This window comes from Rhodococcus tukisamuensis NBRC 100609 (assembly GCF_001894985.1).
GTDB classification, from domain to species: domain Bacteria; phylum Actinomycetota; class Actinomycetes; order Mycobacteriales; family Mycobacteriaceae; genus Rhodococcus_G; species Rhodococcus_G tukisamuensis.
On record NZ_BCXG01000027.1, the window covers coordinates 1 to 56,538 of the forward strand.

Consider the following 56,538-nt stretch of genomic DNA (forward strand, 5'->3'; position numbering starts at 1 on the left):
TCTCACACCGTCAGGTCCCTCCAACCCTCCGAGGACCCACCCCGTACTTCAGGTCGACGACCACTGGGCACCAGCCACGTACTCGGTACGTGGCTGGTGCCCAGTGGCTTTCGTCAAGGTGCCGGCTGGATCCAGCTACTGCTGGTCCAACGGATTGGACCTACTGCTGGAACGCGGCCAGCGGCTCGGTGCCGGACCAGTCGTGGCCCCAGTAGCTGTCCGCGGTGATCTCCTCCGCGGTGTAGTGGCTCTCGTCGACGAGCATGCCCTCGGTGCCGAACTCGAGGTCCCAGCCACCCGGTGCCCGCACGTAGAACGAGACCATCTTGTCGTTCGTGTGACGACCCAGCGTGGACGAGATCGAGAAGCCGAGCTTGCCGACCCGGTCCAGTGCCTGACCGACCGCGTCGAGCGTGTCGACCTCCATCATCAGGTGCACCATGCCGGGGGCCTCGGTCGGCGGCGCCGGGCAGATCGCCAGGCTGTGGTGCCGCTGGTTGACGCCGAGGAAGCGCACCCGCCGGGCAGGCAGGGGCGCGTCGGGACCGCCGAGGCGGACCGCGCCGCGCGGCAGGAACCCGAGCACCTCTGTGTAGAAGGCGTAGGTCTCGGTAGCCGCCGGCGTCGGCAGCACCACGTGCCCGAGCCCGCAGGCCCCGGTGACGAAGTTCCCGCCGTGCGGGGTCACCACCGGGCTGTGGTCGAGAACCGGACCGAAGAACACCTCGACCTGGGTGCCGGACGGGTCACGGAAGGTGATGACCCGCTCGGCGTCCCGGTAGAGCGACTCCTCCTCCGTCAGCTCGGTGACCTCGACGCCCGACTTCTCGACCTGCTCGCGCACGGCCTCGAGCGCGAACTGGTCGCGGACCTCCCAGCCGACGGCCAGCACACGGTCCACGTCGCCGGGCAGCACCTGCAGCCGCGAGCGACGCTCGTCGACCCGCAGGTACAGCCCGTCCGGCTCAGGACCCGACCCGACGGCCATGCCGAGGCCGTCGACGACCAGCTCGCGCCAGCGCGGGATGTCCGTCGTCTGGACGCGGAGGTATCCGAGCGACCGGATTTCAGTCATGTTCTCTACCAATCCTTCTACGTGTCGAGTGGGCCTAGATCATCGACCGGTGGATGCCCTGCGGCTCGCCACCGAGCTGGGTGAGCGCCGACGAGTGGAAGATCGAACCGGGCACATGGATGGCGTGCGCGATACCGACGTGCGCGTCCCGGAAGAAACGCTGCATCGGGAACTTGTAGTGCGCAGCGTTGCCACCGGACCGGGCGAAGATCTCGTCCACGGCACGCACGGCACGCCACGCCGCGGCGGTCTGGGTACGACGACCGATGGCCCGGGCCTCGAAGTCGATCTCCTTGCCCTTCTCGGTCATGTCCCAGAACCGGTCGACGGTCTCGAGCAGCGCCGCCCGCGAGGCCGCGATCTCGGCGGCAGCCTCACCGATGGCGTAGAGGACGTACGGGTCGTCCTTGATCTTGGTGCCGGTGATCGCGACACGGGTCTTCTGCGCCTCGATGTGGCAGGACAGTGCGCCCTCGGCGATGCCGATCACCGCCGAGGTGATGCCGAGCGGGAACATGCAGGAGAACGGCATCTTGTAAAGCGTCTCGGTGCGGCCGGACTCGCGCTGGGCGGTGCCGTCCATCACGTCGCTGGCCAGGATCGTCCGGTGCGTCGGGATGAACGCGTCCTTGACGATGACGTCCTTGGAGCCGGTGCCGCGGAGACCGATGACGTCCCAGGAGTCCTCGACGATCTCGTAGTCCTCGCGGGGCAGGTACACGTGCATCGAGACCGGCGGCATCAGCGGCTTGCCGTTCTCGTCACCGCGCATCGCGCCCAGGACGACCCACTGGCAGTGGTCGGTGCCGGAGGAGAACTGCCAGCGGCCGTTGAGGACGAAGCCCCCGTCGACCGGCTTCGCGACGCCCAGCGGCGCGTACGGCGAGGCGACCCAGGTGTCGTTGTCCTGGCCCCAGATGTCTTCCTGCAGCTGCTCGCTGGAGAAGGCCATCTCCCACGGGTGCACGCCGACGATGCCGTTGATCCACCCGGTGGCGCCGTCCATTGCGGCGATGCTCATCACGGTCTCCGCGAACTCGCGCGGGTGCACCTCGAGGCCGCCGTACTTCTTCGGCTGCAGCATCCTGATGGCGCCGGACTCACGCAGCCGCTTGGCGGACGTGTCCGACAGGCGCATGAGCTTGTCGCCCTCGGCGCCCTCCGCGCGGATCTCGTCTGCGTACTGCGCGATGCGTTCCTGAACCTGACCCATGACTTCCTCGGCTCTCTTGTGAATTATCTGGCGGCGAGCCGCCTCCTGCTGATGAACGTCCCAGCCTCAGCTGGACGTCGCAGGTGCGCTCTCGCTCAGTGGGAGAGTATTCGCGGCGGCGTACCTCGCGGCGAGATATCCGAAGACCATCGACGGACCGATGGTGGCGCCGGCGCCTGCGTACTCGTTGCCCATCACCGAGGCGGTGGTGTTGCCCGTGGCGAACAGCCCGGCGATGGCGGTGCCGTCGGCACGCAGCACCCGGCTGTTCTCGTCGCAGACGAGCCCACCCTTGGTGCCCAGGTCACCCGCCTCGCAGCGAATCGCGTAGAACGGGCCCTTGACGATCTCGTCCATGTTCGGGTTCTTCATGGTCGGGTCGCCGTAGTACCGGTCGTAGGCGCTCTCGCCCCGGCCGAAGTCCTCGTCCGTGCCGCTGCGGGCGAATCCGTTGAACCGCTCGATCGTGGCCGCCAACTTGTCCGCGGGGATCCCGACCTTCGCGGCCAGCTCGGCCAGCGTGTCGGCCTTGTGCACCACGCCGGAGTCGTAGAAGCCCTGCGGGAACGGCATGTTCGGCAGCACCTGCGCGAAGGGGTAACGGTTCTTCGCCTTGGTGTCCATGATGAACCAGGCCGGGACGTGACCGCCCTCGAGCTGGTCGTGCACGAAGTTCACGTACGGCGACGACTCGTTGGTGAAGCGCTCGCCCTGGCTGTTGACGATCACCGACGGCGGGATGCAGCGCTCGGAGACCAGCGGGATCACCGCGCCCATCGGATGGAACACGGACGGCATCCACCAGGCGTCGTCCATCAGGTCGACTGCGGCGCCGAGCTGCTGGCCGGCCACGATGCCGTCGCCGACGTTCTCCTTGGCGCCGGCGCTGATGTTCGCGCGGCCGAACTCGGGCAGGTACTGATCACGCATCTGCTGGTTGTGGTCGAAGCCGCCGGTGGCCAGCAGCACGCCGCGGCGCGCGCCGATCCGGACCGTCTTGCCGTCGCGCTCGGCGACCGCACCGATCACGACGCCGTTCGCGTCGGTCACCAGTTCCGTCATCGAGGTCTTCAGCCACAGCGGGATGCCGGCGTCCTTGAGCACCATCCGCATCCGGGCCACCAGCGCGCGACCGCCGGTGGACATGTGCCGGCGCCGCACCACGTTGGACGCCACCCGCCAGGCCGCGACCAGCGAGGCCTTGCGGCCCTTCCAGGTGCGCTTGACCATCGCGAGGTCGTGGTAGTCCTTCGAGGTGACCCACAGGCCCAGCGGGCCCTTCATGCTGTTCGGACGCTGGAACTTCTCGTCCTCCTTCAGCTTGCGGGTGTCGAACGGCATGCACTCGATGGTGCGGCCGAGCGCGCTGCCGCCGTCGTCCTCCGGGTGGTAGTCGGAGTAGCCCTTCACCCAGTACAGCTTCATGTGCGGGCTGGTGTCGAGCAGCTCCATCAGCTTCGGGCCGCCGGCGATGTACGCGTCGATCCGCGCGTCGGTGACGCCGGCGCCCGCGGTGAGATTCTTGAGGTACCGGCGGATCGCAGCCGGATCGTCCTGCGCGCCCTTGCGGATCAGCGTCGGAGCGTTCGGGATCCAGATGCCGCCACCGGAGATCGCGGTCGAACCGCCGAAGGTCTTCCCCTTGTCGATCACCAGCGTGTCGAGGCCGCTGTCCGCCGCCGCGATGGCCGCGGACATGCCGCCACCGCCACTGCCGACGACGAGGAAGTCGACGACCTGGTCGAAGTTGTCCCAGTTGGTCATTCGGTCTGTCCGTCCTTGCGTGTGAGGAATGCCAGCACCGCCGAGACCCAGGCTTCACGTGCCTCGATCATCGTCCAGTGGCCGCAGTTGGGGAACACATGCAGTTCCGCGTTCGGGATGTCGCGCATCGGCAGCATCGCCATGTCGACGGGGCTCACCCGGTCGTCGCGACCCCAGGTCAGCATGGTGGGGGCCTTGATCTTGTGGAACTGGGCCCAGTACGGCGTCATCCCGGACGCCTTCGCAGCGGCCGTGTTCGCGGCGAACGCCTTGCTGCTGTACATCCGCGCGGCGATCTCCAGCGTCAGCGGCTCGGTTGCCAGCGCCCAACGCTCCTCGATCAGCTGCTCGGTGACCACGGCCGGGTCGTAGACCATCGACTGCAACCAGCGGACCAGGCCCTCGCGGGTCGGGTTGTCGGTGAACTCCATCAGCAGCTTGATGCCCTCGCCGGGGCCCGGCGCGAAGACGTTCTTGCCGATGCCGCCGATGGTGACGAGCTTGTTGACCCGCGCGGGCTGGTGGATGGCGACGTTGGTCGCGACGATCCCGCCCATCGAGTTTCCGATCATGTCCACCGGCCCCTCGACGCCGATGGCGTCGAGGAAGGTGCCCACCGAGGCCAGTGCCATGACCATCGGGTTGCCGTCGCCGGGGTCGCTGACGCCGAAGCCGGGGAACTCGAGCACCAGGCAGCGGAAGTGCTCCGCGAAATCCCCGAGCACACCACGGTAGTTGCGCCACCCCGTGACACCCGGCCCGGAGCCGTGCAGCAGGAGCAGCGGCGGACCGTCGCCGGCCTCGTGGTATTTCAGCAGGCCACGGTCGGTCTGGACCTCCCGCAAGGTGCCCTCGTAGGTGAGTTCGCTCGTCATGAAACTCACGCTGCCAGCACCTGCCCACTCAGGGACCCGAGATCCCGATCAGCGAGATTGCGAAGGGTCTTCCGACCCTCCTCGACGGGGCTCGGGACGAGTTCCACTCATCGGGAACCCGGCCGACGGCCGGACCGGCCGTTCCTACGCTCGGGCCATGGTCGCAGACACCCAGGTAGACACCCCGACGTCCCTCACCCCCGAGCCGGCCGACATGCGGCGGGTCCTCGGCCAGTTCGCGAGCGGGGTCACCGTGGTCACCGGCCTCGACGACGGCGGTCCCGTCGGATTCGCCTGCCAGTCCTTCGCGTCGGTGTCGCTGGACCCGCCGATGGTCCTGTTCTGCGCCGATCACCGCGGCGTCGCCTGGCCCCGGATCCGCCGGTCCGGACGGTTCACGGTGAATGTCCTCGCGGAGACCCAGGAGGAGATGTGCGGGCGGTTCGGTTCGAGCCGCGGCCGCAAGTTCGACGACCTCGACTGGGACCTGTCCCGCTGGGAGACCCCCGCGCTGCCGCGGGTCCTGGCGCGGGTGCACGCCGAGGTCGACGCGGTGCACGTGGCCGGCGACCACGACGTGGTGATCGGCCGGGTGCTGGAACTCGAGGAGGTCCACGGCGCCGCGCCGATGGTGTTCTTCCGCGGCCAGTTCGGACTCGGCGGCGCCTGACGGGCCGGGCTCGTCGGCCCGGTTGGGCTGGGCCTGGCCCGTCAGGCCCGAGTGACCGGACTAGATCCAGCCGCCGCTCTGCACCGACAGCAGCCGGCTCCTCGCCTCGGGCGACCAGGTGTCCGCGGGCACCACCGGGGCCGGCGGCACGGCCCGACGCGGGGTGCCCAGCTCCGGGTAGAGGGTCCGGGCGATCTCGCGGGTGGCGTCGACAACCAGGGGGGCGACCCGTTCGAGCTGCACCGTGCGGGAATCCCCGCACAGCGAGACCGCGGCGACGGGGCCCTCGGGCCCCCGCACCGCGCTGCCCACGCATGCCACTCCCCGGGCCGACTCCTCACGCTCGAACGCCAGGCCCCGACGCTGCCGAATCCGGTTGAGTTCGAGGTGCAGGATGCCGAGGTCGTCGATGGTCCGCTCGGTGGAGCGGCCCAGGTTGCCCTCGAACAGCGCGTCGACCCGCTCCGGGTCCAACCAGGCGAGCATCGCCTTGCCACAGGCGGAGGACTGCGCGGGGATGCGACCGCCCACCCGCGACGGGATGGAGCTGGCCAGTCGCCCGCCGACCTTGTCGAGATAGACGATCTCGTGCCCGTCGAGGACGGACAGGTGCACCACCATGCCGGTCTGCAGGTGCAGTTCGTGCAGCAGCGGCGCCGCGGCCTCGCGGACCTCGGCGTGTCCGCCATCGCCGCCGATGCCGAGGGCACGCCGGCCGAGCCGGTAGCCGAACGACGCGTGCTCGACCCAGTTCAGTTTGACCAGCGAGTCGAGAATGCGGTGCACGGTCGACCGCGGCAGACGCGAACGGCACGCCACCTCTTCCAGCGTGAGCCGGGCAGCCCGGCCGTCGAACGCATCGAGGATGAGGGTCATCCGCTCAACCATGGAGGGGGGAACGTCGCGCTTGTCGCTTGTGGCGGGGGCGTCTGTGAGCACCGTCATGGCGTCTCCTCCGATACCGATCGAGATTCCCGATCTGCAAAACTGAAATGATTTCTAAAACTGTAGCAACTTCCCCCGGGGAACGGGAGCCCCCGTCGCGAAACGACACGTCCCGTTCAGCGGGAGGCTGTCGCCGAGGCCGTGGCCACTGCGATATGAAATCAGACAACTACGGCGCCCCCCACGCCCCACCACCACCGGCGCCCACCCACACGGAGCGAGAGAAACATGCGAATCGGGATCGTCAGCCCCGTGCTGATCCAGCATCCGGCCACCCGTGCGGACTGGGAGGTCGGCGCGGGGATCGACGAGGTCGCCCGGATCGCCGAGGCCGCGGACGGGCTCGGTTTTCACCACGTGACCTGCAGCGAGCATGTCGCGGTCCCGGTCGAGATCGCCACCGAGCGCGGCGGCACCTACTGGGACCCGCTGTCGACGCTCGGATTCCTCGCCGCCCGCACCAGTCGGATCCGGTTGGTCACCCAGGTGCTGGTGCTCGGCTACCACCACCCGCTCGAGATCGCCAAGCGCTACGGCACCCTCGACCGACTCAGTAGCGGCCGGGTGACCCTGGGACTCGGCGTCGGCAGCCTGCGCGAGGAGTTCGACCTGATCGGCGCGCAGTTCGAGGGCCGGGGCGCGCTTGCCGACGATGCACTGCGTGCACTGCGGGCGTCGCTGGGCAAGCCCAACCCGGAGTACCACGGCGAGTTCTACGACTTCGAGAACTTCGTGGTCGAGCCGCACGCGGTGCAACAGCACGTGCCGCTGTGGATCGGCGGACGCACGCCCCGCTCGCTGCGCCGGGCCATCGAACTCGGCGACGGCTGGGTCCCCTTCGGCCTGCGGATCGACGACCTGGCCGGGATGCTCGCGAAGGCCCCGGTGCCCGAGGACATGGAGATCGTGCTCAACGCCGGCCGGACCCTGGACCCGACCGGGGCGGCGGACGCCGCCGCCACCACGCTGTCCCGGCTCCGCGATGCCGGCGCCACGATCGCCAGCGTGAACATCGCCGCGACCAGCCCCGACCACTTCACCGACCAGCTCGCGGCGCTCGTGGCGCTGGCGGTTCCGCTCGGCATCGACTTCGACTGAACCCCGACCCGACATCAAGGAGTCCCGTCCCATGACCGACACCGCAGACCTGCTCTTCCGGCTCGAACAGCGCGTCCAGTTGCTCGAGGACAAGCTCGAGCTGATGAACATCATCAGCGCCTACGGCCCCGCCGTGGACAGCGGCGAGAGCACCGCGGTCGCCGGGCTCTGGACCGAGGACGGCGTCTACGACGTCGACACCGGCTGCCTGTCCGGACGCGCCGAGATCGAGGCGATGGTGCACTCCGCCCCGCACCAGTCCTACATTGCCGGCGGCTGCGGCCACCTGGTCGGACCGCCGCACCTCGAGATCGACGGCGACACCGCGGTGGCCACCTGCCACTCGCAGCTGGTCAAGCACGATCCCGAGACCCGCAGCTACCACGTCGCCCGGATCACCGCGAACCGCTGGGAATTCGCCCGCATCGACGGCCGGTGGATGGTCACCCTGCGCACCAACCGGATCATCGACGGCCGCGACTCGGCCCGCGAGATCCTCTCGGCGGGCGTCACCGCCAAGGCCTGAATCCGGCACCGAGACGGTCTGCCAGGCCCCTGGCCCGGGCGCATAACCCGCTGGACAGAGGCGAGCCCCCGACGGAGAAATCCGTCGGGGGCTCGCCTCGTCAACTCTTGGGTGGGCGCCGTCGCTAGCTGCGGGCCGCCGACTCCTTCTCCAATGTGCTCTGGGCCCAGCGGTAGTCGGCCTTGCCGGAGGGCGAACGCAGAATCGCCGGCACCTCGACGATCTCGCGCGGCACCTTGTACCGGGCGATCCGCTCCCGGCAGTGCTCGGTGAGCTCCTCGGCCGTGGCCGCCGCACCCTCGCGCAGCTGCACGACGGCCGCGACCCGCTGACCGAACCGCGGGTCCGGCAGGCCGGCCACCAGCGTGTCGAAGACCGCCGGGTGGCTCTTGAGGGCCTCCTCGACCTCCTCGACGTAGATCTTCTCGCCACCGGAGTTGATGCAGGCCGACCCGCGACCGAGAATGACGATCGAGCCGTCCGCCTCGATCCGCGCCATGTCGCCCAGCACCGACATCCGCACCCCGTCGACGACGGGGAACGTGGAGGCGGTCTTGGCGGGGTCGTTGTAGTAGCCGAGCGGCACGTGCCCGGAGTGGGCGACCCAGCCGATGTCGTCCGAGCCGGGGGCGATCGGGCGCAGGTCGGTGTCGACGACACAGACGCCGGGCCGCGGCGCCATCCGCAGCGAGCCGTCCTCGAGCGCCTGCATGCTGCCGTCCATGCCGGACTCCGAGGAACCGAATCCGTTGTTGAGGTAGATGTTCGGGAACAGTCCGGTGATCTGGTCGCGCACGGCCTGCGACCACAGCGCCCCGCCGGAGCCGACGACGAACAGCGAGGACAGGTCGAACTCGCCGCCGTGCTCGGCCACCGCGTCGGCAAACGGCCGGCCGATGGCGTCGCCGACGATCATGTAGATGTTGATCTTCTCCCGCTCGATCAGCGCCAGCGACTCCAGCGCGTCGAACTGCCGCATCAGCACCGTCTTGGTACCCATGAACAGGCCGGTGAACAGCGTGTACACCGCCGCGCCGTGGATCAGCGGCGCGGTGAGCAGGAAGCTCGGCGGGGTGGGGTTCTGGGCGTGTGCGGCGGCCAGCGACGGACCGTCGTCGTAGCCGTCGCCGTACTGGTTGCCGCTCACCAGGGCGGACCGGAAGAAGTCCTCCTGGCGCCACAGCACGCCCTTGGGCATGCCGGTGGTGCCGCCGGTGTAGATGACGAACAGGTCGTCGTTGCTGCGACTCGGGAAATCCCTTGCTCCGGAAGCGGAGTCGACGTCGCGCCGGTAGCTGGAGACGGACGGGACCACGGCGGCCAGCCCGGCGGCGGATGCCGCGGAGGCCTCGCCGAGCACCAGCACGTGCCGCAGGGTCGGGCAGTCCGGGGCCACGGCCGCGGTCCGGTCCACGAAGTCGGCGTCGACGACGACGGCCGTCAGGTCCGCGTTGGCGTAGAGGTAGCGCAGCTCGGCGTCGATGTACCGGTAGTTGACGTTGACCGGGACGGCCCGAATCTTCAACAGCCCCAGCAAGGTTTCGACGAACTCGACGCTGTTGCGCATGTGCATGCCGACGTGGTCACCGGGCCGCACCCCCGCGGCGATCAGGTGGTGTCCGACACGGTTGGCACGCTCGTCGAGCTCGGCGAGGGTGCGGCGCTGATCGTCACAGACCAGCACCTCCCGATCCGGCATGGCGTCGACGACAGCCTCGAAGATGTCGGCGAGATTGAGGGCGGAGGACGTACTCGACATGGTCGACCTTTCATTGGGCGCGGCCGTTCGGGAGGCTCGGCCTCCCGTGAGGTGGCGGCGGACAGCTGCTGCGTCAGCCGTCACGTTAGCCAAGCCTCCGGGCCGAAATCGTGAGTTGTCCAAAATATCTCGCCTACGTCGCCGCACGCGCTCCGGCGACGCCGGTCGAACACGGTGGGCCCGCGCAAGGGGTCCGCGGGCCCACCGTGGCTAATGACCGATCGCGACCGACTGCGCGGGCTCGTCGACGAGTGCCGACGAACCGGGCGCGGACTGGATCCGATTGGTGTGCAGTGACAGCCCGACCACCGCGGCGAGCGCCCCGGCCACGGCGAGGGCACCGAAGGCGTAGACGTAGCCGGTCTCCTGGTACATCGGCATCTTGCTGGCGGCCACCAGCACGCCGGGGACGGTGAGGATCGCGACGGCCAGCTGGCTGCCGATCGCGCTGCCCATCGACCCGAACAGGTTGAGCATGCCGCCGGCGATGCCCTGCGACGTCGCGGGCACCGTGCCCATGATCAGGTTCGGCAGCGCGGAGGACGCGGCGCCGAGGCCGAGGCCCATCACGATCTGGCCGGCGATCAGTTGGCCGGTGGTGTCGTGCATGAACGCGAGCATGGCCGAGCCGACGGCCAGGGCACCGGCGCCGGCGACCAGCACCAGCGCGGGACCGGTCCGCCGGGACAGGTAGCCGCCGACCGGCCCCGCGATCATCGAGGCGATACCGGTGGGGATGGTGAACAGTGCGACACCGAGCGCGGTCCGGCCGAATCCGTAGCCGAGGTCGAGCGAACGGTCGGTCATGACAAACATCGGGATCAGCATCGAGTGGCTGATCAGGACGAACTGCACGAGCGCACTGGCGGTCAAGGTCTTGGCGACCGGGCGGTGCAGCAGCAGCTCGAGGTCGACCAGCGGCTCGGCCGGCCGGCGCTCGTAGAGCAGCCAGGCCGCGAGGATCGCGGCGCCGCCGAGCACCGTGCCCAGCGTCCGGACGTCGGCGAAGCCCCACGTCGAGGCCTTACCGATGCCGAAGAGCAGCACGAACGCGCCGACGGCGAGGATCAGCGCGCCGACCACGTCGAGGCGGGACTTGGTGCGCAGCGTGGACTCGGGGACCAACAGCGCGACCAGGACACCGGCGACCGTCACGTGCGCCAGCTGCGCCCAGAAGACGCTGGCGTATCCGAAGTGGTCGATCAGGTAGCCGCCGATGACGGGTCCGAGGATCGTGCTCGCCCCCATGCCGGTGGCGATGAAGCCCACCGCGACGGGGACCAGCTCACGCGGGAGCACGTCGCGGATCAGCCCGTACGCCAGCACCAGGATGCCCATGCCCGCGCCCTGCAGGCCGCGCCCGACGAGGAAGAGCTCGAAGTTCGGCGCCACCGCCGCGATCAGGCAGCCCACCGCGAACACCGCGGAGGCCGACAGCATCACGAGCTTCTTGCCGTAGATGTCGCCGAGCTTGCCCATGATCGGCGTGGTCGCCGCGAGCACCAGGGTGACCAGCGTGATCACCCAGCCGACCGCGGTGGTCTGGAAGTGCCCGGCGATCTCGGGCAGCGCCGGGGTGACGAAGTTGTACGCCAGCGGGATGACCTCGACCAGCAGGATCACCGTTGCGAGGAGGAGGAACGACCGCCCCTTCGTCAGGGGCGCGCGCTCTGCCTCGCCGTTGGCGAGAGGCATCTTGTTCATTGGGACTCCGGACCGCTCGTACTACCACTGCCGGGCATTTCACCCAGCTCTTTCGGAGAAAAGATCCCACGGATCCGTCACGTGTCCTGGGTCACTCCCAGTGACCGGGACCACTGGACACCCTGCCCATGACCCAATCTAGAACCTCGAAATCAAATTAGAACGAATTGCGCCTTTCATGGTGCCCACTCACGGATTCCTCCATCCTCCCACCGCAGGGCGGGATGATCCCTTGCGAACAAACTAGAATTAATACTAATTTCACGAGCAGAGACACGAACGCACCAACTACGAAGGAGGCCCCCATGGGCGAAACAGTGAGCCTGGAAGGCCGGACGGCCGTCATCACCGGGGCGGGCGCCGGACTCGGCAAGGCCGAGGCACTGGCCCTCGCCGCGGCGGGCGCACGCGTCGTCGTCAACGACATGGGCCCGGCCGCGCACGAGGTGGTCGACGAGATCAAGGCCGCCGGCGGCGAGGCCGTCGCCGTGCTCGGCGACGTCTCCGACTGGTCCCTCGGCGAGCGCCTGGTAGCCGAGGCCGTGTCGAACTTCGGCACCTTCGACATCCTGGTCAACAACGCCGGCGTGATCCGCGACAAGATGATCTTCAACCTCAGCGAGTCCGACTGGGACGACGTCATCCGCGTGCACCTAAAGGGTCACGCCGCCACCAGTCGCGCGGCCGCCGTGTACTGGCGCGAGGCCAGCAAGGCTGCCGGCGGACCGGTCTTCGGGCGAGTCGTCAACACCTCCTCCGAGGCGTTCCTGTTCGGCTCGGCCGGACAGCCGAACTACTCGGCCGCCAAGGCCGGCATCACCGCGCTGACCCTCTCCACCGCGCAGGGCCTGTCCCGCTACGGCGTCACCGCCAACGCCATCTGCCCGCGTGCCCGGACCGCGATGACCGCCGAGGCGTTCGGCGAGGCCGGCGACCTCGCCGGCGCGCTCGACCCGCTCGCCCCCGAGCGTGTCGGCACCCTGGTCAGCTACCTGGCCTCCCCCGCCTCGCACGAGATCAACGGCCAGGTCTTCGTCGTGTACGGCAAGATGGTCGCGTTGATGTCGGCACCGCAGGTCGAGAACCGTTTCGACGCAGCGGGTTCCGCGTTCACCGTCGACGAGCTCGACCAGCAGCTCTCGTCCTACTTCGTCGGCCGCGGCCCGTACGAGACGTATGCGGCCTACGGCGTGGCGGAGCTCGAGAAGCCGGCGCTCGCGATCAACTGACACCCCACCGACACCACAGGGAAGGCCACGCATGAGGCTGGACGGAAAAGTAGCGATCGTCACCGGCGGCGCGGGCGGTATCGGACGCGGCATCGTCCGCGCGTTCACCAAGGAGGGCGCCCAGGTCCTGGTCGTCGACATCAACGACGACGCGGGCAAGGCGCTGGAGGACGAACTCGGCAGTGCCGTGAAGTTCCTGAACGCGGACATCTCCAAGGAGGAGAGCGCGGCGGCCATCGTCGCCGCCTCGGTCGAGGCGTTCGGCAAGCTTGACGTGCTGGTCAACAACGCGCACGCGTCCCGGCAGGCGCCGCTGCTCGAGACCACGCAGGAGATGCTCGACCTGTCGTTCGGGACCGGGTTCTACCCGACGTTCTGGCTGATGAAGGCCGCGCACGCGCAGCTCGCCGCGAACGAGGGGTCGGTGATCAACTTCGCCTCCGGCGCGGGCATCGACGGCAGCGTGACGCAGGGCTCGTACGGCGCCGCGAAGGAAGCGATCCGGGCGATCAGCCGGGTCGCGGCCAACGAGTGGGCGTCGGACAACGTCAACGTCAACATCATCTCGCCGCTCGCGCTGACCGAGGGCGTCCAGGCCTACATCGAGGCCAACCCCGGCATCGAGGACGTGCTGCTCGCCAAGACGCCGCTGCACCGGTTCGGCGATCCGGAGTCGGACATCGGACGGGTCACGGTGTTCCTCGCCAGCGCCGACGCGAGCTACATGACCGGCCAGACACTGATGGTCGACGGCGGCAGCATCAAGCTCCGCTGACCGAGCCGCACACAACGGCGCCCCTTGGCTACTGCGATCCAGTAGCCAAGGGGCGCTTGGTGTTCAGTGGGTCAGCAGGTGGTCGGCGTCTTCTCGCCGGCCAGCAGCGTCTTGGTGAACTCGGTTGCGTCCGCCAGCGAGGCGGCGACGCTGGCGCGGTGGTCTGCGCCCTCGTAGCTGCGGTAGTCGAGCTCGGTTCCCTTCTCGCACAACTGCTTCACCAGGACCTGCGAGGCGGCCGGCGTGACCAGGGCGTCCGCGGTGCCCTGCGCGAACAGCACCGGAACCTTGGGGTTGGCGTTCGACGGTTCCTGCTTGGCCAGGTAGTCCGTCCACGGACCGAGGTCCGCACCCGGGCGGATCACCGAGTTCACCTGAATGCCTCCGATGGCCGCGCGGATGTCGGCGATGCACCCGGTCCGCGCCGCCTTCATCAGCGGCTCCGCTGCCGGCGTGACGATCTCCTCCGGCACCACCGCCGGATCCGCGGCCGCCGCACCGAGCAGGGTGATCGGCAGGAAGGACAGGACCGGCGCCACTGCCTGGCTGCCGCTCGCGATGTACTGCGGGGTCTGGCTCAGGCCGCTGCCGGGCGCGACCGCGATCGCACCGAGCAGGGTGAGCTCGGGTGCCCGGTCGACGGCCTGGTCGGACGCGCTGATCGCGGCCGCACCGCCCTGGCTGTGGCCGCCGACGAACCACTTGCTGCCCACCGCGGGGTCGAGGTGCCGTGCGGCCCTGACGATGTCGGTGACCGCGTGCGACTCGGAGGTCGCGTTGAGGTAGGTGTGGTCGCCGGGCGTCCCCATGCCCTCGTAGTCGGTCTGGACCACCACGTAGCCGTTCTTGACCCACTCGTCGAGGGTGGTGCTGACGGTGCCGACGTAGTCGTGCACGGCGCCGTCGACGGTGTCCCCGGACGGTGCGCAGGTGTCCGCGATCCCGGTGGTCCCGTGCGCCCAGCTGATCACCGGCCAGCCGCCCTCCGGTGCGGTCCCGGACGGGATCGCCACGGTGCCGGAGACGACGATCGGCTTGCCCTCGCCGTTCTCCGACGCGTAGGTGATCAGCTCACTGCGGCCGGCGCTCGGCAGCACGGCCGCGTTGGTCAGCGGCGCGGAGGAGAGCACGTCGCCGCCGTTCGGGACCGGGGAGGCCGCCGTGGCGGAGTTGTCGTCGCTGCTCGAGCAGCCGGTCACAGCAATGGCAGTGACTGCCAACGCGCCTATGATTCGGACGGAAACGTGGGACGGACGCATGGCAGCCTCTCGGGTGGTGAGCCGGGGCGGCGGCCTCGGCAGAAAGTTAAGAAGGGCCTCTTACTACCGTGACGCAGAGCACACTGTCAACCGCTCGTCTCAGTCTCGTACAGGCCGCCGAGCGCCTCGTCGCCGAACGCGGCGTGCACGGCGTGCCCGCCAGTGCGGTCGTGCGGGCCGCCGGCCACAAGAACAACTCCGCGATCAGCTACCACTTCGGGTCCTGGGACGGCCTGCTCGAGGCGGTGTGGCGGCTGCACACCGATCGGGTGACCGTCGACCGTGCGGTGTTCCTCGCCGCCGCACACGACCGCGGTGGGTACGACCTGCCCGTCATGGTCGAGGCCTACATCGGCCCGCTGGTCGCGGAGCTGCGTCGGCAGCAGCCGAGCTACTGGGCCCGCTTCAACGAGCAGTGGATGGCGACGATCCGGCTCGACGTCTTCGCACTCGACGACGCCGCGCTGGCACGCCAACCCCAGGGGGAGGCGGTCGCGATGGTGCACAACCTGTTCACCGACATGGCCGATGCCCTGACCCACCTGCCCGAGGACGGCCGGACCAGACGGGTGGCGCTGATGGCCCGTTTCGTCATCGGATCGCTGGCCGCGTGGGAGCGCGAGCCCGACGCCACGGCGCTCGACGAACTCGAACCCGAACTGGTGCGGCTGGCGTTGGCGCTGCTCGAGGCGCCCTGACGGCGACCGGCGCCCGCGCCGAGACCTCCACGCCGACCCGTCAGTGCCGGCGGTGGTCCGTGACGGCCGTGCGCGGCCCGAACTTCGGCTTGACCGCGTAGCCGCCGACCGACAGCAACCGCACGGCCCGATAGCGGTGCGGCCGGACGGATTCCAGGTACTCGACCATCCCGGGGTCGTCCAGTGGCCGGCCCAGCAGCGACCACCCGACCATCGCGGCGAGGTGGAAGTCGCCCACCGACAACGCGTCGGCGTCGCCCAGCGCGCGCTGCGCCACCTCGGCCGCGGTCCACTCCCCCACCCCGTTCACCGCGCGCAGCCGGCGCAACGCGGCCGCCGGGTCCATCCCCGCGGCCTCCTCGAGCCGGTCGGAGACCGCGGCGGCGGTGACGACGGTGCGCGCCCGCCGCGGATCGACACCCGCCCGGTGGAACTCCCAGGACGGGACGCCGCGCCACACCCGCGCGGACGGCGGGACCCGCATCCCCTCGGGGGCGGGACCCGGCGCGGGTTCGCCGTACACGGTGACCAGCCGACGCCACGACGCCCTCGCCGCGATGCCGTGCACCTTCTGTTCGAGGATCGCGGGCACCAGGGCCTCGAACACCCGCCCGGTCCGCGGGATCCGCAGGCCCGGGAAGCGACGGTGGGCGTCGGCCAGCCTGGGGTGCTCCGGCGCGAACCCGGTGGCGTCGTCGCGTTCGCCGAGCAGGTCCGGCAGTGTCGTCACGAACTCCGCCGCACCCGCGCCCCACCCGCGGCACGCGACGGTGTGCCGGTCGGTCTGCACCAGCCGGTAGGTGACGGGTCCGGTCGGCATGAGCGACGTGCGCCAGATCGCGCCGTCGGGAGTGACCCGGTGGCACGGGTCGCCGCGGCCGCGGCCGAGCTGGTCGAGCGTCTCGGCCAGCAGCAGCGGGCGAGGGCTGCGGTGCGTGGTCTCCACGGGGGCTGCGGAGACGGTCATGGCCCCACCCTAGGCCGCGCGACGACCACGGCCGTCGCGCGGCTGGGCCCGCCTACGCCCTCAGCCGGCGAAGATGCTGAGATCCGGGTATCCCGACAGCTCCCATCCGCCGTCCACCATCAGCGACGTACCCGTGACGTACTCGGCGTCGTCGCTGGCCAGGTACAGGCACGGCCCCGCGACCTGTTCCGGCGTCGCCGCCTTGCCCAGCGGGATCATCGCCAGGAACTGCTCACGCAGGGGCTCGTAGCCCATCACACCGGCCACCAGCGGCGTGTCCACCAGACCCGGCAGCACCGTGTTGACGCGGATGCCGTGCCGCGCGAGCTCCAGCGCCGCGTTCTTGGAGAACGCCTCCACACCCGCCTTGCCCGTCACGTACGGGCTGCCACCGAACATCGGGACGTGCGCGTTCAGGGATGACACGTTGACGATGGCGCCGCCGCGCTCCCGCATGTGCCGGGCCTCGTGCTTGGTGCACAGGAACACGCCCTTCTGCACCAGGTCGACGGTGAAGTCCCAGTCCTCCTCGGCCAGGTCGACGATCGGGCCGCCGCGCGCGGCGCCGGCCACGTTGAACGCGAGGTCGAGACCACCGAAGCGCTCGACCGCCGTCCCGACCGCCTCGGCCACCGCCGCCTCGTCCGTCACGTCGGCGACCGCGGCGACGAACGCGGACCCGAGCGAGTTCGCCAGCTCCCCCAGCCTGTCCGCCGCGAGATCGATGCCGACGACGTTGGCACCCTCCGCCACGAGCCGGGCCGCGATGGCGGCGCCGATTCCGGATGCCGCCCCGGTGACCACCGCCGTCTTGCCGGCAAATCGATTCTCACTCATCTCCGCACACCTCCACGAGTACCTTCATCCGTCGCCCGGCCGCGGCATCCGCCACGCCCTCGAGCACCATCTCCAGCGGCACCCGCTCGACCCACCCGTCGAGCGGGTACGAGCCCGCCGCCATCCGTTCGATCACCGTCGCGACCTCGTCCCGGTTGTAGGCCAGCGACGACATCACCCGCGCCTCGGAAAACATCAGCGCGTAGGTGTTGAGCGGGACCTGCTCCTTGTAGGTGGCCAGCAGCACCACCGTCCCCCGCGCCCGGACGGACGCCAGGGCGGTCTCGACGGCGACGGCGACGCCCGCACACTCGAACACCATGTCGGCACCGAGTCCGTCCGTACGCTCGTGCACCGCGGTCCGCACGTCCGCCGAAAGCGGGTCCACCACAGTCAGTCCCAGACCCTCGACGATCGCCCGGCGCGGCGCGGAGGCCTCCGAGACCAGGATGCGCTCCACCCCGCTCGCGCGCAGGTTGAGCGCCGTGCCGATCCCGATCGGTCCGCCGCCGATCACCAGCGCGAACTGACCCGGCCGCGCCTGCGCCAGAGCGACCGCGTGGTGGGTGACGGCCAACGGCTCCACCAGCGCCGCCTGTTCGAGGCTCACCCCGTCGGGCAGCACGTGCACGTTGGCGGCGGGCACCGCGGTGAACTCGGAGAGTCCGCCGCCGGGCGCACTCAGCCCGTGGAAGGCGACGACCTCGCACAGGTGCTCGAGCCCGTCCCGGCACCGCGCGCAGCCACCGCAGTGGTAATTCGGCTGCACCACAACCCGATTGCCCACCACGATGCCGTCGACGTCGGCACCGACCTCGGCGACCACGCCGGAGAACTCGTGCCCGAGCACCTGCGGCCCGTGCGCTCCGGTGAGCGGGTGCGCCACCTCGGAGACACCGAAGGTGTGGATGACGCCGAGGTCTGATCCGCAGATCCCGTTGTATGCCACCCGGATCAGCACGTACCCGTCCGGCACGGCGGGCTCCGGGATGTCCTCGACCCGCAGGTCCCCGATCCCGTGCAGCACCGCGGCCCTCACGACGTGGCCGCCACTTCGGCCTCGTACTTCTTCGCCATGTGCTCGATGGCGTCGAGCTGCGCCTTGCTGTGCCGCTCGTGGCTCTGCCCGGCGCGCGCGGCGGCGTCGTACAGCGGCTGGGACTGCCCCTGGAAGTGCGGGGCGACCTCGTTCGCGATCAGTTCGAACGACCGTCGGGTGGCCGCGGGGTTCGCCCAGTCGGTCGCCATCATCAGCATCGAGCCGAAGCCGCCGGTCTGCTCCTGCAGTCGGCCGATCAGTTCCCGAGCCTGGTCCACGGTGCCGATGATGCCCATGCCGGAGTCGTTCATGTACTCGATCATCATGTCCATGCTCGCACCGCCGGACCCGAAGTGCGGGAAAGCCGCTGTCTTGCCGAAGTATTCGACCCACGCGCCGAGCCCGTAGCGGACGTCCTCCCGCGCCTGCTCGAGGGTCTCCGCGATGTGCATCGGGCAGACCAGACGCCACTGATCGCGATTGACCTCGGTGCCGAACGCCTCCGCCCGTTCCTCCATGATGCCGAAGTGCTTGCCGAGCGCGTCGTACCCGTCGGGGCTCATCGTGGCACCGATCGACAGCAGCCCGAGTCCGTGCTTGCCGGCCAGCCGCGGCCCGGTGGGCGAGGCCACCCCGGCCACCACGATGTCGAACATCGGGTGCGAGTACGGCCGCAGTTGGAGCTGGGCGTCGACGAGCGTGTGGGTCCTGGTCGTCGCGGTGACGCTCTCGCCGTTCAGCAGGCGGACCACGATGTCCAGGTGCTCCTCGAGCAGTTCCCGGCACTCGGTGGGGTCGAGGCCGATCATCGACGAATCGGTCGGCAGGGAGCCGGGCCCGACGCCGAGCATCACCCGGCCGCGGGTCAGGTGGTCCAGCAGCACCATCCGGTCCGCGACCCACAACGGGTTGTGATAGCTCAGGGAGGTGACGCCGGTACCCAGCTTGATCCGCTTGGTCCGCTCGGCCGCCGCCGCGATGAAGATCTCCGGCGACGCGATGATCTCGCTGCCCGCCGAGTGGTGCTCGCCGATCCACACCTCGTCGAAGTCGAGGCGGTCGAGATGCTCCACCAGTTCCAGGTCCCGCTGCAGGGCGGCGGTCGGGTTCTGACCTATCACGTGGTGCGGGGCAATGAACGCACCGAAACGAAGTCTGCTCATATTCAAGGCAACCTTTGCTGTTCGACCTAGGGAAGGTGCGTCAGAGGCTAGATTCAATTCCACATCTGCGACGCACTTTCGGAGTTCCGCCGGCCGCCGGAGGAGTCCGGCCGATGCGTCCGCGATTGCCTCTACCGGCACAACACCCACCCGGCCTGCGCGATGCACGTGCAGATGCCCGGCGGCGGCCACGGCCTGCAGGATTCTCGCGGGCACCCGTCCAGAACCACGCTCTCGTTGGCCGTCTCGCGCGCACAGGTGCCCGCCGACTGCCGGACGCAGTTCCGTCCGGCAGTCGTGCCACCACGACGTGCCCCGTGAATTCGGCGGTGCGACCCGCTAGCTCGTGCCGAACACCTTCGCCTGCTTGGCCGTGTCGGACGCGCTCTGGATCTTGACGACCTTCCCGTCCCGGAACGTGAGGACGTCGGCGGCGTCCCAGCTCTCCCCGCCCGCGGTCACCTGGGTCAGGACCACGACCAGATCGTCGTCGCCGAGGATGTGCTGGGGTGTGGTCGTCAGAGACTTCTCGGCCACCTTCATCCACATCCCCGCGACCTCGTCCTTGCCCCGGTAGCTGCCGCTGACGGCGCTCTCACCGGGCACAATCCACTCGATGTCGTCCGCGAGCTTGGACATGGCCCCCTCTGCATCCCCGGCGGCGAATGCCGCGTACCCCGCCTTCGTGTTCTCGATGTTCTCCTCAGTAGACATGAGACACCTCCCCGTTCCGCCGTTCTCGGGCGAGAGCGACAAGATCAAGTCAATCAGCGGGGACGCGACATGTACATGTCGCTCACCGATTCCTCGACTCGATCACGCGTCGCCCCGGTACGACGCGGCCGACCGACCGTGCCCCGCCTCGCGGGTGAGATGGTCGACCAGCGGCTGGGTGCGGTACTTGACCGGTGTCGTCAGGGCCAGCGTGGTGGTCGTGTGCGCGACCCCGCGGAGCCCGAGAATCCGCTCGAGCACGTGCAGCAGGTCCTCGTGCGAGGGCGCCGCGATCCGGATCAGCAGGTCCTCCCGTCCGGTGGTGGTGTGCACCTCGAGCACCTCAGGCACGCCACGGAGCGCCTCGACGACGGCTTGGATCCGGCCCTGCTCGGTCTCGGCGCCCACGAAGGCCTGCACCGAGAGCCCCAGCGCGGACAGGTCCACCTCGGGCCGGTACCCGGTGACCACGCCGCTCTCCTCCAGCCGGCGCATCCGCGACTGGACGGTGTTGCGCGCGACGCCGAGCCGGGACGCCAGGTCCATGATCTGGGCCCGCGGGTCCTCGGTGAGCAGTTCCAGCAGCGAGGCGTCGAGCCGGTCGATGCTGATCACCATGGTGACCTCCCTCATGTGTCGTGCATCACAACTGATCGTAGCGCCTAGCTCGACGTCCAGTTGTTGACGGCTGCGCCACCCGGGCGAACTATTGCTGCACCCCTTGCTCTAAAGATTGCGCACAGCTTCACAAAGGCGCCGCGCAGGAACGGTGGCAGACCATGACCGAACTGGTGGAACGCGAAGACCAGGCGCAGCCCTACGACCTCGGCGACCGTTACCGCTCGGGCGCCGGCCCGGTGCTGTTGACCGGCGTGCAGGCCATCGCCCGTCAGCTCGTCGAGCAGCACGTCCGCGACATCCGCGCCGGCCGCCGCATCGCCACCTTCGTCTCCGGCTACCAGGGCAGCCCCCTCGGCGGCGTCGACAAGATGCTGCACGGCATGCCGCAGGTGCTGGCCGAGCACGACATCACCTTCGTCCCCGGCTTCAACGAGGAGCTCGCCGCGACCGCGGTCTGGGGCAGCCAGGCGGACCTGCCTGCCGGCCAGGCGACGCACGACGGCGTGATCGGCGTCTGGTACGGCAAGGGCCCCGGCGTCGACCGGGCAACCGACGCCCTCCGGCACGCCAACATGTACGGCGTCAACCCCAACGGTGGTGTGCTGCTACTGGTCGGCGACGACCCGGCCTCCAAGTCCTCGACCGTGCCCGCCGTCAGCGAACGGTCGCTGGCCGCCCTCGGCATCCCGGTCCTGTTCCCGCGCAACGCCGAAGAGATGATCACCATGGGCATGCACGGCGTGGCGCTCTCCCGCGCCTCCGGCTGCCTGGTCGCGCTGAAGGTCGTCGCGGACGTCGCCGACGGAGCCTGGACGGTCGACGGCAACGTATCGCAGCTGGACATCACCGTCCCCCAGATCGAGTGGGAGGGAAAGCCGTTCGTGTACCAGCAGCGACCGATGGCGGTTCCTACGGACAGCGTGATCGCTGAGGCCGACCTGTACGGCCCACGCCTGGCCGTCGTGCACGCCTACGGCGCCGCGAACGACCTCGACGTGATCGAGGTCGACCCGTCCGGCGCCCGGATCGGCCTCGCCGCCACCGGAACCACATACGACTCGCTGCGCCAGGCCCTGCTCGACCTCGGCGTGGACGAGGCCGCCCTGCACCGCGCCGGCATCCGCCTGCTTCGCATCGGCATGCCGACCCCCCTCGGCGCCCGGAGGGTCACGGAATTCGCGGCCGGCCTCGACCAGCTGATCGTGGTCGAGGACAAGACCGCCTTCATCGAGACCCAGATCCGCGAGATCCTCTACGGCACCGAGCACACCCCGCAGATCCTCGGCAAGCGCGACGCCGCGGGCCGGCCGCTGATGCCCGTCGACGGCGAGCTCACCGCCGGCCGGCTGCTCGGCCCGCTCCGCCGGGTGTTGCGCGACCGCGTCGAGCTGAAGAGGTCTCTGCCGCCGCAACTCTCGCTCGAGGTGCTCACCACCAAGCGAACCCCCTACTTCTGCAGCGGCTGCCCGCACAACCGGTCCACCGCCATCCCCGAGGGCTCGATCGGCGGCGGCGGCATCGGCTGCCACACGCTGGTCACCATGTCCGGCCGCGCGGACAGCGCGGTGACCGGCCTGACCCAGATGGGCGGCGAGGGCAGCCAGTGGATCGGCCAGGCACCGTTCACCGACGTGCCGCACATGTTCCAGAACGTCGGCGACGGCACCTTCTTCCACTCCGGCCAGCTCGCGGTGCAGGCCTGCGTCGCCGCCGGGGTGAACATCACCTACAAGCTCCTCTACAACGACGTCGTCGCGATGACCGGCGCGCAGGACGCCGAGGGCGCGCTCACGGTCGCCCAGCTCACGCACAAGCTCACCACCGAGGGCGTCAAGAAGATCATCATCTGCGCGGACGAACCCAAGCGGCACAACAAGCGCGCGCTCGCCAAGGGCACCACGCTCTGGCACCGCGACCGGCTCGACGAGGCGCAGAAACTGCTGCGTGAGGTCGAGGGCGTCACCGTGCTGATCTACGACCAGCACTGCGCGGCCGACGCCCGGCGCCAGCGCAAGCGCGGCACCCTGCCGACCCGCAACACACGCGTGGTGATCAACGAGGCGGTCTGCGAGGGCTGCGGCGACTGCGGCGTCAAGTCGAACTGCCTGTCGGTGCAGCCGGTGGACACCGAGTTCGGGCGCAAGACCCGTATCGAGCAGACCTCCTGCAACACCGACTACAGCTGCCTGGACGGGGACTGCCCCTCCTTCGTCACGGTCGAGCTGGTGCCCGGCAAGAAGAAGGCCGCCCGCGTCGCGACGCCGGTCCCCCCCTCCTGCCTCGACCCCGAGCACGGCCCGCTGACCCACACCCAGAACGTCTTCCTGGCGGGGATCGGCGGCACCGGCATCGTCACCGTCAACCAGGTGCTGGCGACGGCCGCGCTGCGCGCCGGCCTGCAGGTCGAGAGCCTCGACCAGATCGGCATGAGCCAGAAGGCCGGCCCCGTGGTCTCCCACCTGCGTTTCTGCGCCGGCGAGCTCGAGCCGGCCAACCGGCTCACCCCCGGCAGCGCCGACTGCATCGTCGCGTTCGACCTGCTCACCGCCACGGACAACAAGAACCTCGACTACGGCGACCGCGCCGCCACCGTCTCGATCGCCTCGACCAGCCAGTCGCCGACCGGCGACATGGTCTACGACAAGTCGGTCCGCTACCCGGACGAGCCGCTGCTGCTCTCCCGGCTCGACTCGGTGTCGAAGACGCTGCGGTCCTTCGACGGCCTCGCCGCCGCCCAGGAACTGTTCGGCAACACCGCGGCGGCGAACTTCCTGCTGATCGGCGCCGCCTTTCAGGCGGGTGGGCTGCGGCTGCCCGCGGCCGCGATCGAGGAGGCCATCGGCATCAACGGCGTGGCGGTCGATGCCAACGTCGCGGCGTTCCGGTGGGGCCGGGTCGCCATCGCCGACCCCGACGCCTTCGCCGCGGCCGCCCGGCCGACCCGCGGCACGCGCGCCGCGACTGCGGCCCCGGCGGAACTGTTCGCCGACACGACCTTCGACGGCGAGGTCCGCCGGCTCGTCGAGCTGCGGGCCGCTCAGCTGGTCGAGTTCCAGAACGTCGCGGTGGCCCGGCGTTACGTCGATACGGTGCAGTCGGTGTGGGCCGCCGAGCGCGCGGTGACCGAGCAGACCGACTTCTCCGAGTCGGTGGCCCGGGGGCTGTTCAAGTTCACCGCGTACAAGGACGAGTACGAGGTGGCCCGGATGCTGGTGGACCCGGACTTCCTCGCCGATGTCGCCTCCCAGGTGCCGGGGGGCGAGAACCTGACGTACAAGCTGCACCCGCCGGTGCTGCGGGCGCTGGGCCGGAAGAAGAAGATCGGCCTGGGACCGAAGTCGCATGTCGCGCTGAAGCTCCTGGCCAAGGGCAAGGTACTGCGCGGGACCCGGCTGGACCCGTTCGGCTACGCCCATGTGCGACGGGTGGAGCGGGAGCTGTTGGCGCACTACAGCGCGACCGTGCTGGGCCTGGCAGCCGGGTTGGACAGGGACGGCTATGCCCGCGCCACCACGATCGCGGCCCTGCCCGACGTGGTCCGCGGCTACGAGGACGTCAAGCTCGGCAATGTCGAGGTGTACCGGGAGAAGTTGGCCGAGTTCGGCATCGACCTGCCCTGATTGCCGGGCGGCCCCCGTCGGACGACGAACGGGCGGTTACCGAGGAGGCCTCTCGGCCGTTGTCCCGGTAACCGCCCGTTCGGGGTCTGAGCGTGAGCCCTCGTGCGGTCAGCTGCCGAAGGGCAGGGTTCCCGGCGGGACGGTGTAGCCGCTACTCCCTGCGGAGCTGCCGCCGACAGTGCCGAGGACGAGGTTGACGAGGTTGGTGATCATCGGGGCCTTTCGTAAAGGGGCGTGCAGTGTGTGCAACCTGAGCCACGGTAATCACGACCACCTCGTCTGTCGACCGCGCTGCCGACGGCCAGGGGGGACATGAAATGGTGGGTGTATGAGTGGAGATGTGGACGGCCGCCAGGCCGATGTGGACGCGGTGACCTCGTTCCTGCGGGACCACGGACTGCCCGGGATCATCGACGTGCACACGCATTTCATGCCGAAGTCCGTGATGGACAAGGTGTGGGCGTACTTCGACTCGGCCGGCCCGCTGACCGGTATGGAGTGGCCCATCCAGTACCGGCTCGAGGAGGACGCCCGGCTGGACCGGCTCCGCTCCTACGGGGTCCGGGCCTTCACCTCGATGATCTACCCGCACAAGCCGGACATGGCGGCCTGGCTGAACCAGTGGGCCGTGGAGTTCGCGGCCCGCAACCCGGACTGCCTGCACACCTCCACCTTCTACCCGGAGCCCGGCGCGGCGGAGTACGTCGCCGCCGCGCTCGACGCCGGAACCAGGGTCTTCAAGTCGCACATCCAGGTGGGCGACTACCAGCCGAACGACCCTCTGCTGGACGGGGTGTGGGGGCTGCTCGAGGACGCCGGCACCCCGATCGTCATCCATTGTGGCTCCGGCCCCGCGCCCGGACGCTTCACCGGGCCGGAGCCGATCGACGCCCTGCTCGCCCGGTACCCGCGGCTGCGCCTGGTCATCGCGCACATGGGCATGCCCGAGTACTCGGCGTTCCTCGACCTCACCGAACGCTACGAGCGGGTGCAGCTGGACACCACGATGGCGTTCACCGACTTCATCAACGACGCCGCTCCGCTGTCCGCTCCGGACCTGGCCCGGCTGCGCGAGCACGGCGACCGGATCCTGTTCGGCAGCGACTTCCCGAACATCCCGTACCCGTATGTGCACGCGCTCGAGGCGGTGGACCGACTCGGGCTGGGTGACGACTGGGTGCGCGCGGTCTGTCACGACAACGCCGCCGCGCTGTTCGGGCTCTGACCCGCGGCCGCTACCCGGCCGCGGGTAGGTACCGCGCCCGCAACCGGTGCTTGACCAGCTTGCCGGTCGGGGTGCGGGGGAGGTCGTCGCTGAAGTCGATGCGTCGCGGGGCCTTGAAGTGGGAGATGCGGGCGCGGACGTAGTCCAGCAGTTCGCGTTCGAGTTCCGCGCTGGGTTCGATGCCCGGCTCGAGCGAGACCACCGCCCTGACCTCCTCCCCCATCTCGTCGTTCGGCACCCCGATCACCGCGACGTCGTACACCTTGGGGTGCAGGGTCAGGACGTTCTCCGACTCCTGCGGGTAGATGTTGACGCCACCGGAGATGATCGTGAAGGCGGCGCGGTCGGTGAGGTAGAGGAACCGGTCGCTGTCGAGGTAGCCGATGTCGCCGCTCGTGGTCCACGTCGGATGGTCGGGGTGGGTCGCGTCGTCGGTCTTGGCGGGGTCGTTGTGGTATTCGAAGGGCCGCTCCTCGCGCTCCCACCACACCGTGCCGATCTCGCCCGCGGGGAGCTCGGCACCGTCGCCGTCGCAGATGTGGACGATGCCCACGACGCCGTCACGCCCAACCGATCCCGGGTGCGCCAGTGCCTCCTCGCTGCCGATGAAGGTGACGCCGGAGCCCTCGGTGGAGGCGTAGTACTCGTTGACGACCGGTCCCCACCACTCGATCATGGCGCGCTTGACCTCGGGCTGGCACGGTGCCGCGGCATGGACCGCGACCCGCAGGCTCGACACGTCGTAGGACTGGCGGATCTCCTTGGGCAGCTTGAGCATCCGGACGAACATCGTCGGCACCCACTGGCTGTGGGTGACGCGGTACCGCTGGATCAGCTCGAGCGCCTGCTCGGCGTCAAACCGGTCCATCAGCACGACGGTGCCGCCGACAGAGTTGATTGTCCCGCAGAAGCGCAGTGGCGCAGCGTGATAGAGAGGTGCGGGGCACAGGTACACGGCGTCGGTGTCGAATCCGTACATCGGCGCGAAGACTGCGGTGTACGGGTCCATGGTCTCGCCCACCTGTCCCTCGGGCAGCCTCGGCTTGATCCCCTTGGGCCGGCCGGTGGTGCCCGACGAGTACAGCATGTCCTGGCCGCGGGGCTGGTCGTCGAGCGGTCCGGCGTCGACGCCCGCCAAGGCCTGCTCGTAGTCCTCGAAACCGGCCACCGGGCCGCCGTAGGCGAGGCGGTGGCCGACGAGCGGAAATGCCTCCGGGACAGCGGCCGTGGCCGCCGCGGCGTCCGCCGACACAATCAGCGCTCGGGCTCCGCAGTCGTTCACCACGTAGGCGGCCTCCGCCGCGGTCAGGTGCCAGTTGACCACCGTGATGTACAGCCCGGAACGCAGCGCCGCCCAGTACACCTCCAGCGCCCGCACGTCGTTGCTCGACACGAGGGCGAGGTGGTCGCCGGGCCGCAGCCCCGCCGAGCGCAGGTACCGGGCCAGCCTCGTCGAGCGTTCGTCGAGCTCGCGGTAGGTGAGCTGCTCGCCGGTGGCGGGGCGGATGATCGCGGGCTTGTCAGGTGCGGCGGCTACGAAGTTCCCAGGAAACACGTGCGACTCCTCCTCGGGTGACCGGCGTTTCGCCATGTCTACCCCAGGAGCCGCCCGCAGTCCGCCGATCGACGGGCGAGTCGGCTCAGAACAGGGTGAGCGCGTCGCCCGCTGCCGGGATGTCGAACAGCATCGGCTCCGTGGGGACCGGCGCGGAGCCCGCCTTCGCACGCGCCGGCACTGCCCGGGTGCGCGTGACGGTCTTTGCGGGAGTCGACGCCCCGGTTGCGGTGACGGAGTCGGGCGCGGCCGGCACCGGGTCCGACGCCGGGACCTTCGCGGGCGGCGCGGCCTTGACCGCGCGGGCGGCCTCACCCGCCAGCCGGTCTGCCTCCTCGTTGTAGTGGTTGCCGACGTGCCCGCGGACCCAGCGGAACCGGACGGGACCGGTCCGGTCGGTGATCGCGTCGTCGATGTCGCGAACCAGGTCGATGTTCTTGACCGGCTCGCCGGACGAGGTCCGCCAGCCCTTCCGCTTCCAACCGGTCACCCACTCCGAGGCGCACTTGATGGCGTACTGGGAGTCGGACTCGATCAGCATCGGCTCGTCGCCGGGATGCGCCCGGATGGCCTCGAGCACGGCCCGCAACTCGGCGATCTGGTTGGTCCCCGAGGGCTCTCCACCTGCGCGGCTGGGGCCCATGTGATTGACCCACGCCCAGCCGATTGCACCACCGGGATTGCGCAGGCAGGAGCCGTCCGTACTGACGATGATCACGGTGAGACACCATACGACGATCCACCGACAAACACCTCACCTGAGGTGGCGATCACGCTCACTCCCCGGTGAACTCCGGCGTCCGACGCTCGAGCATCGCCGCGACCGCCTCCTGGTGGTCCCGGGTGTGGTGCGCGAGGGCCTGCATCGACGCCGACAACTCCAGCAGGCTTTCCAGGCTCTGATGCTGTCCCTCGCGGAGCAGCTTTTTGGTCATCCGCAGCGCCTGCGGCGGGTTCGCCGCCACCCGCCGGGCCAGTTCGTGAGCGGCCGGCAGCAACTGCTCCGGCTCCACGACCCGGGACACCAGCCCCCACTCGAGCGCCGTCGCGGCGTCTACGGCGTCGCCGGTGAAGGCCATCTCCGCGGCCCGCGCCGCCCCCACCGCCCGCGGCAGGAACCAGGCGCCGCCGTCGCCGGGCACGATGCCGAGCTTGACGAAGCTCTCGGCGAACGACGCGGCCGTCGACGCGATGCGCATGTCGCACATCAGCGCCAGGTCGCAGCCGGCGCCGACCGCGGGACCGTTGACCGCGGCGATCACCGGAACCTCGCAGTGGAACAACGCCTTCGGGATCCGCTGGATCCCGTACCGGTAGCCGGTGCGCAGCTCGGCGGGGCTGCCCGCGAACATGCCCTCGCGATCGCGCATGTGCTTGACGTTGCCGCCGGACGAGAAGGCCGGTCCGGCCGCGGTGAGCACCACCACCCGGGCGGTGCGGTCGGCGTTCACCTCGTCGACGGCGGCCTCGATCGCCGCCACCATGTCGGGTTCGGAGATCACGTTGCGGGTCTCCGGACGATTCAACGTCCATGTGAGGACGTCGCCGTCCCGCTGCACTGCCAGGGCCTCGGTCATCGCCCCTCCTTCCGGTCGCTGGCCAGGGTATGCCGGTACCTGTCGACGCGCGCCCCAGCATGGTGGCAATCAGGACATTTCGCCCATCCGTCCGGGTGGTCGCGTTTGTACGCTGTCCGCCCTGGTGGGGCGCATTTCGGCAACTCCCCCACCGCCGAACAATGGCGAGGACACACAATCACCGAATTGGCCCAATCGCCGCGGTTCATGCTAGGCAGGAAGAACGGATCAACGAAACAGGGAGATGGAATTGACGCCAAGGATCGCAATTTTGGGAGCCGGTCCGAGTGGCCTCGCACAGCTGAGGGCATTCGAGTCTGCACGAAATTCTGATCCGGGGCGCATACCCGACATCGTGTGTTACGAGAAGCAGCGAGACTGGGGCGGCATGTGGAACTACACATGGCGCACCGGACTCGACGAAAACGGCGAGCCCGTGCACGCGAGCATGTACCGCTACCTCTGGTCGAACGGCCCGAAGGAATGCCTCGAGTTTGCCGACTACTCCTTCGAGGAGCATTTCGGGCGCCCGATCCCCTCGTACCCGCCGCGGGCGGTCCTGCAGGACTACATCATGGGCCGAGTCGAGCAGAGCGACGTCCGCAAGTACATCCGGTTCAACACGGCCGTGCGCTGGGTGAGCTACTCCGAGCAGACCCGGAAGTTCACCGTCACCGTCATGGACCACGACCGTGACGTCCTCGAGTCGAGCGAGTTCGACCACGTCATCGTCGCGACGGGCCACTTCTCGACGCCGAACGTCCCGCAGTTCGACGGGCTCGAGCAGTTCCCCGGCCGGGTCCTGCACGCCCACGACTTCCGGGACGCGCGCGAGTTCGCCGGCAAGCGACTCCTCCTCGTCGGCAGCAGCTACTCGGCCGAGGACATCGGAACCCAGTGCTACAAGTACGGCGCCGCCGAGATCACCTTCAGCTACCGCTCGAACCCCCTCGGCCATGCCTGGCCGGCGGGCATGTCGGAGGTCCCGCTGCTCACCGGCGTGGACGGCAACGTCGCCCACTTCCAGGACGGCAGCACCCGCGAGGTGGACGCCATCGTGCTGTGCACCGGGTACCAGCACCACTTTCCGTTCCTTCCGGACGAACTGACGCTGCGGACCAACAACCGCCTGTACCCGCGGGACATCTACAAGGGCATCTTCTTCCAGGAGAACCCCCGGCTCATGTACCTGGGCATGCAGGACCAGTACTTCACCTTCAACATGTTCGACGCCCAGGCCTGGTACGCGCGAGACGTCATCCTCGGCCGAATCCAGCTACCCGACAGCGAAACTCGGCAGCAGGACATCGAGCACTGGCGCGGCCGCGAGGAATCACTGGGCACCGCGACGGAGGAAATCGATTTCCAGGCCGCGTACATTCGCGACCTGGTGACGCCGACGGATTACCCGGAATTCCAGGTGGAAAAACAGGGCGAGCTTTTCAAGCAGTGGAAGCTCGACAAGAAAAAAGACATCATGGGATATCGAAACAGGAGCTACACCTCGACGCTCACCGGAACAATTTCTCCGCCGCTGCACGACGACTGGATGAATATCCTCGACGATTCCTCCGAGTCGTTCCTGCAGAACGAATTCTCGTCGCCCGCAGCGGCGCCGCACCCGGCCCGCACCGCAACCACGCGTCCGCATACGACCGCGCCGAGGGCGGCCGAGCAGATCACGGTGTCGCGGCCCGCCGCCCGGGCGGTCACGGGCAAACCGGTTCGGCAGCTGCCGAACCCGCGACCGGCTGCCGCCATCCGCACGGCCCGCACCGGGCACCGCGCCTCCCCCGCCAGCGCCTGACCCGGCGGGCGCGTCAGGCGGCCGGCTGCGCCAGGTACCCGTGCGCCTGCGCCACCGCGTCCGAGACCAGGATGCCGTCGTGGGTGCTCAGCCCCGCCGCCAGCGACGGGTCGGCGGCGGTGGCGCGGCGCCACCCCTGGTCGGCCAGCGCGACGACGTACGGCATCGTCGCGTTGGTCAACGCCAGGGTGGAGGTACGCGGCACCGCGCCCGGCATGTTCGCCACGCAGTAGAACACCGACTCGTGGACCCGGTAGGTCGGCGCGTCGTGGGTGGTGGGCCGGGTGTCCTCGAAGCAGCCGCCCTGGTCGACCGCGACGTCGACCAGGACCGAGCCGGGCCGCATCCGGGAGACCATCTCGTTGCTCACCAGACGCGGCGCCCGCGCCCCCGGCACGAGGACGGCGCCGATCACCAGGTCCGAGTCGAGCACCGCGCGCTCGACCTCGAACTGGTTCGAGACGATCGTCCGCACCTGACCGCGGTAGCGATCGTCGATCTCGTGCAGCCGGGCGGGGTTGAGGTCGAGCACGGTGACCGAGGCGTGCATCCCAACCGCGATGGCCGCCGCGTTCTGACCGGCCACGCCGCCCCCGAGGACCGTCACCTGCGCCGGGCTCACCCCGGGGACCCCGCCCATCAGTACCCCGCGACCGCCTGCGCTGCTCATCAGGTGGTACGCCCCCACCTGCGCGGAGAGCCGGCCGGCAACCTCGCTCATCGGGGCGAGCAGCGGCAACGCGCCGTCCGGGGTCTGGACTGTCTCGTAGGCGATCGCCGTGGTGCCCGCGGCGAGCAGCGCATCGGTGCACTCCCTCGATGCCGCCAGGTGCAGGTAGGTGAACAGCACCTGGTCGCCGCGCAGCCGCGAATACTCCTGTGCCACCGGCTCCTTCACCTTCAGCAGCAGGTCACCCGCCGCCCACACCTCGTCGACGTCGTCGAGCACCTGCGCGCCGGCGTCGGAATAGTCGTCGTCCGCGAAGGTCGAGCCGGCACCGGCTCCGGCCTCGACGAACACCTGGTGCCCGCGGGTGACGAGTTCGTGAACTCCCCCGGGTGTGAGGGCCACCCGGTACTCGTGGCTCTTGACCTCGCGGGGGACTGCGATCCTCATGACGGCTCCTTCAGGGGTGGGAGGGGCTGGTTGATCTCGACGAGCGCGATCGGCGCTGATCAAAGTATGAATTTCCATTGGTTCCATGCCTAGAAATCCGCTGGAAATTCTCTAGAGTCGGTGTATGAACCGAGAATCTTCGGCCAAGGGAGCCTCTGGTGGCCCGCGGCCGAATGATGTTCGGCAGGTCCGGCTGGACGAAGTCGACCACGTGCTGCTCGCGCAGCTCACCCGTGACGCCCGCACCCCCAACAACGCGCTCGCCGAGCTGGCCGGGATCGCGCCGTCCACCTGCCTGGCCCGCGTCCGCTCACTCGTCGAGCGGGGTGTGATCCGGGGGTTCCACGCGGACGTCGACCCCGCGGCACTCGGCCGCGACCTCGAGGCGATGATCGCGGTCCGGCTGCGCGCCGACGCCCGCCCGCACATGGCCCGGTTCGCCGAGCGGATGTCCGCCACGCCGGAGGTGCTCGACGTCTATTTCATCGCCGGCGCCGACGACTACCTGCTGCACGTGGCGATGCGGGACACCGCCGCGTTGCGCGACTTCGTGCTCGATCACCTCTCGGCCCGGCCGGACGTCGCCGCGACCGAGACCACGCTGGTCTTCGAACACATCCGACCCCGCGCGCGCAAGTAGCGGCCCGGCGCGGACGCCGGGCCACTGAGCCTCACGGAAGAAGCTTGTCCAGCAACGGGTTCGAGAAGACCCGGTGGGGATCGTGTGCGTTGTACGCGGCGCGCGCGGAGTCCCAGTTGTCGCCGGCCGGGACGCCGGCCCGGAAGGTCGCCGGGATCACCGACTCGATCGTCGGTTCGTCCACGAACCCGGCCTCGTCGGTGAACGCCCACCCCTTGGCCCACTCCGGCCGGAAGGTGGCGTAGTCGCCGCGGTAGTTCGTTCGCATGAACTGCTCCATCTCGCGGAAGTACGCGGCCTGACCGGGCGTGCCCGGGACCCCGACCACGTTCATCCAGATCGCGGTGTCCCACTCCGGATGGTCCGGCCTCGGACGGAGGGCCGAGATGGTCGGCGGACCAGCACTTTCCACCATGACCTCGGCCTGGTCGTCGAGACCGCAGAGGCGCACCTCGAACGGACCGTTGACCGGGTACCTGCCCTCGGACTGGAGCTGGCGCTGCCGCTCGTGGTGCCAGCTGGTGAACTCGTTGATCACCCGGGCGATGTTCGCCCGGCGGGTGATCACCACGCCGCCGCCGGCGTTCATCCGCACGGTGGTGGCACGCAGGTAGAACATCACGTCCTTGGACCAACCCCACAGGTCCGCGCCGTTGGTGGCGGCCAGTCCTGTCTGGAAGACGCCCAGTTGGGCCTGACCGAACAGCGGGGTGGCCGCACCGGTACCGCCGAGGATCTGAGCGAGCAGGTCAGTGACCGGCTTCGGGATCGAGTCGGCGTACGGGTAGTTGTAGGGACCGGTGACCTCGCGTGACTGCGGCGGCTTGGTCGGGGTGGGCGTCCACACCTTGAGGTACGGAGTCTCGGTGAAGGGGAACCAGATCGCCTCGACCCGACCCGACTTCGCGATGTAGCTCTCGAAGGTGCGGCCGAGTGCGCCTGCGGGGGCGAACAACTCCCGCCACGGAATGTCCGTGATCGACTCGCAGCGCATCCGGTAGTTCGGCCCGGCCTGCAGCGTCACCGAGGTGAGGAACGACCTGCCGATGTGGGTGAGCAGTGGCCGGATCCCGGCGTCCGCGCGGGTGAAGTCCCGGAGCCGGTACTGCCCCGAACCTTCGTCCCACACCACCGCGGTGAGTACGGTGATCAGGTTGCTCAGTGAACCGAAGGACGCTCCGGGGAGTACGGTTTCGCCGTCTGCCGGCAGAGTGGCGCCGTGTGCGTTGATCGCGAGAACGCCCGCGATCGAGAGCTCGCCGATGGCCGGAGAATTGGCCCAGCCAAGGCCGTGGTCCTGCAGCTGGCCGAGGATGTCCCCGAGGCTGGCGCCCGCGCCCGCCGTGACCGTCGCCGGACTGCCACCGGGATTCACCTCGATCGAGTTCAACCGGCTCATGGTGTCCACCAGCACGATGCGTTCGACGTTCTGTCCGGCCACCAGGGTCAGCGGACTCCAACCGTGCATGGTGCCGCGGGGCCGCAGGCGATATCCGTTTGCGTGGGCCCAGTTCGCGAGCCGGACCACGTCCTGCGCGTCGCGCGGCGTGGCGGTCCACACCTCGTCGAAGACGATCTCGCGAGCCCAGTTCTCGTAGCCCTGCTGGGCGAGCGGGATACCGTCGGGAAACGCCGGCGGCACCGGCAGTGTGGACTCGGGGTCGTCCGAGGACAGTGCGCGGGCGGGCGTCCAGGCCAGCGCGGCGAAGGCAGTGGCGCCCGCCGCCGTCAGGAAGCCGCGCCGGGACAGGCCTCCCGCCCGGCCACCGGCCCGCCCGGCGTCGGTGCCGTGAGTTCCCATCGAAAACCTGCCCTTCTGAGGAGTGGACGGCATCCGCCGTGCCCGACGGCAACAAGGTAGAACATGTTCCCGTCACGATGTCGGCAAACAGTCCACTCCCGCCGAATTCCCTTCTCACGCCCGACCGGATTCCGGTTTCGCGGCACCTCCACCCGTGTTCTACTGGAGCGCGTTGACCTCCGCCGTATGAGCGCATGCGAGGACACACATGACCGAACTGGACCTCGACACCGAGAACGCCCCCGCCGAACCGCCGCGCCCTCGGCGAGGTTGGCCGGTGGTCGCGGTCATCGCCCTCGCCGCGCTCGCCTTCCTGCTCGGCGGTGCGGGCGGAGCATTCCAGGGCAAACTCAGCGAGGTCCAGAAGAACGACAACGCGTCGTACCTGCCCGCGTCGGCCGAGTCCACGAAGGTCGCCAACGAGGCCGCGAAGTTCGTCACCGTCACGACCGTCCCGGGGTTCGTCGTCTTCAAACGCGACGCCGGTCCACTGACCGCGGCCGACAAGGAGGCCATCGCACGGGCCACCACCGAGGTCGCCGACGTGGAGGGCGTCGACAGGTCGAGCATGACGCCCGTCCAGTACTCGGCCGACGGCACCACCGCCGCGCTGTTCGTCCCACTGGCCGCCACCGACGCCGACGGCACCGCCGTCAACGGTGAGGCTCTCGCCCAGACCGAGCAGACCGTCATGGACACCGCGACCGCCGCGACCAGCGACACCGGACTGGTGGTGCTGCCCGCGGGTTCCGGCGGGCTGCTCGTCGCGCTGATCGACGCATTCGCCGGCATCGACGGCGCCCTGCTCGGCGCCGCACTGCTGGTGGTGGTGCTGATCCTGCTGGTCGTCTACCGCTCGCCGGTGCTGTGGTTCTTCCCGATCCTGTCGGCGGTGCTCGCGCTCGGACTGTCCTCGATGGCCGTCTACTTCCTCGCCGAGCACGAGGTGATCACGCTGACCGGCCAGAGCCAGGGCATCCTCTCGGTGCTGGTGCTCGGCGCGGGCACCGACTACGCCCTGCTGCTCATTTCCCGCTACCGGGAAGAACTGCACCGGTACCCCGACCGGTTCGACGCGATGATCCGGGCCTGGCGCGAGTCTGCCCCCGCCATCAGCGCGTCCGCCCTGACCGTGATCCTCGGCCTGCTCTGCCTGACCTTCTCCGAACTGAACTCCAACAAGGGCCTCGGCCCGGTCGCGGCGATCGGAATCAGCTGCACCTACCTGGTGATGATGACGTTCCTTCCGGTGTTCCTGGCCGTCGCGGGACGGTGGGTGTTCTGGCCCCGCATTCCCCGGGTCGACCACGCGGCGGACCTCGCGACGCACGGCATGTGGGGGCGGATCGCCGAGGTGGTCGGTCGCCGCGACCGGCCCGCGTGGATCGGTGCGACCGCGCTGCTCGTCGTGCTGTTCGCGGTCGGGATCGGCAGCCTGAGCACCGACGGGCTCACCACCACCGAGAACTTCACCAACACGCCCGATGCCGTGGCGGGACAAAGGATCTACGACGCCAAGTTCGATCCCGGCACCGGGGCGCCCGCGGTGATCACCACCAACGTGGCCCAGTTGGACCAGGTGATGGATGCGGCCGGCCGGGTCGAGGGCGTCTCGACCGCGCCCGGGTCGGTGTGCGTGCAGGTGGACTACTCGAAGCTCGCCGCCCTGACGCAGCTCTCCGGCGGCCAGCTGCCGCAGCAGGCCCAACCGGGCTGCCCCCCTTCGACACTCACGGTCGCGCCGATCGACGGCCGCACCGTCGTCAACGTCACCCTCGCGGACGCCTACGACTCGCCGCAGGCGCTGGAGACCGTCACCCGACTGCGGGCGGCGGTGTACGCCGTCCCCGGGGCCGACGCCCAGGTGGGCGGCACGTCCGCCGCCACCCTGGACGTGCAGGCGGCCTCGGTCCACGACCGCAACCTGATCATCCCCATCGTGCTCGCCGTGATCTTCGTGGTGCTGGCCGTCCTGTTGCGGGCGCTGCTGGCGCCGCTGATCCTCATCGCCACAGTGGTGCTGTCCTTCGCGGCCACCCTCGGCGTGTGCGGCTTCATGTTCACCCACGTGTTCCATTTCGCGGGCGCCGATCAGTCGTTCCCGTTGTTCGCCTTCGTGTTTCTGGTCGCGCTCGGCATCGACTACAACATCTTCCTGATGACCAGGGTGCGCGAGGAGTCGATCGGCCACGGCACCCGGTCGGGCGTGCTGCGGGGCCTCGCCGTGACCGGTGGGGTGATCACGTCGGCCGGCATCGTCCTGGCCGCGACCTTCGCGGTGCTCGGCGTGCTGCCCCTGGTGTTCCTGGCAGAGGTCGGGTTCGCCGTCGCGTTCGGCGTCCTGCTCGACACCATCGTGGTGCGCAGCATCCTGGTACCCGCGCTCTCGCACGACATCGGCAGGGCCGTCTGGTGGCCGTCCGCCCTGTCACGGTCCGGTGACTGATCCTTCGGAAGACTCGCAAAACGGTGGGCGCTACGGCACACTCGGGTTCGATTGCCGCCTCCTGCAGGAAAAGTCGCCAGCACGAAGAGGAGTCTCATGTCGCCACGGTCACGCTCGCGCCAGTTTCGTCAGGTCCTAGTCGGCACGCTGCTCGCCGCGGCCGCCGCCGCAGCGGTCCCCGGGGCCGCCCAGGCGGCATCGTCGGTCGACCCGCTGCTGTCGCCGACCACACTGGTCAACGGCGCGCTCTCCACGGTCGGCGGCTGCCAGACCCCCATCCGCGAGGTGATTCTCGCCTGCACCCGGTTGGAAACACTGACCACGCAGTCTCCGGTGGCCCTGGTGCTCAACCCGATCGGCACGAACATCGTGGTGCTCGGGGCCGGACTGTTCCCCAACGGCGCGATCCGGCCGGTGCTCGAATCCCGACTCCAGGCCACCCTCGTACTGGCGCAGCAGTTCCCGTTCACGCCGATCATCGTCAGCGGCGGAGTACCGCAGTCCGGCATCACCGAGGCCCGGGCGATGCGCGAGTGGCTGATCGCCCGCGGCATCCCGGCGGTCCGGATCACCGAGGAGAACACCTCACGATCCACCGTCGAGAACGCGCAGAACACCAACGCGATCCTGGCCCAGCGCGGTGCCACCGGGGCGGTCGTGGTGACCAGCCCGGATCACCTGCAGCGCGCCATGGTCGACTTCCGGGTCGCGGTCGGCGGACGGATCCCCATCGCCGGTGTCGTCGCGCCCTGACGCCGGCTCCAAGTTCGCAGAAACCCGCACCGCGGGCCCCGCCGCGGTGGGACCCTGAGTCGATGACGACGAGTGTCGATGGCACGCACGGTGAGTCCTGATGTCGCGGCCGGTGCAGGTGGTCGTGCTGGGGGCCGGGTCATGGGGCACCACGGTGGCCGGCCTGGCCGCCCACAACACCCCGACCCTGCTGTGGTCCAGGAGTTCGGCGGCGGCGGAGGAGATCAACACCGAGCGCCGCAACTCGCGCTATCTCGGTGACCGTGAGCTGCCCGCGGGCCTGCGGGCCACCGACGACATCATCGAGGCCGCCAGGGCGGCCGACGTCCTCGTCGTCGGGGTGCCCTCGCACGCCATCCGCAGCACCCTGAGCGAGATCAGCAACGAGGTCCGGGCGTGGGTGCCGGTGCTGTCGCTGGCGAAGGGGCTCGAACCGGGCACCCGCCAGCGCCCCACCGAGGTGATCGCCGAGTGCCTGCCCGGCCATCCCGTCGGCCTGCTGGCCGGACCGAACATCGCGCGGGAGATCGCGGACGGCATGGCCGCGGCGGCCGTGGTCGCGACCCAGGACGACCGGGTGGCCAGCGCCCTGCAGCCGTTGTTCGCGTCGTCCGTCTTCCGCGTCTACCGCAACACCGACGTCCTCGGCTGCGAGCTCGGCGGGGTGCTCAAGAACATCGTCGCGATCGCGTCGGGCATGGCGGACGGACTGGGCGTCGGCGACAACACCCGGGCCATGGTGCTCGCGCGCGGGCTCGCCGAGATGACCCGGCTGGGCGAGGCCATGGGCGCGGACCCCCGCACGTTCGCCGGCCTCACCGGCGTCGGCGATCTCATCGCCACCTGCATGAGCCCGGCGTCCCGCAACCGTCGGGTCGGCGAGGCGCTCGCCAGGGGATTGACCGTGGAACAGGCGGTCGCCGAGCTGGGCCAGGTCGCGGAGGGGGTCAAGACCGCGCCGACCGTCATGGAACTGGCCCGCGACTTCGACGTCGAGATGCCCATCGCGGCGGAGGTCGAGGCCGTCGTCGCGGGCCGTCGCACCCCCGCGGATGCCTACCGAGGCCTGCGGAAGGTCGCCCCCGGGGACGAGCACGACATGGCGTGAGCGGCAAGGGCCGCCCGGGAAGTCCCGGACGGCCCTGTCCACGCTCGAGTCGCGTCAAGCGAGCGAGCCGAGCCCAACGGGCTCAGACGCGATCACCCGACATGGTCGTCCGCCCACTACTGGCCGCTACTACCGAAGCCATCCGACGAGCCCGATCCGGCGGCGATGGCAACGGACAAGCCAATCGGATTCCACCCCAAGCCGCCCTCGTGACCAGCCACGTCGAAGGTCACGCCAGTGTCGAACACGGCACCAATCTGCGCAGACTGCGGGACACGGTAGGTGACCCTGAACTCGATCCATCCGTGCCCAGCGCCAGGGGCGACCGACCACCCGGCCCCGGGAGCCACGACCGAGACCGTTCCCGAACCAACCTCGGGAGTGGTCGGGATCACCTCGTAGGAGAGGTAGGGGACGTTGGGGTCACCCCCCACGATCGCGAGTTTGGCGCTGCCCGGAACGTACTCGAGGCCGGCCGGCGCGTGATCTGTGATGCGAGTAAGGATCCGCTCGTCGCCGTCTTGGACACGGAACGAGTTGTGGATGGTGAATTCTTCGCCGGGAGCGACGTACAGGGTCGTGCCGGGCTGGCCTGCCGCGCCCTTCAGGACGTCGATGTTCTCAAAGGACTTGGATACCGCTGGGCCCGAGGTGGTGTCCTGATTGGCTGCCGCGGTACCGGACCCGACGGCGAGACCACCGGCCAACATGGCCGAGGCGAAGACTGCGGATGCGACCCGGCGCATCGTGGAACGAAACATGTACGAACTCCATTCAGTAGGGATGCTCACGCGGCACCGGTACCGATGAATCCCCCCGGCCCCGAACACGTGTCGCGCCATCCTATGGCCGGGCGCCCAAATCAGTCCCGGAATCCGAATACTGTTGCCGCGCTTACCAAGTCGTTCAACACAACGGAAGGTCCGGGAGACCCCGGGCGTCATTCGCTCCGTTCGTTCGCCGTCCGCCGCACCAGCCGCACCAGATCACCGGCAGGTCCCTCGAGCTGACGCGGCGGCTTCCACACCGCCCGCAGGACCCGGTCGAGGTCCAGGCCGGCCACCTCGATGACCCGCAGTTCGCCCGACCTCACCTGCTCGCTGACCGCGAGGGTGCTGAGAACCGCGGGACCGACACCGGCCAGCACGCTGGTCCGGATGGCCGCTGCGCTGCCCAGTTCGAGCAGCGGCGCGGCCCGGGTGTAGTCCTGCAGGGCCAGGTCGAGGGTCGTCCTCGTGCCGGACCCGGGCTCACGAACCACCAGGGGCGTCGTGGCCAACTCGGCGATGGTGAGGGGCTTGCGGCGGCGTGCCCACAGGTGGTTGGGGTGCACGACGACCACCAGTCTGTCGCGCGCCACAGTGAGGCTGTGCAGCGTACGGGGGACGGTTGGCGACTCGACGAACCCGACATCGCATGTCCCGTCCAGGACGCCCTCGATCACCTGGGTCGAGTTGCGGACCTGCAGGTGGATGGTGACATCGGGGTTCAGGCTCCGAAACTGCCCCAGCCAGCCCGGTATCAGGTGTTCGGCCACCGTGTTGCTCGCACTGACCGTCAACTCTGCGGCGCGCTCGGTACGCAACCCTTCGGCCACGTCGAGCAGCTGGAGCGCGTCCGCAAGCACTTTTCGCGCCCAGTGCGCGATGACCGTCCCCTGCGGCGTCAGGGTGGAACCGGTCGGCTTGCGCTGCACCAGCGACATCTCGAACTGTCGCTCGAGCTGCTTGATCGCCCGGCTGGCGTTCGGCTGCGCCATGCCGGCGACCCTGCTTGCGGCACTGAGACTTCCATGATCGTCGATACCGACGAGCAGCTCGAGGACGGTGATCTCGGGCCATCTTCGGGTCATGCATTCAGGCTATACCCGAACGCCAATGCATATCAATACGATATTGAGCGTTAGTAAACTTCCATCTACCGCAACGTGCCGACGTAGCGGACCCTTGAACTATGCCCAGCAATTTGAGCGACTCCGCGACCGAGCAACGGTCCGCTGTCCCCGCCACCTCGACCCCGCCGGCCCCGGCAGGAAAGGCCGACCTGCTCCCGGGACTGGCGCTCTGCGCCGTCGGCGCTCTGCTGGCAATGGGAATCGGACGGCTCCTGCCCACCGTGAGCCCCCTGCTCATCGCCATTGTCGGCGGTGCGGTGATGGCCAACCTCGTCAAGCTGCCCGCGCGCCTCCGTCCGGGACTGACCTTCTCCTCCAAGCGACTGCTGCGCGTCGGCATCGCGCTGCTCGGGTTGCAGCTGATGTTCAGTGACATCCTCGGGCTCGGCTGGGGCGTGATCGCGGTGGTCGTGGCGATCGTCGTTCTCGGCATCGCCGGCACCATGTACGCCGGCAAGCTCCTCGGGCTGTCCTGGACGCAGCGGGTGCTCATCGCCTGTGGGTTCTCGATCTGCGGTGCGGCCGCCGTCGCCGCCGCCGACGGCGTGGTGAACGCGAAGGAAGAGGAGCTGCTCACCGCGGTCGCGCTCGTCGTCATCTTCGGCACCCTGATGATTCCGACCGTTCCGCTCCTGGCGAGCCTGTTCGGGTTGAGCAACCTCGACGCCGGCATGTGGGCCGGCGGCTCGATCCACGAGGTCGCCCAGGTGGTTGCCGCCGGCACCGCAATCGGCGGCGGCGCGCTGGCCGTGGCCACGGTCGTCAAGCTCGCCCGCGTGCTGATGCTGGCCCCCGTCATGGCATACCTGAGCCTGCACACCCGGCGCACCTCCGGAGCCTCGTCCGCGGACGTGAAGCGCCCGCCGCTGGTTCCGCTCTTCACGGTGGCGTTCCTCGGCTGCGTGGCACTGCGCTCGACCGGCCTGCTCCCCGACGCCTTCCTCGACGTGGCCAAGCTCGTGCAGACCGCGCTCCTGACGGCCGCGATGTTCGCGCTGGGCTCGAGCGTGCACGTGAGCGTCATCCGCGGCGTCGGTCCACGGCCCTTCGTCCTCGCCGCACTCTCCACCGTGTGGGTGGCGACGATCGCGCTGGTCGGGGTGTTGATCGTCGGCTGATCCATGAGTCACCGGCGCGGTAGCGAACTGCGCCGAACACATCGAGGGCCGCCCGGAGAGTTTCGGGCGGCCCTCGATGTCTGACGCGTTGCTAGCTGGCGCTCTTGAGGGCGCTGCCGATGATGCTGCCGATGAAGCCGGCCGGATCGGTGATGACGGCCGAGCCCGCAGAGCCGGAGCCGCCCTCCGTGTCGGCGGAGCCGAAGCCGAGATCGGCGGAGCCGGAGGTCGCGCCCTCGACGATGTTCTTGCCGCGAACCTTCACGGTTGCCAGGTCGCCGCACACCTGGGTCGTCTCGAAGAGCGAGACGTCGAACTTCGACCCGAAGGCGTGCTCGGCGCCCACCTTGGCATCCTTGGGGGCCAGGTAGGTGGCCTCGAAGGTCACGGTCTTGTTGCCGGTCGGGGAGAGCAGGTAGCCGGCGTCGGACACGGTGATGGTGTTCGCGGAGGCCTGCACGGACGGCTCCACATCCTTGGTCTTCTGCCCCGACAACAGGGTCCAGGCATCGACCGTCGCGGTACCCCGGACGTAGGAGAACCCCTCGGGATGAACATCCACGAGCTTGTTCAGGTAGCGCTCCGGATGCCCGGTCACCGAGAACACCGTACGCACCCGCACCTCGCCACCCGGTGCCACCTCGCCGTTGTTGAGCACCTTCTTCGACACCGTCAGGTTGTTCGTGTCGCAGGAGCCCTCCGGAACCGCAGCCGCGCTACCGGCACCCAGGGACATGCCGCCAACAACAAGGGCGGTGGCGGCGACGACGGACGCGGTGCGACGCATCGAGTAACGGGACATGCAGATCTCCATTCGGGTGACACAGGGTAAGAACCCATGCTAAACCGAGCGTCCGCTTGGTTTGCTGCCGGGTCGCTGTCGCGCCCTCCGACCCACAGGCACCAGAAAGGGCCGCCCGGAAGTTCCCGGGCGGCCCTCACCGAGGCACTGACGAACTAGCTGGCGCTCTTCAACGCGCTGCCGATCACCTCTCCGAGGAACCCGGCCGGGTCCTCGATGATCGCGGAGCCCGCCGAGCCGGTGCCGTCGGACGAGCCCAGGCCGAGCGCGGCCGAACCACTGCCCACACCCTCGACCAGGTTGGCGTTGCGCACGGTCGCGAAGACGCCCATCGGGTTGAAGCTCTGGGTCGACGCGAAGAACAGCACGTCGAAGGCCAGCCCGCTGTCGAACGCCTCGCCGACCTTGGCATCGGACGGCACCAGGTACGTCGCCTCGAAGGTCAGGGTCTTCGCGTCGATGGACGAGACCAGCCAGCCGGTCGGGCTGGACACTCGGATGTAGTTGTCCGCGACGTTCACCTCCGGCGTGACGGACTCCTTCGTCTGGCCACCGATCAGGTGCCAGGCGTTGATCGAGGCACTGCCCTCGACGTACTCGAATCCCGCGGGGTGGATGTCCTTGATCTTGGTGATGCCGCGATCCAGGCCGCTCGGAACCGTGAAGGTGGTCCGGTAGGTCACCTTCTGGCCCGGGGCGACCTTGCCGTCGCCGACGACCTGCTTCGTGACTGAGATGTTGTCGGCGGTCTTGGTGGCCGAGCGCGGCTTCTGCGCGGCCGGGGACTCGGGGGCATCGGACGAGCCGGCGCTGCCGAAGTCGGACGAGCCGGCTGCCGAGGCAGTGCCCACGGCGAGTCCGCCCGCGAGCAGGGCGGTGGCGGCGACGACGGATGCGACGCGGCGCATCGAGTTACGGGACATACAGATCCTCCAGTGTGTGGAACCGGTGCACGACGGCATTCTGGGCAAATCCGCAGGTCCTGACCCCGACTTCGACCCCCGTCACGCCTCGTGTCCTTTATAGGACAAGCGTCCAGTTGAATGTCCGGTTCCAGAAAACAGTCACTGTGGCGCTGGTCACCACTCGCCGCGAGGTAACCGGAAGGTTGCGCCGACATCCGAACGCGCTTACGATGGCGCCCATGAAGCGCATTCTCGTAGTTCGTCGCCGTAGCGGGGTCTGATTCGGACCGACCCCTCGCTGCGGGTCGTTGAGCTACGCGTTGGTCCTCCCCTCTCCACCAGGAAGACCACGAGAATGAACACTCACCGCGCTTTCACCACTCATTCCAGCACCGCCGCCGACCCATTCGCGCAGCAATTCGGCTCCCCGATGCCCCGCGAACTGCGCACCGAAGCCGCGGACATGAGCTGGCAGACCTTCCTGAAGACCTACTCGCCCTCCAGCGGCCCCATCCGCTTCGGCCGCTGGTCGACGCTCAGTCTCGGCGCCGGCCGCAGCGAGTTCAAGGCCACGCTCGGCCTGGGCGACGCCATCCACCAGGCCACCGCGATCGCCTGCGGACCCGTCTCCGCGCTCACCTCGATGCTGCACGACGCGGGCTTCCAGCTCGAGATCCTGGACTTCCACCAGCAGGGCCTGGCCGACGGCCGCGCCGCGACCTTCCTGCTGTGCGAGCACGCCGGACGCCGGCACTGGGCATTCGGGATCGGCGACGACGCCACCGACTCCTCGGTCCGGGCGATGATCGCGGGCGCCAACCTGCTGCACGGCTGAGACCGGGTGGGCTCAGGGCATCTCGACGGTCTGCGCCCGCTCGATCTCCGCGACCGCGCGCCGCAGGTAGCCGGACGCCGGAGCCTGCGCCGCGCCGAGCAGGTCCGCCAGCACCAGCAGCGCGTGCCGCACCAACCCGAACCGGTCCGAGGCACCGAACTCCTCGTCCGGGTCCGACAGCCCGAGCGAACCGGTCAGGACGGCCACCAGCAGCGGGACCTGCAGGTCGGGCACCCAGACGGCTGCCGTACGCGCGCAGCGTTCGAGGACGGCCTGGACGGCCTCCCCGGTGAGGCCGTCCGGGTGCAGGTCCTCGAGAAGTTCACGGACCATCGCGGAGTGCACCGCCCGCACCTGCTCGAGGTCGACGGCGCGCAGGCGCTCGCTCGCCTCGACGAATACCCCGAGGTCGGCGGCACGCGCCGCGGTCGCCGCGTCGTCGGTGGCGGACGCGATGTCGCGGACCGCGCGCGGCCAGTCGGCGGGCCACATCGGTCGATCTCCTCCTTGCCTGGGCGCGCCGAAACTCGTTTCAGTTCAAGATAATTCGGCCCGCATCAGAAATACGTTGTAGTCGGACCAGGTCGACAACATGAAGTACAGTTCGCCGTCCGTGGACCAGGGGTGGATGAATCCACCGTACAACTCCGGGTACCTGTCCACTCCGACCAGCGGCGTCGACTCCGACCAAGACCCCTGCGGCGCCGCGGACTCCCGCAACGTGATCGAGGTCTTCGCGGTGTCGAGGTACGTCATCTGCCACCGGTCCCGGCCCGCGTCGTACCGGACCGACAGTTCGCCCGCCGGGCCGCTCAGGATCGGGGTGGCCGAGGCCGCACCACCGACCGCGGTCCACGTCCCGGAACTCCAGTACTGGTACGCCGACTTGTTCAGCACCTGGTCCTCCGGCACCCGCGCGAGTCCGATCTCGCCGAGCCGGGTGTTGGGGGTGCCGAACATGTACACGTAGCCACCCTGCGGCACCATCGCGGTCACCTGGAACCGGGCCAGGCCGAAAATGTTGTCCCACTGGGCATACGGATCCTTGGTCCAGGTCTGACCGCCGTCGTCGGAATAGGCTATGCCGCCGTGGTTGGTGAACATCGTGCCCGGGATGCTGTTCCAGGTACGGATCGACATGTAGCTCAGGTACTGCCGGGAGCCGAGCGCGAATCCCGATGTGGGGATCGTGGTGATCTCCACGTTGTCGAGCTTGCGACTGCCCAGGATCTCCGCGGCGTGGCACCGGCTGTCCTGCACCATCTCGTCGAAACTCATTCCGTTCGAGAGGTTTCGGTCGGTGCTGAAGGCAAGGACATTGCTGCGCCAGTCCTGGCCCTGCCCGCCCGGCGGGTGGAAGTCGCGGCCGACGGTGTCCCCGAAGGCCACCGCGATCTTGCCCGGCTCGCTCTCCCACATGATGCCGAGGTCGGTGCCGTCGACCTGCCAGCGCTTGTCGGTGCGGTTGACTGAACTCGCGCCGGTCTCCTTGGCGACCATCGTGACCGCACCCACCCGGGGTGCGGCGAGCGGTGGTGCGAGCGGAGCGTTCTCGGTGACCGGGTGGGCAGGCACCGGCGGGTCCGGCAACAACGGGCCGTTGCCCGAACCCTGAACGGGAATGCCGAAGTTGAACGGGGTGAAGTTGGCACTGATCTGCGGCAGGCCGAGCGTGCTGGACAACCCCGTCGCGGGCGGCAGTGGCACGTTCGTCAGGTCGGGGCAGGGGTCGGCACACGGGTCCGCCGGCAGCGGCGGGGCGTCGATCCGTATGGTCGGCGTCTCCGGCGCCGGGAACGGCACCTCGATGATCCGTGGATAGGGGATCGGCACCTCGAGCCGCTCCGGTATCAACGACGCGTGGGTGGCGGGCGGATCGGTCGAGCACGGACCGCTGCCCGGTAGCCCGTCAATGCTGCGATCCGGACCCCCTGATTCTGCTGAGGCGGCCTGGCCCCCGACGACACCGACGCCCGAGGCCAGGACTAGGACTGCGACCACTGCGAAAATCCTGCGCATAGAACCTCCTTGGGTGTCAGGATGCACCATCGGGGCCCGCAACCGCGGAAGGCGATCGACGTTTCTCGGTCGCGCCCCTAAGCTGGCTGGCCGAACGCGAAACGAGGTGTGAGGCAGTGCCCGGACAGTTCCTGCGTCCCGTCGGCCCCTTCGAGTCGGGTCCGCCCAGCCACGCATTGACAGTGGACATGCCCGAACTGGAGCGATTCGGCCTCGCGCAGCTGTGGCGGGCGCTCGTGGTCGCCGCGGTCATCACTGCCTGCGTGCTGTTCGCACTCGGGACGAAGCCCTTCACCCGCCGCGGGATGAGCTGGGCCGACGCCGCATCCGAGGGCATCGTCGACGCCTTCGAGGCGCTGGGTCCCACCTTCGTCAAGCTCGGCCAGCTGATGGCGTCGTCGCCGGGTGTCTTTCCGGCACCGCTCGCGAACGCCTGCCTGCGCTGCCTCGACGACGTGCCGCCGGTCTCCGCCCGGTCCGCGAGGTCTGTGATCGAGTCGGACCTCGGCCGTCCCGTCGAGGCCCTGTTCACCGAGTTCGACGACACCCCGCTCGCGGCGGCGTCGGTGGCCCAGGTGCACGCCTGCGTGCTGCCCGACGGACGGCAGGCGGTGATCAAGGTGCAACGACCGGGCATCTACCACCGGATGCTGGTGGACCTGCGGACCGCGTACTGGGGCGCCCGGCTGCTGGAGCGGCTCAGCGAGTTCTTCCGCATCGCAAACGCCACCGCCATCGTCCGGGACCTGCACCGCGCCACCATGACCGAGCTGAACAGCGCGGTCGAGGCGGACCGGCAGACCCGCTTCCGGACGGCCCTGTGGTCGTTCGGTGACAACCATGGGGTGACCGCGCCGGAGGTGTACTGGGAGTACTGCGGCCCGCACGTGATCTGCATGGAACGCATGCACGGCACGCCGCTCGACCGGATCGACCCCGGCGAACGCCCCGACAGCCAGATGCTGATCCGGCGGGGCGTCAAGGCCTGGATCGAGGCGATCACCGTGCACGGCCCGTTCCACGGCGACGTGCATGCGGGCAACCTGTGGGTCCTCGACGACGGTCGCATCGCGATGCTGGACTTCGGCATCGTGGGCGAGCTGCCCGAGTCGTGGCGGGGCGTCCTGAAGGACATGTTCTACGCGACGCTGCTCGACGGCGACTTCTCCCGGGTCGCCCGCGGACTGCGCGGCCTCGGCTTCACCACCGACCTCGAGGCCAGTGACGAGGAGATCGGCCAGCAGGTCGGGGCGGTGCTGGCGCCGGTGTTCGCGAACGACCTCGGCGAACTCAAGCTCAGCTCGCTGATCATGGCGCTGGTGCAGATCGGCAAGCTGTGGGGCGTCGCGAGCCCGGAGGAGCTGGTGCTGTTCGGCAAGCAGCTCGGCTACTTCGAGCGGTACGCGACCCGGCTGGCGCCGGGCTGGGTGATGGGACGCGACCTGTACCTGTTCCGGAACGTCTTCCCGGAGGCCGTGCAGGCCCGGACCGCCGCTCTCGGGATCACGCTGCCGGAGGACTGAGAAGTCGTCCGGCGGGGCGCACACTGGTCTGGTGACGGTCTCCCTCCGGCGACGCCTGGCGCCGCTCCCCCGCGCGGCGTGGCGGTACGTGCGGCGCGCGCCCGGCACCTTCGTCTGGCTGGGCATCCTGCTGGCCACCTCGATCGTCGTCCACCGACTCTCGCCCGGCGCCGAACGGCACGTGCTCGGCAGCCGCTCGACCAACCTGCACCACCTGCAGGAGGATCCGCTGCGGGTGCTGGTCACCAGCGCATTCTGGCTCGCAGGCGGAGGCTGGCCGCTCTACTTCGTCGTCTACAACCTCTTCCACGTGCCAGCCGAGCGCTGGCTGGGCACGCTGCGCTGGCTGGCCGTGGTGGTGATCGCACACGTCGGCGCCACCTACCTCAGCGAAGGCGTCCTCTACTGGGCGATCCAACACGGTCACGCCCCGGAATCCGCCGCCTTCACCCTCGACGTCGGCGTCAGCTACGGGCTGGCCGGCGTCGTCGCGGTGTTGACCTACCGGATCGCGAAGCCCTGGCGGTTCGTCTACCTGGCGGGGGTGTTGGTCTTCTTCGGGGTGCCGCTGCTGAGTTCGCCCAACTTCACCGACGTCGGGCACTTCACCGCGGTGCTGATCGGGCTCGCCTGCTACCCGATCGTGCGGGGACGGCCGGGGGTGTGGGACCCGGTCGCCGCGGTCAGGTCCCTGCGGCGCCGGGCGCACCGGCCGACCGCGGCTGCCGTACGTCAGTCGACGGACAGTCCGGTCACCGAATAGGGCGCAGCTCGGTCGCACCCGTCACCGCGGCGTGGCGGGTGCATCGCCACCGCGTAGTCGACACCGGTCAGGCACGGCTGCTTGTCATACGCGGCAGGGTCCCACGGCTCGTTGCCTTTCCCTCACCTACGCACCAACGCTTCCGCCGCGTCGACGATCTCGTCCTCCGAGAGCAGGACCAGCCGGGCCGCGTCGCCGAGCGGGACGAAGCTGTCGGCGCTGGCAACCCGGTCCATCGCCCCGGCGAAGCCGTGGTCGACCAGGGCAGCGAGTACGCCCTCCGAGACACCCCCAGAACGCCGTGTCTCGTCCGCCACCAGCACCCGGCCGGTCGCGGACGCCTCGCGGAGCAGGTCCTCGACGGGCAGCGGGATCAGCCAGCGCAGGTCCAGTACGCGGGCCTCGACTCCCCGGCGTTGCAGCCGCCGCGCCGCACGCAGACTCAGGAACAGCCCGTTGCCGAAAGTCGCGATGGTCAGGTCCCGACCCGAACCGTAGGTGCGGCCGCGGCCGATCGGTACGTGCGACGACGCCGGCGGGTACGGCGCCGACCACTGCCCGTCGCCGGGCTCGTACAGGTCCCGGGTGTGGTACCGCGCAATGGGTTCGAGGACGACGCACACCGCGCCGCTCGCCCTGGCCGCGGCCGTACAGGTGTGCAGCATCGCGGCCGCGTCGTCGGGCCTGGCGGGCGAGGCCACCACGATGCCGGGGATGTCGCGGAGAACCGCGACCGCGTCGTCGTTGTGGAAGTGTCCGCCGAAGCCTTTCTGGTAGCCGTACGCGGCAACCCGCACCACCATCGGGTTCCGATACCTGCCGTCCGAGAAGAATGCCAATGTCGCTGCCTCGCCCCGGATCTGGTCCTCGGCATTGTGCAGGTAGGCCAGGTACTGGATCTCCGCGATCGGGAGCAGGCCGCTGAGCCCCGCCCCCGCAGCCAAGCCCAGGATCGCCTGTTCGTCCAGGACTGTGTCGAAGACGCGAGCGGCGCCGAACCGGGCCGCGAGGCCACGGGTCACCCCGTAGACGCCGCCCTTGCGGCCGACGTCCTCCCCGAACACCAACGCCTCCCGGCAGTGCGCCAGGATGTCCCCGAGCGCGCGGTTGATCGCCTGCGCCACCGTGAGCGATGCCGCAGGCTCGACCAGTTCCTCTGCACCGCTGGATGATCGACGGACAGAGTCGACCGCGGCGGCCACCGCGCCGGGATCCGGCGGCGCGAGCGGGGCCGTCACCGCGGCGGCGGTGAGGAGCCTCGGCTCCCCCGCCACCTCGTCCGCGAGCGCCCTGACCCTGCTCCGCATCAGCCGGTACCGGTCGAGCACCTCCGCCGGGGTCAGCAGCCCCGACTCCACCAGCAGCCTCGCGGCCGCCGACAGGGGGTCGCGGCGCTCGTCGGCACCGATTTCGGCGGGTGTCCGGTACGCCGACTCCACGTCGGACCCCGCGTGCCCCATCAGCCGCACCGTCCGCAGGTGCAGGAACACCGGGCGACGCCGCCCCCGGACCCGGCCGGCCGCGTAGCGGGCCGCGTCGAACGTCCCGGCGAGGTCGGCCCCGTCCACCGCGAGGTACTCGAGGCCGGCCCGACCCGAGTAGGCGGCCTCGACCCACCCCGGCGGCGTCGGCACGCTGATCCCGAGGCCGTTGTCCTCGCACACCAGCAGCAGCGGCATAGGCAGGCCCCGGAACGCCGTGTTCGCCGCGGTGTTGATCGCACCGACGGCGGTGGAGTGGTTGGCGGAGGCATCCCCGAAACTGCACACGACCACCGAGTCCACGGGCCACCTCGGCACCACCCCGAGCCGGGGCACCCGCCCCAGGGCAAACGCCACTCCCACCGCGCGCGGCAGATGCGAGGCGACCGTGGAGGTCTGGGGGATCACCGCCAGGTCCTCGCGACCGAAGACCTTGTGCCTGCCGCCCGAGATCGGGTCGGCCGCGGCCGCCACCACCCCGAGCAGCACGTCCCGAAGCGCGTCGTGCAGCCCGGCCTCGCCACCGACCTGCCGCGCCCGTTCCAGGAAGAACGCCCCCGAACGGTAGTGCAGCAGTGCGGGATCCGTGGGTCGCAGCGCCCCGGCCACCGCTGCGTTCGACTCGTGGCCGGCCGAGCCGATGGTGTAGTAGCCCTGGCCCCGCGCCCGCAGCTCACGCGCGGCCAGGTCCAGGTGCCGGCTGCCCAACTGGGCGTCGAACAGCTCGAGGCACCGGGCCGCGGTGAGAGCCGAACCCTCACGCACGGGTGCCGTCGGGGCGGGCGAGCGACCAGGGGTCGGGCTCACCATCGCCCCGACGGTCTCGACGAACTGCTCGTCGATCGATTCGGCCATGCGAACCGTCCTGCCCTCGTGGGGTTTACGCGCAGTTCGAGCCTAGGCCGCCGATGGCCGGTGCGTGCGCCGTAGCCCTGTCGGCGTCAGTCGCATGCACCGGCGGCGCCGCAGCGGTCAGCCGACGGCGGCGGGGTCCATCCACATGACCTCCCAGACGTGCCCGTCCAGGTCCCGGAACGCGCGGCCGTACATGAAGCCCTGGTCCTGCGCCTCCATCCAGGCCGAACCACCGGCACCGATGGCGGTGTCGACGATGGAGTCGACTTCCTCACGGCTGTCCGCGGAGATGCACAGCAGGGTCTCGCGGGCCTTCGAGGTGTCGCAGATGTCGTCGGCGATGAAGTCTCGGAACCGCGCCTCCTGCAGCAGCATGACGGTGGTCAGGTCGTTGATCACCATCGACGCACAGTTCTCGTCGCTGAAGGTCTCGTTGAACCCGAAACCGAGTCCGTCGAAGAACTTCCGGGTCGCGTCGATGTTCTTCACCGGCATGTTCACGAAAAGCATTCGGGACATTGTGGGGCTCCTTCGTATGGGGTCCGACGGTTCACGTCCTCATCCGTGAGGACGTTCGCAGGTACAGACCCACGCCGCAACGCGAACTCATCGGTCCGCTGGTCAGCGGACTCCCGGCCATCGAGAGCACCGCCCCGGACCCCGTGGCCGACTGGTTCACTTCGCGTCGACAGAGCCGACGCCACACCGGGGTCGGATCACGGCAGGCGAACACGTGGAGAGGCTTCAGATGGGCAAGCTGGACGGAAAGATCGCGCTGATCACCGGGGCAGGACAGGGCGTCGGCCAGGGCATCGCGTTCGCGCTGGCCAAGGAGGGCGCGGCAATTGCAGTGGTCGGGCGCACCGAGTCGAAGCTGATCGAGACGTGCGAGAGCATCCGCGGGTTCGGCGCGCGAGCCGAACCGATCGTCGCCGACATCGCCGATGCCGGCCAGATCACCGCCGCCGTCGACGCGACCGTCGCACGGTTCGGCGGCATCGACATCCTGATCAACAACGCCAGCCTCAACCCGCTCGGCCCCGTCCTCGACCTCGACCCCGACGCGCTCGCGGCCGGGCTGAACTCGGGCCCGGTCGCGACGCTGCGGACCATGCAGGCCTGCTACCCGCACATGAAGGCTCGCGGGGGTGGCGCGGTGGTCAACATGGTCAGCGCGGTCGCGGTGCGCTGGGACGCGAGCACCTACGGCGGCTATGCGGCGGTCAAGGAGGGGGTGCGCGCCCTGACCCGCGCCGCGGCCTGCGAGTGGGGGGTGGACGGTATCCGGGTCAACGCGGTCGCCCCGCACGCGCAGACACCGGGGCTGCAGCGGTGGGCCGACGCCCGCCCCGACGAGGCGGCGGCGTTCGTCGCCAGCATCCCGATGCGCCGGATCGGCGACGCCGAGACCGACATCGGTCAGGCGGTCGCGTTCCTGGTCGGCCCGGACGCCGGCTACCTCACCGGCGCGACCATCCCGCTGGACGGCGGGCAGTCCCGCTGGGGCTGATGCCCCGCGGTCCGGCTCAGCCTCGCTGAAGCCGGGCCTGCAGGTGGTGGGTCATCGGCGTCTCGGCATGCGACATCCACATGTCATAGGTGAGGACGTCGCCGACCACCTCCAGCCGACGGCGGAGCCCGTGCACGGGCTTGGCGTCCGGCGACGCACTCAGGGTCAGTTGCGTGAGCTCCAGCACCCCGTCGCGCACCTCGCCGCGGTGCAGCTCGACGAACCCGGTGGGCTGGCTGACCAGCAACTCGACGGCCTCGCCCGCCGCGCGGCGCAGGTAGCCGTTCTCGGTGTGCATCGGACGCTCGCGGCCCGGCGACCAGGTCCGCGAGCGGTACCCGAGGAACGGCTTGCCGGGTGTCGTGGTGAACTCGATCTCCTCCTCGTAGGAGAAGTCGTCGATGGTCGGGTAGTGCCCGTACCCGCCGCCGACCCAGCGCCCGGCAAACGGCGCCAGCGAACCGAGCGGGTCCGGGGGCGTCGAGCGGTCCTCGGCGTCGGTCATTGAAGTACCTCCGGTGCCCGGTCTTTCGCGATTGTGCGGTCCGCGACCACGGTAGTGGACGGCCGCGCATGCAGTCGCCGGGATCACACCCGCTAGCCTGTCCCGGTGACTCCTTTACACGACGAAATCGAATCCGGGGCGAAAATGGCAAGAATTCGTAGCTCGGTATTTCGCGAGAAGGTCACCACCGCCGACGAGGCCGTCCGGCACATTCACGCCGGCGACACCGTCGCCATCAGCGGTTTCGCCAGCGCAGGCACCCCCAAGGTGATCATCCCGGCGCTCGCCGAGCGGATTCACCACGCCCGCGGGGCCGGCGTGAACTTCACCATCAACCTGCTCACCGGGGCGTCGGTCTCCACGGAGACCGAACGCACGCTCGCGGAGATCGACGGCATCGCGCTCCGCATGCCCTACCAGTCCGAGGCCACCGCCCGCCGCAAGATCAACGAGGGCCGGATGGACTACGTCGACATCCATCTCTCGCACGTGGCGCAGCAGGTGTGGGAGGGCTACTACGGCACCGTGGACGTCGCAGTCGTCGAGGTGGCCGGCGTGACCGAGGCCGGCGAGCTGATCCCGTCCGCCTCCGTCGGAAACAACAAGACCTGGCTCGACGTCGCCAAGAAGGTGATCCTCGAGGTCAACTCCTGGGTGCCGGACGCCATGACCGGCATCCACGACATCTACTACGGCACCGCGCTGCCGCCGAACCGGACCCCGCTGGAGATCACCAGCGCCGCGGACCGGATCGGCCAGACCACATTCCGGGTGGACCCGGACAAGGTGGTCGCGGTGGTGGAGACCAACTGCCCCGACAGCGCCAGCCCGCTGACCGAACCGGACGCGGTGAGCATCGCGATCGCCGGGCACGTACTCGACTTCTTCGACCACGAGGTGAAGGCCGGGCGTCTGCCGGCCGACTCGCTGCTGCCGCTGCAGGCGGGCATCGGCAACGTCGCCAACGCGGTGCTCGGTGGACTCGACCGGGGTGGCTACCGCGATCTGACCTGCTACTCCGAGGTCATCCAGGACTCCATGCTGCGGCTGATCAAGGACGGCGCCGTCGCGCACGCATCGGCCACGTCCCTGGCTCTGTCGGAGAAGGGCCTCGAGGAGTTCACCTCGAATGTCGACTTCTACCGCAACCACATCACGCTGCGGCCGCAGGAGATCAGCAACCACCCCGAGGTGGTCCGGCGACTCGGCATCATCGCGATGAACGGGATGCTCGAGGCCGACATCTACGGCAACGTGAACTCGACGCACGTGATGGGCACCAAGATCATGAACGGCATCGGCGGGTCCGGGGACTTCACCCGCAACGGCTACGTGTCGATGTTCCTGAGCCCGTCGACCGCACGCGGCGGCGCGATCTCCTCGATCGTCCCGATGGTCCCGCACGTCGACCACACCGAGCACGACACCCAGGTCATCGTCACCGAGCAGGGTCTGGCCGACCTGCGCGGGCTGTCCCCGCGGCGCCGGGCGCGCGCCGTCATCGACAACTGCGCGCACCCGGAGTTCCGGCCGCTGCTGCACGACTACCTGGCCCGCGCCGACGCGCAGCCCGGCGCGGGACACACCCCGCACCTGCTCGGCGAGGCGTTCTCGTTCCACCAGCGGCACCTGGCGACGGGGTCCATGCAGCGCTGACGCGGTCAGGCGTGCAGCTTCGCCAACGGTGACGGGAAGCGCGGCAGCACCCGGACGCCCGCGAGCCAGGCGGACAGCCGCTCGGCCTCCTCGTCCAGGGCCCGGCGCGCCTCGGAGCCGACGTCGTCGAGGAGGTGGACCACCACCTGTCCGTCCTCGTCCTGCCACCAGCCGCCGACGATCCGGCCGTCCCACCACGCGGTCGGGCCGGCGTTGCCGGCGGTGTCGAACAGCAGATCCCGGTGCGGTCCGAGGTACCAGTCCCGGTCCCGCCAGCCCATCGTGGTGGGATCCAGCGCGGGCAGCAGGGCCGCCCACGGCGCGACTGGCTCCACTTGATCCTGGTCGTCAGCGAGCAGGTAGCCGGTCTGACCGTCCAGGTCGACGGTGACGACGTCCAGCACGGAGAGCGCCTTCCGCACGATGGTCGCCGTCGACCCGAGCCACCACTTGATGTCGGCCTCGGTACCGGGACCGAAGGCACGCAGCCAGGCCGTGACCAGCCAGGCAGCACCGTCGGCGGCCGACCGACGTTCGATCGGTGCGCCGAGCCAGGATTCGGCTGTCGCCCACCGGTTCCGCGACAACCGCCAGTGCCCGTCGTTGGTGGCACGCACGATCCGACCCTCGGCCGACAGGACGGTCAGCACCCGCGGGCCTACCGACACCTGCCCGCCCCAGCTGCGGCCCTCGCCGTAGGTCATCGACCCGCGCAGCAGCGGGATCTCCTCGCGCAGTTCGGCGTACGCCGTCGGGTCGACGTCGGCGAGGGCGCCGAGCACCGCGTCGCCGGCCGCGTCCAGCCAGGCCGCGCCGTCCGTGAACAGGCCCGCCTTCTCCACCTCGCGGACCAGTCGGCGCCGTTCCGCGTCGGCGACCCGGTCGCTGGCGCCGGCCTGAACGTACGGGAGCGACTCGCGCGGGAACACGAACAGGGTGCGGCGCATCGCGAGGTGCTTGACCAGTGTGCGGTCCGCATACAGCGCCCGGTCGAGGTCCTCGACCGCCATGCCGCCGACCCGCGCCCGGGCCGACAGGTAGATGGTCGCCGGGTCCGTACCGTGGAGGCAGACAAGGCTTCTCGCCGCCTCCGTGACGTTCTCGGCGCGGGCCTCCGGGGCCAGGCGGTGACGTTGGGCCAGGCGCGCGCGGCGCTCGGAGTCGGCGATTCGGATCGGCACCCGCCCATTCTGCACCGCGCCGTTCGGCCACGGGGCGCCACGCGGGCGCAGTCGGTCGCGCGGCTGAGCGCCTCGCCAGTTCAGACGACCTCCGGCAGCACCGGAGGGAATCGCCACAGCATTCGCCCCTTCTCGGTGAGGGTGGTGTGCTCGTTCACCCGGATCATCAAGTTTCCGTCGCGGTCCTCCCGCGGGCGCAGGGCAAATCCACCGTGGACCGCAAATCCTGGGATCCCGGGAATTGCGGGGTCGAATTCCAGAACCGCGCTCCCCTCCAGCAGTCGCTGGTACTCGCCGGGTCATGCCACGGGAAATGGTCGAGGACCTCCTGCCGCGGGGTACGGGCGCCTCCGTAGGTCTTGAGGATTCACGACTGGCGTCAGTGACATGAGGCTGTCGTTGATGCTCGATCGGCCCGCCGGTGGGTGCCTGGACCAGACCGGGGCCCCAGCCGAGGCGCCGCCCTGCGGTGAATCGCACCACCCTGCTGCCCCACGACACCCCCGGGCTAGATACCCCCATGGGTATAATTGAGTGCACACGACCGAAAGGACCCTCATGTGCCAACCGACCCCCTGTCCAAACTGCGGAAAGACCACCTGGAAGGGCTGCGGTAACCACGTCGACGACGTCATGCGGCACGTCCCCGCAGCCCGCCGCTGCACCTGCGAGCGCCCGACCTCGTCCGGCGGCTTCCTGCGCAACCTGTTCCGCCGTTGAACCGCACCTGCGGATAATCTCCGGTCATGCCCGAGACGCACTCCGCACCGGCGACGGCTCGGCGGCTCGACCCCGCGGCCCGCCGGGCGCAGATCATCGAGTGCGCGGCAAAGATTTTCGAGGAGAGGCCGTACTCGGACGTGTCGACCACCGAGATCGCGGCGGCGGCCGAGGTGGGACGCCCACTGGTC

At 69.6% G+C, this 56,538-nt stretch carries 50 protein-coding genes (1 of these 50 only partly in view); 21 read left to right on the forward strand and 29 right to left on the reverse strand.

Annotated elements, in window-relative coordinates; translation table 11 throughout:
* Positions 1-160 precede the first annotated feature (160 nt).
* The 4 genes from RT2_RS20995 to RT2_RS21010 all read right to left on the reverse strand — a co-directional run bounded on the left by RT2_RS20995 (position 161) and on the right by RT2_RS21010 (position 4,927).
* Positions 161-1,075, reverse strand: coding sequence for a VOC family protein (locus RT2_RS20995; RefSeq protein ID WP_072846749.1), 915 nt, complete (start codon positions 1,073-1,075; stop codon positions 161-163).
* 34 nt (positions 1,076-1,109) lie between these two features.
* Positions 1,110-2,288 (reverse strand): acyl-CoA dehydrogenase family protein, encoded by a 1,179-nt coding sequence (locus RT2_RS21000; RefSeq protein ID WP_072846750.1) that lies wholly within the window; start codon positions 2,286-2,288, stop codon positions 1,110-1,112.
* 66 nt (positions 2,289-2,354) lie between these two features.
* Positions 2,355-4,052 carry an FAD-binding protein gene (locus RT2_RS21005; RefSeq protein ID WP_072846751.1) on the reverse strand — a complete coding sequence of 566 codons (1,698 nt, stop codon included), beginning with the start codon at positions 4,050-4,052 and terminating at the stop codon, positions 2,355-2,357.
* A complete protein-coding gene (locus RT2_RS21010; protein WP_072846800.1) occupies positions 4,049-4,927 on the reverse strand; it encodes an alpha/beta fold hydrolase in 879 nt (292 codons plus the stop codon). Before RT2_RS21010 ends, RT2_RS21005 begins: the two co-directional genes overlap by 4 nt.
* A gap of 157 nt (positions 4,928-5,084) precedes the next feature.
* On the opposite strand from RT2_RS21010, the gene RT2_RS21015 reads away from it, so the two are divergent.
* Entirely contained in the window at positions 5,085-5,597 is a 513-nt protein-coding gene (locus tag RT2_RS21015) for a flavin reductase family protein (protein ID WP_072846752.1), read from the forward strand.
* A gap of 60 nt (positions 5,598-5,657) precedes the next feature.
* On the opposite strand, the gene RT2_RS21020 is transcribed toward RT2_RS21015, so the two are convergent.
* Positions 5,658-6,542, reverse strand: coding sequence for an IclR family transcriptional regulator (locus RT2_RS21020; RefSeq protein WP_072846753.1), 885 nt, complete (start codon positions 6,540-6,542; stop codon positions 5,658-5,660).
* 228 nt (positions 6,543-6,770) lie between these two features.
* Here RT2_RS21020 and RT2_RS21025 point away from each other — a divergent pair, with 228 nt between their 5' ends.
* Together RT2_RS21025 and RT2_RS21030 are read left to right on the forward strand one after the other, a co-directional pair.
* Positions 6,771-7,640: an LLM class F420-dependent oxidoreductase gene (locus RT2_RS21025; protein ID WP_072846754.1), complete on the forward strand. Its 870-nt coding sequence runs from the start codon at positions 6,771-6,773 to the stop codon at positions 7,638-7,640.
* A 31-nt stretch (positions 7,641-7,671) separates the two neighbouring features.
* Positions 7,672-8,166 carry a nuclear transport factor 2 family protein gene (locus RT2_RS21030; protein WP_072846755.1) on the forward strand — a complete coding sequence of 165 codons (495 nt, stop codon included), beginning with the start codon at positions 7,672-7,674 and terminating at the stop codon, positions 8,164-8,166.
* Positions 8,167-8,290: 124 nt separating this feature from the next.
* Here RT2_RS21030 and RT2_RS21035 read toward each other — a convergent pair whose 3' ends face one another.
* Entirely contained in the window at positions 8,291-9,925 is a 1,635-nt protein-coding gene (locus tag RT2_RS21035) for an acyl-CoA synthetase (protein ID WP_072846756.1), read from the reverse strand.
* Between the two features lie 210 nt (positions 9,926-10,135).
* A complete protein-coding gene (locus RT2_RS21040) occupies positions 10,136-11,629 on the reverse strand; it encodes an MFS transporter (protein ID WP_245709545.1) in 1,494 nt (497 codons plus the stop codon).
* Between the two features lie 305 nt (positions 11,630-11,934).
* Between RT2_RS21040 and RT2_RS21045 the strand changes: the two genes are divergently transcribed.
* Positions 11,935-12,858, forward strand: a complete 924-nt coding sequence (locus RT2_RS21045) for a 3-oxoacyl-ACP reductase (protein ID WP_072846757.1) — start codon at positions 11,935-11,937, stop codon at positions 12,856-12,858.
* A 31-nt stretch (positions 12,859-12,889) separates the two neighbouring features.
* The gene (locus RT2_RS21050; protein ID WP_072846758.1) at positions 12,890-13,633 is read left to right on the forward strand and encodes an SDR family NAD(P)-dependent oxidoreductase; all 744 of its coding nucleotides are present in this window, start codon (positions 12,890-12,892) and stop codon (positions 13,631-13,633) included.
* A 71-nt stretch (positions 13,634-13,704) separates the two neighbouring features.
* Here RT2_RS21050 and RT2_RS21055 read toward each other — a convergent pair whose 3' ends face one another.
* On the reverse strand, positions 13,705-14,892 hold the full coding sequence (locus tag RT2_RS21055; protein WP_072846759.1) for an alpha/beta hydrolase family protein: 1,188 nt from the start codon (positions 14,890-14,892) through the stop codon (positions 13,705-13,707).
* Between the two features lie 68 nt (positions 14,893-14,960).
* On the opposite strand from RT2_RS21055, the gene RT2_RS21060 reads away from it, so the two are divergent.
* Entirely contained in the window at positions 14,961-15,590 is a 630-nt protein-coding gene (locus RT2_RS21060) for a TetR family transcriptional regulator (RefSeq protein ID WP_245709543.1), read from the forward strand.
* A 40-nt stretch (positions 15,591-15,630) separates the two neighbouring features.
* Here the strand turns inward: RT2_RS21060 and RT2_RS21065 are convergent, their stop codons facing one another.
* The 6 genes from RT2_RS21065 to RT2_RS21090 all read right to left on the reverse strand — a co-directional run bounded on the left by RT2_RS21065 (position 15,631) and on the right by RT2_RS21090 (position 20,925).
* Positions 15,631-16,557, reverse strand: a complete 927-nt coding sequence (locus tag RT2_RS21065) for a DNA-3-methyladenine glycosylase family protein (RefSeq protein WP_072846760.1) — start codon at positions 16,555-16,557, stop codon at positions 15,631-15,633.
* A gap of 60 nt (positions 16,558-16,617) precedes the next feature.
* A complete protein-coding gene (locus RT2_RS21070; RefSeq protein ID WP_072846761.1) occupies positions 16,618-17,394 on the reverse strand; it encodes an SDR family NAD(P)-dependent oxidoreductase in 777 nt (258 codons plus the stop codon).
* Entirely contained in the window at positions 17,387-18,433 is a 1,047-nt protein-coding gene (locus tag RT2_RS21075) for an alcohol dehydrogenase catalytic domain-containing protein (protein ID WP_072846762.1), read from the reverse strand. Before RT2_RS21075 ends, RT2_RS21070 begins: the two co-directional genes overlap by 8 nt.
* A complete protein-coding gene (locus RT2_RS21080; RefSeq protein ID WP_072846763.1) occupies positions 18,430-19,596 on the reverse strand; it encodes an LLM class flavin-dependent oxidoreductase in 1,167 nt (388 codons plus the stop codon). The genes RT2_RS21075 and RT2_RS21080 overlap by 4 nt, the downstream gene beginning before the upstream one ends.
* 339 nt (positions 19,597-19,935) lie before the next feature.
* Complete coding sequence (locus tag RT2_RS21085; protein ID WP_072846803.1) at positions 19,936-20,310, reverse strand: nuclear transport factor 2 family protein; 375 nt, start codon at positions 20,308-20,310, stop codon at positions 19,936-19,938.
* Between the two features lie 102 nt (positions 20,311-20,412).
* Entirely contained in the window at positions 20,413-20,925 is a 513-nt protein-coding gene (locus RT2_RS21090; RefSeq protein WP_072846804.1) for an Lrp/AsnC family transcriptional regulator, read from the reverse strand.
* 164 nt (positions 20,926-21,089) lie between these two features.
* Between RT2_RS21090 and RT2_RS21095 the strand changes: the two genes are divergently transcribed.
* A complete protein-coding gene (locus RT2_RS21095) occupies positions 21,090-24,551 on the forward strand; it encodes an indolepyruvate ferredoxin oxidoreductase family protein (RefSeq protein ID WP_072846764.1) in 3,462 nt (1,153 codons plus the stop codon).
* A 328-nt stretch (positions 24,552-24,879) separates the two neighbouring features.
* Entirely contained in the window at positions 24,880-25,776 is an 897-nt protein-coding gene (locus RT2_RS21100; RefSeq protein ID WP_072846765.1) for an amidohydrolase family protein, read from the forward strand.
* A gap of 10 nt (positions 25,777-25,786) precedes the next feature.
* On the opposite strand, the gene RT2_RS21105 is transcribed toward RT2_RS21100, so the two are convergent.
* From RT2_RS21105 to RT2_RS21115, 3 genes are all read right to left on the reverse strand, one after another.
* Positions 25,787-27,331: an AMP-binding protein gene (locus tag RT2_RS21105; protein ID WP_072846805.1), complete on the reverse strand. Its 1,545-nt coding sequence runs from the start codon at positions 27,329-27,331 to the stop codon at positions 25,787-25,789.
* An 85-nt stretch (positions 27,332-27,416) separates the two neighbouring features.
* Positions 27,417-28,049, reverse strand: a complete 633-nt coding sequence (locus tag RT2_RS21110) for a ribonuclease H family protein (RefSeq protein ID WP_072846766.1) — start codon at positions 28,047-28,049, stop codon at positions 27,417-27,419.
* 58 nt (positions 28,050-28,107) lie between these two features.
* Positions 28,108-28,908 (reverse strand): crotonase/enoyl-CoA hydratase family protein, encoded by an 801-nt coding sequence (locus RT2_RS21115; RefSeq protein WP_072846767.1) that lies wholly within the window; start codon positions 28,906-28,908, stop codon positions 28,108-28,110.
* A 244-nt stretch (positions 28,909-29,152) separates the two neighbouring features.
* Here RT2_RS21115 and RT2_RS21120 point away from each other — a divergent pair, with 244 nt between their 5' ends.
* Positions 29,153-30,715: a trimethylamine monooxygenase gene (locus tag RT2_RS21120; protein ID WP_245709542.1), complete on the forward strand. Its 1,563-nt coding sequence runs from the start codon at positions 29,153-29,155 to the stop codon at positions 30,713-30,715.
* Between the two features lie 13 nt (positions 30,716-30,728).
* Here RT2_RS21120 and ald read toward each other — a convergent pair whose 3' ends face one another.
* Positions 30,729-31,832 (reverse strand): alanine dehydrogenase, encoded by a 1,104-nt coding sequence (ald, locus tag RT2_RS21125; RefSeq protein WP_072846768.1) that lies wholly within the window; start codon positions 31,830-31,832, stop codon positions 30,729-30,731.
* Between the two features lie 124 nt (positions 31,833-31,956).
* On the opposite strand from ald, the gene RT2_RS21130 reads away from it, so the two are divergent.
* The gene (locus tag RT2_RS21130) at positions 31,957-32,472 is read left to right on the forward strand and encodes an Lrp/AsnC family transcriptional regulator (RefSeq protein WP_072846769.1); all 516 of its coding nucleotides are present in this window, start codon (positions 31,957-31,959) and stop codon (positions 32,470-32,472) included.
* A 31-nt stretch (positions 32,473-32,503) separates the two neighbouring features.
* On the opposite strand, the gene RT2_RS21135 is transcribed toward RT2_RS21130, so the two are convergent.
* Positions 32,504-34,273 (reverse strand): cholesterol oxidase substrate-binding domain-containing protein, encoded by a 1,770-nt coding sequence (locus RT2_RS21135; protein WP_072846770.1) that lies wholly within the window; start codon positions 34,271-34,273, stop codon positions 32,504-32,506.
* Positions 34,274-34,481: 208 nt separating this feature from the next.
* On the opposite strand from RT2_RS21135, the gene RT2_RS21140 reads away from it, so the two are divergent.
* From RT2_RS21140 to RT2_RS21150, 3 genes are all read left to right on the forward strand, one after another.
* Positions 34,482-36,719, forward strand: coding sequence for an MMPL family transporter (locus RT2_RS21140; protein WP_072846771.1), 2,238 nt, complete (start codon positions 34,482-34,484; stop codon positions 36,717-36,719).
* 96 nt (positions 36,720-36,815) lie between these two features.
* The gene (locus RT2_RS21145) at positions 36,816-37,472 is read left to right on the forward strand and encodes a YdcF family protein (RefSeq protein WP_072846772.1); all 657 of its coding nucleotides are present in this window, start codon (positions 36,816-36,818) and stop codon (positions 37,470-37,472) included.
* A gap of 100 nt (positions 37,473-37,572) precedes the next feature.
* Positions 37,573-38,580 (forward strand): NAD(P)H-dependent glycerol-3-phosphate dehydrogenase, encoded by a 1,008-nt coding sequence (locus RT2_RS21150; RefSeq protein ID WP_072846773.1) that lies wholly within the window; start codon positions 37,573-37,575, stop codon positions 38,578-38,580.
* Between the two features lie 116 nt (positions 38,581-38,696).
* Here RT2_RS21150 and RT2_RS21155 read toward each other — a convergent pair whose 3' ends face one another.
* Both RT2_RS21155 and RT2_RS21160 read right to left on the reverse strand, forming a co-directional pair.
* Positions 38,697-39,341, reverse strand: coding sequence for a hypothetical protein (locus RT2_RS21155; protein WP_072846774.1), 645 nt, complete (start codon positions 39,339-39,341; stop codon positions 38,697-38,699).
* A 179-nt stretch (positions 39,342-39,520) separates the two neighbouring features.
* Positions 39,521-40,432 carry a LysR family transcriptional regulator gene (locus RT2_RS21160; protein WP_072846775.1) on the reverse strand — a complete coding sequence of 304 codons (912 nt, stop codon included), beginning with the start codon at positions 40,430-40,432 and terminating at the stop codon, positions 39,521-39,523.
* A 101-nt stretch (positions 40,433-40,533) separates the two neighbouring features.
* On the opposite strand from RT2_RS21160, the gene RT2_RS21165 reads away from it, so the two are divergent.
* Positions 40,534-41,592 carry a YeiH family protein gene (locus tag RT2_RS21165; RefSeq protein WP_072846776.1) on the forward strand — a complete coding sequence of 353 codons (1,059 nt, stop codon included), beginning with the start codon at positions 40,534-40,536 and terminating at the stop codon, positions 41,590-41,592.
* Between the two features lie 91 nt (positions 41,593-41,683).
* On the opposite strand, the gene RT2_RS21170 is transcribed toward RT2_RS21165, so the two are convergent.
* Together RT2_RS21170 and RT2_RS21175 are read right to left on the reverse strand one after the other, a co-directional pair.
* Positions 41,684-42,394 carry a hypothetical protein gene (locus RT2_RS21170; protein WP_245709541.1) on the reverse strand — a complete coding sequence of 237 codons (711 nt, stop codon included), beginning with the start codon at positions 42,392-42,394 and terminating at the stop codon, positions 41,684-41,686.
* A gap of 155 nt (positions 42,395-42,549) precedes the next feature.
* Positions 42,550-43,317, reverse strand: a complete 768-nt coding sequence (locus RT2_RS21175) for a DUF11 domain-containing protein (protein ID WP_083577533.1) — start codon at positions 43,315-43,317, stop codon at positions 42,550-42,552.
* 337 nt (positions 43,318-43,654) lie between these two features.
* Between RT2_RS21175 and RT2_RS21180 the strand changes: the two genes are divergently transcribed.
* Complete coding sequence (locus tag RT2_RS21180; protein ID WP_072846777.1) at positions 43,655-44,134, forward strand: alpha-isopropylmalate synthase regulatory domain-containing protein; 480 nt, start codon at positions 43,655-43,657, stop codon at positions 44,132-44,134.
* Positions 44,135-44,146: 12 nt separating this feature from the next.
* Here the strand turns inward: RT2_RS21180 and RT2_RS21185 are convergent, their stop codons facing one another.
* Together RT2_RS21185 and RT2_RS21190 are read right to left on the reverse strand one after the other, a co-directional pair.
* Complete coding sequence (locus RT2_RS21185) at positions 44,147-44,626, reverse strand: hypothetical protein (protein ID WP_072846778.1); 480 nt, start codon at positions 44,624-44,626, stop codon at positions 44,147-44,149.
* 45 nt (positions 44,627-44,671) lie between these two features.
* A complete protein-coding gene (locus tag RT2_RS21190; protein WP_072846779.1) occupies positions 44,672-46,153 on the reverse strand; it encodes a glycoside hydrolase family 183 protein in 1,482 nt (493 codons plus the stop codon).
* Positions 46,154-46,341: 188 nt separating this feature from the next.
* On the opposite strand from RT2_RS21190, the gene RT2_RS21195 reads away from it, so the two are divergent.
* Together RT2_RS21195 and RT2_RS21200 are read left to right on the forward strand one after the other, a co-directional pair.
* Positions 46,342-47,676, forward strand: coding sequence for an ABC1 kinase family protein (locus tag RT2_RS21195; RefSeq protein ID WP_083577534.1), 1,335 nt, complete (start codon positions 46,342-46,344; stop codon positions 47,674-47,676).
* Positions 47,677-47,707: 31 nt separating this feature from the next.
* Positions 47,708-48,439, forward strand: coding sequence for a rhomboid-like protein (locus RT2_RS21200; RefSeq protein WP_083577535.1), 732 nt, complete (start codon positions 47,708-47,710; stop codon positions 48,437-48,439).
* A 122-nt stretch (positions 48,440-48,561) separates the two neighbouring features.
* On the opposite strand, the gene RT2_RS21205 is transcribed toward RT2_RS21200, so the two are convergent.
* Positions 48,562-50,775, reverse strand: a complete 2,214-nt coding sequence (locus RT2_RS21205; protein ID WP_072846781.1) for a thiamine pyrophosphate-dependent enzyme — start codon at positions 50,773-50,775, stop codon at positions 48,562-48,564.
* 117 nt (positions 50,776-50,892) lie between these two features.
* The gene (locus tag RT2_RS21210) at positions 50,893-51,294 is read right to left on the reverse strand and encodes a VOC family protein (protein WP_072846782.1); all 402 of its coding nucleotides are present in this window, start codon (positions 51,292-51,294) and stop codon (positions 50,893-50,895) included.
* Positions 51,295-51,523: 229 nt separating this feature from the next.
* On the opposite strand from RT2_RS21210, the gene RT2_RS21215 reads away from it, so the two are divergent.
* The gene (locus tag RT2_RS21215) at positions 51,524-52,285 is read left to right on the forward strand and encodes an SDR family NAD(P)-dependent oxidoreductase (protein WP_072846783.1); all 762 of its coding nucleotides are present in this window, start codon (positions 51,524-51,526) and stop codon (positions 52,283-52,285) included.
* A gap of 16 nt (positions 52,286-52,301) precedes the next feature.
* Here RT2_RS21215 and RT2_RS21220 read toward each other — a convergent pair whose 3' ends face one another.
* Positions 52,302-52,790, reverse strand: coding sequence for a heme-binding beta-barrel domain-containing protein (locus tag RT2_RS21220; protein ID WP_072846784.1), 489 nt, complete (start codon positions 52,788-52,790; stop codon positions 52,302-52,304).
* 144 nt (positions 52,791-52,934) lie between these two features.
* Here RT2_RS21220 and scpC point away from each other — a divergent pair, with 144 nt between their 5' ends.
* On the forward strand, positions 52,935-54,446 hold the full coding sequence (gene scpC, locus RT2_RS21225) for a succinyl-CoA:acetate CoA-transferase ScpC (protein WP_072846785.1): 1,512 nt from the start codon (positions 52,935-52,937) through the stop codon (positions 54,444-54,446).
* Positions 54,447-54,451: 5 nt separating this feature from the next.
* On the opposite strand, the gene RT2_RS21230 is transcribed toward scpC, so the two are convergent.
* Entirely contained in the window at positions 54,452-55,627 is a 1,176-nt protein-coding gene (locus tag RT2_RS21230) for a winged helix DNA-binding domain-containing protein (protein ID WP_092776459.1), read from the reverse strand.
* A gap of 558 nt (positions 55,628-56,185) precedes the next feature.
* Between RT2_RS21230 and RT2_RS26920 the strand changes: the two genes are divergently transcribed.
* Both RT2_RS26920 and RT2_RS26600 read left to right on the forward strand, forming a co-directional pair.
* The gene (locus RT2_RS26920; protein ID WP_092776456.1) at positions 56,186-56,347 is read left to right on the forward strand and encodes a DUF8730 family Cys-rich protein; all 162 of its coding nucleotides are present in this window, start codon (positions 56,186-56,188) and stop codon (positions 56,345-56,347) included.
* A gap of 26 nt (positions 56,348-56,373) precedes the next feature.
* Positions 56,374-56,538: the 5' portion of a TetR/AcrR family transcriptional regulator gene (locus RT2_RS26600; protein WP_245709540.1), read on the forward strand. 93 nt of this gene lie beyond the right edge of the window; 165 of the gene's 258 nt are visible here — the first part of the coding sequence; the start codon lies at positions 56,374-56,376; its stop codon lies beyond the right edge, outside the window.

What these genes read in the sequence shown, in the direction of transcription:
- RT2_RS21220 (WP_072846784.1), bottom strand. Translation starts at nt 52,790, where the DNA reads ATGACCGACGCCGAGGACCGCTCGACGCCCCCGGACCCGCTCGGTTCG.
- RT2_RS21185 (WP_072846778.1), bottom strand. Translation starts at nt 44,626, where the DNA reads ATGTGGCCCGCCGACTGGCCGCGCGCGGTCCGCGACATCGCGTCCGCC.
- RT2_RS21005 (WP_072846751.1), bottom strand. Translation starts at nt 4,052, where the DNA reads ATGACCAACTGGGACAACTTCGACCAGGTCGTCGACTTCCTCGTCGTC.
- RT2_RS21140 (WP_072846771.1), top strand. Translation starts at nt 34,482, where the DNA reads ATGACCGAACTGGACCTCGACACCGAGAACGCCCCCGCCGAACCGCCG.
- RT2_RS21065 (WP_072846760.1), bottom strand. Translation starts at nt 16,557, where the DNA reads ATGACCGTCTCCGCAGCCCCCGTGGAGACCACGCACCGCAGCCCTCGC.
- RT2_RS21070 (WP_072846761.1), bottom strand. Translation starts at nt 17,394, where the DNA reads ATGAGTGAGAATCGATTTGCCGGCAAGACGGCGGTGGTCACCGGGGCG.
- RT2_RS21115 (WP_072846767.1), bottom strand. Translation starts at nt 28,908, where the DNA reads ATGACCGAGGCCCTGGCAGTGCAGCGGGACGGCGACGTCCTCACATGG.
- RT2_RS21020 (WP_072846753.1), bottom strand. Translation starts at nt 6,542, where the DNA reads ATGACGGTGCTCACAGACGCCCCCGCCACAAGCGACAAGCGCGACGTT.
- RT2_RS21170 (WP_245709541.1), bottom strand. Translation starts at nt 42,394, where the DNA reads ATGTCCCGTTACTCGATGCGTCGCACCGCGTCCGTCGTCGCCGCCACC.
- RT2_RS21165 (WP_072846776.1), top strand. Translation starts at nt 40,534, where the DNA reads ATGCCCAGCAATTTGAGCGACTCCGCGACCGAGCAACGGTCCGCTGTC.
- RT2_RS21195 (WP_083577534.1), top strand. Translation starts at nt 46,342, where the DNA reads ATGCCCGAACTGGAGCGATTCGGCCTCGCGCAGCTGTGGCGGGCGCTC.
- RT2_RS21180 (WP_072846777.1), top strand. Translation starts at nt 43,655, where the DNA reads ATGAACACTCACCGCGCTTTCACCACTCATTCCAGCACCGCCGCCGAC.
- RT2_RS21050 (WP_072846758.1), top strand. Translation starts at nt 12,890, where the DNA reads ATGAGGCTGGACGGAAAAGTAGCGATCGTCACCGGCGGCGCGGGCGGT.
- RT2_RS21215 (WP_072846783.1), top strand. Translation starts at nt 51,524, where the DNA reads ATGGGCAAGCTGGACGGAAAGATCGCGCTGATCACCGGGGCAGGACAG.
- RT2_RS21205 (WP_072846781.1), bottom strand. Translation starts at nt 50,775, where the DNA reads ATGGCCGAATCGATCGACGAGCAGTTCGTCGAGACCGTCGGGGCGATG.
- RT2_RS21175 (WP_083577533.1), bottom strand. Translation starts at nt 43,317, where the DNA reads ATGTCCCGTAACTCGATGCGCCGCGTCGCATCCGTCGTCGCCGCCACC.
- scpC (WP_072846785.1), top strand. Translation starts at nt 52,935, where the DNA reads ATGGCAAGAATTCGTAGCTCGGTATTTCGCGAGAAGGTCACCACCGCC.
- ald (WP_072846768.1), bottom strand. Translation starts at nt 31,832, where the DNA reads ATGAGGATCGCAGTCCCCCGCGAGGTCAAGAGCCACGAGTACCGGGTG.
- RT2_RS21035 (WP_072846756.1), bottom strand. Translation starts at nt 9,925, where the DNA reads ATGTCGAGTACGTCCTCCGCCCTCAATCTCGCCGACATCTTCGAGGCT.
- RT2_RS26920 (WP_092776456.1), top strand. Translation starts at nt 56,186, where the DNA reads ATGTGCCAACCGACCCCCTGTCCAAACTGCGGAAAGACCACCTGGAAG.
- RT2_RS21010 (WP_072846800.1), bottom strand. Translation starts at nt 4,927, where the DNA reads ATGACGAGCGAACTCACCTACGAGGGCACCTTGCGGGAGGTCCAGACC.
- RT2_RS21030 (WP_072846755.1), top strand. Translation starts at nt 7,672, where the DNA reads ATGACCGACACCGCAGACCTGCTCTTCCGGCTCGAACAGCGCGTCCAG.
- RT2_RS21160 (WP_072846775.1), bottom strand. Translation starts at nt 40,432, where the DNA reads ATGACCCGAAGATGGCCCGAGATCACCGTCCTCGAGCTGCTCGTCGGT.
- RT2_RS20995 (WP_072846749.1), bottom strand. Translation starts at nt 1,075, where the DNA reads ATGACTGAAATCCGGTCGCTCGGATACCTCCGCGTCCAGACGACGGAC.
- RT2_RS21000 (WP_072846750.1), bottom strand. Translation starts at nt 2,288, where the DNA reads ATGGGTCAGGTTCAGGAACGCATCGCGCAGTACGCAGACGAGATCCGC.
- RT2_RS21100 (WP_072846765.1), top strand. Translation starts at nt 24,880, where the DNA reads ATGAGTGGAGATGTGGACGGCCGCCAGGCCGATGTGGACGCGGTGACC.
- RT2_RS21080 (WP_072846763.1), bottom strand. Translation starts at nt 19,596, where the DNA reads ATGAGCAGACTTCGTTTCGGTGCGTTCATTGCCCCGCACCACGTGATA.
- RT2_RS21055 (WP_072846759.1), bottom strand. Translation starts at nt 14,892, where the DNA reads ATGCGTCCGTCCCACGTTTCCGTCCGAATCATAGGCGCGTTGGCAGTC.
- RT2_RS21045 (WP_072846757.1), top strand. Translation starts at nt 11,935, where the DNA reads ATGGGCGAAACAGTGAGCCTGGAAGGCCGGACGGCCGTCATCACCGGG.
- RT2_RS21135 (WP_072846770.1), bottom strand. Translation starts at nt 34,273, where the DNA reads ATGGGAACTCACGGCACCGACGCCGGGCGGGCCGGTGGCCGGGCGGGA.
- RT2_RS21085 (WP_072846803.1), bottom strand. Translation starts at nt 20,310, where the DNA reads ATGTCTACTGAGGAGAACATCGAGAACACGAAGGCGGGGTACGCGGCA.
- RT2_RS21015 (WP_072846752.1), top strand. Translation starts at nt 5,085, where the DNA reads ATGGTCGCAGACACCCAGGTAGACACCCCGACGTCCCTCACCCCCGAG.
- RT2_RS21130 (WP_072846769.1), top strand. Translation starts at nt 31,957, where the DNA reads ATGAACCGAGAATCTTCGGCCAAGGGAGCCTCTGGTGGCCCGCGGCCG.
- RT2_RS21025 (WP_072846754.1), top strand. Translation starts at nt 6,771, where the DNA reads ATGCGAATCGGGATCGTCAGCCCCGTGCTGATCCAGCATCCGGCCACC.
- RT2_RS21190 (WP_072846779.1), bottom strand. Translation starts at nt 46,153, where the DNA reads ATGCGCAGGATTTTCGCAGTGGTCGCAGTCCTAGTCCTGGCCTCGGGC.
- RT2_RS21120 (WP_245709542.1), top strand. Translation starts at nt 29,153, where the DNA reads ATGGAATTGACGCCAAGGATCGCAATTTTGGGAGCCGGTCCGAGTGGC.
- RT2_RS21210 (WP_072846782.1), bottom strand. Translation starts at nt 51,294, where the DNA reads ATGTCCCGAATGCTTTTCGTGAACATGCCGGTGAAGAACATCGACGCG.
- RT2_RS21150 (WP_072846773.1), top strand. Translation starts at nt 37,573, where the DNA reads ATGTCGCGGCCGGTGCAGGTGGTCGTGCTGGGGGCCGGGTCATGGGGC.
- RT2_RS21145 (WP_072846772.1), top strand. Translation starts at nt 36,816, where the DNA reads ATGTCGCCACGGTCACGCTCGCGCCAGTTTCGTCAGGTCCTAGTCGGC.
- RT2_RS21040 (WP_245709545.1), bottom strand. Translation starts at nt 11,629, where the DNA reads ATGAACAAGATGCCTCTCGCCAACGGCGAGGCAGAGCGCGCGCCCCTG.
- RT2_RS21095 (WP_072846764.1), top strand. Translation starts at nt 21,090, where the DNA reads ATGACCGAACTGGTGGAACGCGAAGACCAGGCGCAGCCCTACGACCTC.
- RT2_RS21155 (WP_072846774.1), bottom strand. Translation starts at nt 39,341, where the DNA reads ATGTTTCGTTCCACGATGCGCCGGGTCGCATCCGCAGTCTTCGCCTCG.